This window comes from Clostridium sp. BSD2780061688st1 H5 (assembly GCF_005845155.1).
In the GTDB taxonomy this organism is placed as follows: Bacteria; Bacillota; Clostridia; order Lachnospirales; family Lachnospiraceae; genus Claveliimonas; species Claveliimonas intestinigallinarum.
Genome location: NZ_SPGT01000005.1, coordinates 113,777 through 162,830, shown reverse-complemented (window position 1 = coordinate 162,830; position 49,054 = coordinate 113,777). Strand labels below are relative to the sequence as shown.

38 protein-coding genes (1 of these 38 only partly in view) are annotated in these 49,054 nt (G+C 54.5%); 28 read left to right on the top strand and 10 right to left on the bottom strand.

Annotated elements, in window-relative coordinates; translation table 11 throughout:
• The first annotated feature begins 212 nt into the window (after nt 1-212).
• The 3 genes from FGQ86_RS05170 (at nt 213) to FGQ86_RS05160 (ending at nt 4,071) form a co-directional block, all read left to right on the top strand.
• Nucleotides 213-755 (top strand): GNAT family N-acetyltransferase, encoded by a 543-nt coding sequence (locus tag FGQ86_RS05170; RefSeq protein ID WP_138303134.1) that lies wholly within the window; start codon nt 213-215, stop codon nt 753-755.
• A gap of 56 nt (nt 756-811) precedes the next feature.
• Nucleotides 812-1,681: an AraC family transcriptional regulator gene (locus tag FGQ86_RS05165; RefSeq protein WP_033126465.1), complete on the top strand. Its 870-nt coding sequence runs from the start codon at nt 812-814 to the stop codon at nt 1,679-1,681.
• Between the two features lie 146 nt (nt 1,682-1,827).
• The gene (locus tag FGQ86_RS05160) at nt 1,828-4,071 is read left to right on the top strand and encodes an alpha-galactosidase (RefSeq protein ID WP_033126433.1); all 2,244 of its coding nucleotides are present in this window, start codon (nt 1,828-1,830) and stop codon (nt 4,069-4,071) included.
• A 243-nt stretch (nt 4,072-4,314) separates the two neighbouring features.
• Here FGQ86_RS05160 and FGQ86_RS05155 read toward each other — a convergent pair whose 3' ends face one another.
• The 4 genes from FGQ86_RS05155 to FGQ86_RS05140 form a co-directional block, all read right to left on the bottom strand.
• A complete protein-coding gene (locus FGQ86_RS05155) occupies nt 4,315-6,195 on the bottom strand; it encodes an FtsX-like permease family protein (RefSeq protein ID WP_138303133.1) in 1,881 nt (626 codons plus the stop codon).
• A 4-nt stretch (nt 6,196-6,199) separates the two neighbouring features.
• Entirely contained in the window at nt 6,200-6,961 is a 762-nt protein-coding gene (locus tag FGQ86_RS05150) for an ABC transporter ATP-binding protein (RefSeq protein WP_138303132.1), read from the bottom strand.
• Between the two features lie 159 nt (nt 6,962-7,120).
• The gene (locus FGQ86_RS16415) at nt 7,121-7,417 is read right to left on the bottom strand and encodes an AAA family ATPase (RefSeq protein WP_243127170.1); all 297 of its coding nucleotides are present in this window, start codon (nt 7,415-7,417) and stop codon (nt 7,121-7,123) included.
• Nucleotides 7,418-7,499: 82 nt separating this feature from the next.
• Nucleotides 7,500-8,363 carry an AraC family transcriptional regulator gene (locus FGQ86_RS05140; protein ID WP_033126428.1) on the bottom strand — a complete coding sequence of 288 codons (864 nt, stop codon included), beginning with the start codon at nt 8,361-8,363 and terminating at the stop codon, nt 7,500-7,502.
• Nucleotides 8,364-8,544: 181 nt separating this feature from the next.
• Here FGQ86_RS05140 and FGQ86_RS05135 point away from each other — a divergent pair, with 181 nt between their 5' ends.
• The 5 genes from FGQ86_RS05135 (at nt 8,545) to FGQ86_RS05115 (ending at nt 15,919) form a co-directional block, all read left to right on the top strand.
• On the top strand, nt 8,545-9,837 hold the full coding sequence (locus FGQ86_RS05135; RefSeq protein ID WP_138303131.1) for an extracellular solute-binding protein: 1,293 nt from the start codon (nt 8,545-8,547) through the stop codon (nt 9,835-9,837).
• A gap of 18 nt (nt 9,838-9,855) precedes the next feature.
• Complete coding sequence (locus tag FGQ86_RS05130; protein WP_033126426.1) at nt 9,856-10,722, top strand: sugar ABC transporter permease; 867 nt, start codon at nt 9,856-9,858, stop codon at nt 10,720-10,722.
• Nucleotides 10,722-11,573, top strand: coding sequence for a carbohydrate ABC transporter permease (locus FGQ86_RS05125; RefSeq protein ID WP_033126425.1), 852 nt, complete (start codon nt 10,722-10,724; stop codon nt 11,571-11,573). Before FGQ86_RS05130 ends, FGQ86_RS05125 begins: the two co-directional genes overlap by 1 nt.
• A 148-nt stretch (nt 11,574-11,721) precedes the next feature.
• Nucleotides 11,722-13,905, top strand: a complete 2,184-nt coding sequence (locus tag FGQ86_RS05120) for an alpha-galactosidase (protein WP_033126424.1) — start codon at nt 11,722-11,724, stop codon at nt 13,903-13,905.
• Nucleotides 13,906-13,936: 31 nt separating this feature from the next.
• Nucleotides 13,937-15,919, top strand: a complete 1,983-nt coding sequence (locus FGQ86_RS05115; RefSeq protein WP_138303130.1) for an alpha-amylase family protein — start codon at nt 13,937-13,939, stop codon at nt 15,917-15,919.
• 38 nt (nt 15,920-15,957) lie between these two features.
• On the opposite strand, the gene FGQ86_RS05110 is transcribed toward FGQ86_RS05115, so the two are convergent.
• Genes FGQ86_RS05110 through FGQ86_RS05100 form a run of 3 tightly spaced genes read right to left on the bottom strand, consistent with a single transcriptional unit; the run spans nt 15,958 to nt 20,179 of the window.
• The gene (locus FGQ86_RS05110; protein ID WP_033126422.1) at nt 15,958-16,869 is read right to left on the bottom strand and encodes an AraC family transcriptional regulator; all 912 of its coding nucleotides are present in this window, start codon (nt 16,867-16,869) and stop codon (nt 15,958-15,960) included.
• A 41-nt stretch (nt 16,870-16,910) separates the two neighbouring features.
• Nucleotides 16,911-18,128: an MFS transporter gene (locus FGQ86_RS05105; RefSeq protein WP_138303129.1), complete on the bottom strand. Its 1,218-nt coding sequence runs from the start codon at nt 18,126-18,128 to the stop codon at nt 16,911-16,913.
• Complete coding sequence (locus FGQ86_RS05100) at nt 18,110-20,179, bottom strand: TIM-barrel domain-containing protein (RefSeq protein ID WP_138303128.1); 2,070 nt, start codon at nt 20,177-20,179, stop codon at nt 18,110-18,112. Before FGQ86_RS05100 ends, FGQ86_RS05105 begins: the two co-directional genes overlap by 19 nt.
• Before the next feature lie 117 nt (nt 20,180-20,296).
• Here FGQ86_RS05100 and FGQ86_RS05095 point away from each other — a divergent pair, with 117 nt between their 5' ends.
• The gene (locus FGQ86_RS05095) at nt 20,297-21,220 is read left to right on the top strand and encodes an AraC family transcriptional regulator (protein ID WP_081958068.1); all 924 of its coding nucleotides are present in this window, start codon (nt 20,297-20,299) and stop codon (nt 21,218-21,220) included.
• Here the strand turns inward: FGQ86_RS05095 and FGQ86_RS05090 are convergent.
• Together FGQ86_RS05090 and FGQ86_RS05085 are read right to left on the bottom strand one after the other, a co-directional pair.
• Complete coding sequence (locus tag FGQ86_RS05090; RefSeq protein ID WP_138303127.1) at nt 21,111-22,433, bottom strand: MATE family efflux transporter; 1,323 nt, start codon at nt 22,431-22,433, stop codon at nt 21,111-21,113. The two genes, FGQ86_RS05095 and FGQ86_RS05090, sit on opposite strands and share 110 nt — an antisense overlap.
• Nucleotides 22,420-22,875, bottom strand: a complete 456-nt coding sequence (locus FGQ86_RS05085; RefSeq protein WP_033126417.1) for a helix-turn-helix domain-containing protein — start codon at nt 22,873-22,875, stop codon at nt 22,420-22,422. The genes FGQ86_RS05090 and FGQ86_RS05085 overlap by 14 nt, the downstream gene beginning before the upstream one ends.
• 206 nt (nt 22,876-23,081) lie before the next feature.
• Here FGQ86_RS05085 and FGQ86_RS05080 point away from each other — a divergent pair, with 206 nt between their 5' ends.
• From FGQ86_RS05080 to FGQ86_RS05010, 15 genes are all read left to right on the top strand, one after another.
• A complete protein-coding gene (locus tag FGQ86_RS05080; protein WP_033126416.1) occupies nt 23,082-23,876 on the top strand; it encodes an HAD family hydrolase in 795 nt (264 codons plus the stop codon).
• A 99-nt stretch (nt 23,877-23,975) separates the two neighbouring features.
• On the top strand, nt 23,976-25,142 hold the full coding sequence (locus FGQ86_RS05075) for a galactokinase (protein WP_033126415.1): 1,167 nt from the start codon (nt 23,976-23,978) through the stop codon (nt 25,140-25,142).
• 45 nt (nt 25,143-25,187) lie between these two features.
• Nucleotides 25,188-26,678 (top strand): UDP-glucose--hexose-1-phosphate uridylyltransferase, encoded by a 1,491-nt coding sequence (gene galT, locus FGQ86_RS05070; protein WP_138303126.1) that lies wholly within the window; start codon nt 25,188-25,190, stop codon nt 26,676-26,678.
• Nucleotides 26,662-26,958 carry a hypothetical protein gene (locus FGQ86_RS05065; protein WP_243127168.1) on the top strand — a complete coding sequence of 99 codons (297 nt, stop codon included), beginning with the start codon at nt 26,662-26,664 and terminating at the stop codon, nt 26,956-26,958. The genes galT and FGQ86_RS05065 overlap by 17 nt, the downstream gene beginning before the upstream one ends.
• Nucleotides 26,959-27,076: 118 nt before the next feature.
• A complete protein-coding gene (locus FGQ86_RS05060) occupies nt 27,077-28,126 on the top strand; it encodes a glycosyltransferase family 2 protein (RefSeq protein WP_138303125.1) in 1,050 nt (349 codons plus the stop codon).
• The gene (locus tag FGQ86_RS05055; RefSeq protein ID WP_138303124.1) at nt 28,017-30,557 is read left to right on the top strand and encodes a YfhO family protein; all 2,541 of its coding nucleotides are present in this window, start codon (nt 28,017-28,019) and stop codon (nt 30,555-30,557) included. The genes FGQ86_RS05060 and FGQ86_RS05055 overlap by 110 nt, the downstream gene beginning before the upstream one ends.
• A gap of 32 nt (nt 30,558-30,589) precedes the next feature.
• Nucleotides 30,590-32,152, top strand: a complete 1,563-nt coding sequence (locus FGQ86_RS05050; RefSeq protein WP_033126411.1) for a ClC family H(+)/Cl(-) exchange transporter — start codon at nt 30,590-30,592, stop codon at nt 32,150-32,152.
• 203 nt (nt 32,153-32,355) lie between these two features.
• The gene (locus FGQ86_RS05045) at nt 32,356-32,688 is read left to right on the top strand and encodes a helix-turn-helix transcriptional regulator (RefSeq protein WP_033126410.1); all 333 of its coding nucleotides are present in this window, start codon (nt 32,356-32,358) and stop codon (nt 32,686-32,688) included.
• A complete protein-coding gene (locus FGQ86_RS05040) occupies nt 32,685-32,906 on the top strand; it encodes a helix-turn-helix transcriptional regulator (protein ID WP_052084085.1) in 222 nt (73 codons plus the stop codon). The genes FGQ86_RS05045 and FGQ86_RS05040 overlap by 4 nt, the downstream gene beginning before the upstream one ends.
• Before the next feature lie 90 nt (nt 32,907-32,996).
• Entirely contained in the window at nt 32,997-34,172 is a 1,176-nt protein-coding gene (locus tag FGQ86_RS05035) for a hypothetical protein (protein ID WP_033126409.1), read from the top strand.
• Nucleotides 34,173-34,329: 157 nt separating this feature from the next.
• The gene (locus FGQ86_RS05030; RefSeq protein ID WP_033126408.1) at nt 34,330-35,673 is read left to right on the top strand and encodes a sodium-dependent transporter; all 1,344 of its coding nucleotides are present in this window, start codon (nt 34,330-34,332) and stop codon (nt 35,671-35,673) included.
• Nucleotides 35,674-35,881: 208 nt separating this feature from the next.
• Nucleotides 35,882-36,586: an ABC transporter ATP-binding protein gene (locus tag FGQ86_RS05025; RefSeq protein ID WP_033126407.1), complete on the top strand. Its 705-nt coding sequence runs from the start codon at nt 35,882-35,884 to the stop codon at nt 36,584-36,586.
• 40 nt (nt 36,587-36,626) lie between these two features.
• Nucleotides 36,627-40,178, top strand: a complete 3,552-nt coding sequence (locus FGQ86_RS05020; protein ID WP_347562477.1) for an FtsX-like permease family protein — start codon at nt 36,627-36,629, stop codon at nt 40,176-40,178.
• Nucleotides 40,179-40,351: 173 nt separating this feature from the next.
• A complete protein-coding gene (gene htpG / locus FGQ86_RS05015) occupies nt 40,352-42,412 on the top strand; it encodes a molecular chaperone HtpG (RefSeq protein ID WP_033126405.1) in 2,061 nt (686 codons plus the stop codon).
• 156 nt (nt 42,413-42,568) lie between these two features.
• Nucleotides 42,569-43,702 (top strand): aldo/keto reductase, encoded by a 1,134-nt coding sequence (locus FGQ86_RS05010; protein ID WP_033126404.1) that lies wholly within the window; start codon nt 42,569-42,571, stop codon nt 43,700-43,702.
• Nucleotides 43,703-43,811: 109 nt separating this feature from the next.
• On the opposite strand, the gene FGQ86_RS05005 is transcribed toward FGQ86_RS05010, so the two are convergent.
• Nucleotides 43,812-44,294, bottom strand: coding sequence for a DUF5721 family protein (locus tag FGQ86_RS05005; protein ID WP_033126403.1), 483 nt, complete (start codon nt 44,292-44,294; stop codon nt 43,812-43,814).
• 263 nt (nt 44,295-44,557) lie between these two features.
• Here FGQ86_RS05005 and FGQ86_RS05000 point away from each other — a divergent pair, with 263 nt between their 5' ends.
• The 4 genes from FGQ86_RS05000 to FGQ86_RS04985 form a co-directional block, all read left to right on the top strand.
• The gene (locus FGQ86_RS05000) at nt 44,558-45,325 is read left to right on the top strand and encodes a pseudouridine synthase (RefSeq protein WP_033126402.1); all 768 of its coding nucleotides are present in this window, start codon (nt 44,558-44,560) and stop codon (nt 45,323-45,325) included.
• 49 nt (nt 45,326-45,374) lie between these two features.
• Nucleotides 45,375-47,309 (top strand): NAD-dependent DNA ligase LigA, encoded by a 1,935-nt coding sequence (ligA, locus tag FGQ86_RS04995; RefSeq protein ID WP_033126462.1) that lies wholly within the window; start codon nt 45,375-45,377, stop codon nt 47,307-47,309.
• Nucleotides 47,310-47,360: 51 nt separating this feature from the next.
• Nucleotides 47,361-48,788 (top strand): ATP-dependent Clp protease ATP-binding subunit ClpX, encoded by a 1,428-nt coding sequence (clpX, locus tag FGQ86_RS04990; protein ID WP_033126401.1) that lies wholly within the window; start codon nt 47,361-47,363, stop codon nt 48,786-48,788.
• Nucleotides 48,789-48,852: 64 nt separating this feature from the next.
• Nucleotides 48,853-49,054, top strand: partial view of a S8 family peptidase gene (locus FGQ86_RS04985; RefSeq protein ID WP_033126400.1) — the 5' portion only. It continues 1,505 nt past the right edge of the window; 202 of the gene's 1,707 nt are visible here — the first part of the coding sequence; its start codon is at nt 48,853-48,855; its stop codon lies beyond the right edge, outside the window.

The following is a 49,054-nucleotide window of genomic DNA, read 5'->3' as shown; positions in this document are numbered from 1 at the left end:
CCTATTTGTTGTACCCTTTTTTATCTGTTTTCATTGAAATCTTTTTTTATCACCTCTTGACATATCACCAAATTGCTTTCTCGCTTCAGATTGCGCTTTTGCACAATCATTATACCATGGACACAGAAAAGAAAGCGACGCGTCAGCTGGAAAATTTTTTGCTCCTGTGGTACACTTTTTTCAGGACAATCCGGATAGAAGGTGGTGCAAAAATGAAGATTGAGCAGGCTTCGATGGGAGATTTGACGGAAATTATGTCCTTTTACAGCACAATGTGCGAAGTGCTGGGAGAAAAGGATTTTCTGCCCGATGGGAATAAGGGGGGCTTTCCTTCCCGGGACATGGTAGAGCGGGCTGTGGAAGACGGCTCCCAGTTTATCGGTATAGAGGATGAGAGGATCGTGGCGGCCTATATCATGGATCATGACTGCGACGAGGCCTACCACACTGTCCGTTGGCATATAAATGCCGCGGAAAATGAAGTGGTCATCCTTCACGCTCTGCGCGTCCTGCCGGACTACGGCGGAAGGGGTTTTTCTAAACAGCTTGTAAAGCACGCGATTGAGACTGCCAGGAGATGGGAACAGAAGGCCATACGCCTGGATTGCATCGTGGGAAATGACATACCTGTAAAAGTCTATCAATCTTTCGGGTTTGAGTATGTGGATACGGTCAGGATCACCTATGCGGATATAGGCGTTCCCATGGAGTTCAGGCTTTACGAGCTTGTCCTGCAAGGAAAGGGCGGAGAGTGAAAACAGATGATAAATCCCTCCTCCTGTGGTATAAATATCACAGGAGGATTTTTTTTATGGAAGACTATTCATATGTACTCCAGATGAAAAACAGAAAATTTTCGGACCTGTACCTGTGCTTCTGCGGCTATGCCAGGTGCCTGCCCCTCCACAGCTTTGGCCCGGCAGTCAGGCCCAACTATATCCTGCACTATATTTTGAAGGGGAAGGGCCGGTTCTCGGCCGGAAAGGAAGAACACCGCCTCCACGCGGGACAGGGCTTTCTCATTGAGCCGGAGGTGCAGACCTTCTACGAGGCGGATAAGGAGGATCCCTGGACCTACCTGTGGATCGGATTTGCGGGGGAGAAGGCGGGAGAGTACCTGCGGGATCTGGGGCTGAACAGCGGGCAGCTCATCTACCAGTGCGCCTGCGGGGAGGAGCTGGAGAGGATCGTCCTGGCCATGCTGGAGAACAAGAATTACACGGTGGCAAATGAGTACCTGCTGGAGGGGCTTCTCTACCAGTTCTTCTCCGTCCTGGCCCGGAATATGGAGATCGAGGCGGACCGGGGCGGGAAGGACGACAATCTCTACATCCGCAAGGCGGTGGAGTATATCCAGCACCACTATTCCTACCCGGTGCAGGTGGGGGAGATCGCCGCCTATGTGGGCATCAACAGGAGCTATCTCTACACCCTCTTCCGGGACCAGCTCGGCATGTCTCCCAAAGAGTACCTGACCAGCTTCCGCATTACGAGGGCAGCCCAGCTTCTGGAGATCACCGAGCTTTCCATAGAGAGCGTGGCCCTGTCCTGCGGTTATCAGGATACCCTGGGCTTTTCCAAGATCTTCAAGGCCAGACTGGGAATGACGCCATCGGCCTACAGGAAGCGGAACGCGGAGCAGCAGAGGAAGACGAGAGAGGAAAACAGGGGGCCTCTTTAAGGAGAATGAAAATCTAACATTTTGACTGTTTTTTGTAACTTATTGTCCTGTTCTGACAGAGGCCTTCTGTATATAATAGATGCATAGATCGAAACGAGAAACATGCATTTCGGAAATGTATTGCAAAAAAACAGGAGGCAGTCAGAATGAACATCATATGGAGAGAAGAGAGCAGGACATTTCACCTGTACAATGACCAGGTCAGCTATATCATGAAGGTGCTCCGGTGCGGACAGCTGGGACAGCTTTACTTCGGAAAGAGAGTGCATGACAGAGACGATTTTTCCTATCTTCTGGAAAATCTGCCCCGGCCCATGGCGTCCTGCACCTTTGAGGACAGCAAGGCCTACTCCCTGGAGCATATCAAGCAGGAGTACCCTTCCTACGGCACAGGGGACTACCGCTCCCCGGCGGTGGAGATCCTGCAGGAGAACGGCAGCAGGATCAGCGCCTTTGTCTATAAGAGCCACCGCATTTCAGACGGAAAACCATCTCTTGAGGGACTTCCGGCCACCTACACAGAGGATGACAGCGAGGCCCGGACGCTGACCGTGACCATGGAGGACGCCGTCACAGGGATGACGCTGGAGCTGTCCTATACCATCTTTGCGCAGGGGGGCATTATTGCGCGCAGCGCCAGATTTGTCAACAGGGGAGAGCAGCCTCTTCACCTGACGACAGCCATGAGCCTGTGCCTGGACCTGCCGGATCACGACTATGACTGGATGCAGTTCTCGGGGGCCTGGGCCAGGGAGCGGTATCCGAGAGTGCGCCGCCTGGAGGAGGGCATTCTGTCCGTGGGAAGCAGAAGAGGACACTCCTCCCATGAGCACAATCCTTTCATTATATTAAAGCGCCCTCAGGCGGATGAATTCCAGGGGGAAGCCATTGGATTCAGCCTTGTGTACAGCGGGAATTTCCTGGCCCAGGCGGAGGTCGGCTCCCACGACACGACGAGAGTTCTCATGGGCATCCACCCGGACGGCTTTGACTGGAAGCTGGAGCCGAAGGAGGCCTTCCAGACTCCGGAGGCGGTTATGGTGTACACAGACCGGGGGCTCAACGATCTGAGCCAGACCTTCCACAGACTCTACCAGAAGAGGCTGGCCAGAGGGTACTGGAGAGACAGGGAGCGCCCCATCCTCATCAACAACTGGGAGGCAACCTATTTTGACTTCACAGAGGGAAAGATACTGGAGATCGCAGGAAAGGCCAGAGAGTGCGGAGTGGAGATGTTCGTTCTGGACGACGGCTGGTTCGGAAAGCGGTGCAGCGATCGGGCCGGCCTGGGCGACTGGGTGGCCAATCGGGACAGGCTGCCCGGGGGCATTGCTGGTCTGGCACAGAAGATTGATGACATGGGCATGAAATTCGGTCTCTGGTTTGAGCCGGAGATGGTGAATAAGGATTCGGACCTCTACCGGGCCCATCCGGACTGGATCCTCCATGTGCCGGGACGCCCCTCCACCCACGGCAGATATCAGTATGTGCTGGATTTCTCCAGGAAAGAAGTGGTGGACTGCATTTACGGCATGATGGAAAAGATCCTGTCAGAGGCGAAGATTTCCTATATCAAGTGGGATATGAACCGGAGCATCACAGAATGCTACAGTCCCGCCCTCCCCGCAGACAGGCAGGGAGAGGTGTTCCACAGGTATATCCTGGGCGTGTATGACCTGTACGACAGGCTGACGCGGAAGTTCCCCTATGTGCTCTTTGAGTCCTGTGCCAGCGGCGGCGCCCGCTTTGACCCGGGCATGCTGTACTACGCGCCCCAGGCCTGGACAAGCGACGACACGGACGCGGTGGAGCGGCTGAAGATCCAGTACGGCACCTCCTACTGCTACCCTGTCAGCAGCATGGGAAGCCACGTGTCCACCTCTCCCAACCACCAGACAGGCAGGACTGCTCCCCTGCACACGAGAGCCAATGTGGCATGCTTTGGAACCTTTGGCTACGAGCTGGATCTGAACACCCTGACAGCAGAGGAGCAGGAGGCGGTGAAGGACCAGATCCGGTTCATGAAGGAGTACAGGCATCTCCTGCAGTTCGGTACCTTCTACCGCCTGCAGAGCCCCTTTGAGGGAAATGTGACTGCCTGGATGGCGGTCAGCAAGGATAAGAAGGAGGCCATCGCGGGCTGGTACAGAACCCTCTCCGGGGCCAACCTGGCCTACACAAGGCTGCCCCTCAGGGGGCTGGACCCGGAGGCCAGGTATGAGATCCAGGTGAGAAAAGAGACAGAGCAGCCCTTTGGCAGCTTCTACGGAGACGAGCTGATGAACATTGGCCTGATCACCACGGACGGAACCGCTGGGGAGGTGACAGACCGGGAGAATGCTCCGCGGGATTTCGACTCCAGGCTGTTCATCCTGAAGGCGGAGGAATAAAAACGGGATTTGCACTTGCCAAGCAGAGGAAGAACAGGCGTATTTTGCCCGTGCGGATTTAATCACGGGCAGGATGCGCCTTTTGCTGTTTGCTGTGCTGACACTTGCGTTTGAAACAGCATATGCCTATCCAAATGACCTGTCGGCGCTGGGAAATAAAGATCTGTGGAAAAAACTATGCGGCGGACAGCTATGCGTGGGGAACCGGGCAACATAGAATACTGGCACTGTGACGGCTCCTTTTTATATTCCGGGGTTAAATTCGTATTTCGTTACTTTCCAGATTATCAAGACCTGTACAAGAAGCAAAATACAGGAAACAATCAGGCCACATATCAACCCTGCTTTACCATACTCATAGACAGAATTCACGCTATAACTATAAAATACCCCTATTAAAATGGCAGATAATACCGGGATTAAATAATAGCAGCCATTCTTCTTTGTCAATATGTTCCAAAATTCTTTGTCTGTAATGCCTACCCGATATAAATTTAAAGCTATATGTTTTTCGTCATTTAATTCTGATTTCACTTTATAAAATATACTGATATTGGCCGTAGCAAAAAACATTGCATCCACAAAAAAGAGTAAGAAAGCCAGGACTTCTGAAGACTGCTTGGCAGTTTCATAGCTTTCAATTTTTGATGATAATGTGTATACATACTGATCTTCTTCAGATAAACTATTTTGTTTACTCATACTTTTCTGCAATTCTCTAATTGCTGTCCCTGATGTTTGCCAATCCCCAAACTGATACATAACTGCGGTTTCACACATGTATTCACTGGAATTTTCCTTAATCTTCATATAGTCCTGTTCATTTACAATAAGAGTCTTATCTGCCAGACTGCGACAGGAGTTCAGCAGTATTTTATTTTCTTGACCGTCTAATTCCAGATGAAGCTCGCTACCATCTCTGCATTTTACGGATATCTTTTTTACTGGCTGCAGATCATGTTCATATCCATCGTTTTCATCATATTGGAACAATTGGATGAACTGCCCTGGGGCCACCTTGAACTCACAGCCGAATTTGTCATTGACCTCATTAGACGGCAGAATGTTAAAGCTTTCATTTCTCAAGAAATCCAATGTTTTTTCTTCAGTAACGTTTACCCCATACTTATCCAAAATCTGAGTCATTTCACTCTTTGCCATATTATTGACCTGTGTAGAACGCACATAGAAAAGGTCATAAGGTGAGTATGCGAGCGCAGTATCTGCAAAGCTCGGAAAGGTCACTGCGCAATGTGCTGAAAAGAATATAACAACAATAAATAGAAAAGCAGAAATAAAACTTATCAGTCTCCATGATTTTATATACTGGAGAACAAGTGACAGGCTTATTTTCCACTTGTTATTTCTGTTTTTATAAAAAGTACAGTCAAAATTTCTGAATACAATGCTTAAACCGATGAATGCGATTCCAACACTTAAAAACCACACATTTGTACTTCCCAAATCATAATTATATATCATAATTGCAGCAGCCGATAAAATAACCGCCAAACCAATGATTAAAAACGCCGTGTTTCCCTTGCTTTTCCTTTCTTCCTTGTACCGTGCCTTAAAGAGATCCAACAACTGTGCATGTATAAGTTTGATAATATTCAAAAGCAGAATAATCGCAATCACTACAGCATACATTTTCCCTGAAGTCGTATAGGTGTCTATATGAAATTCCCATCCCATAGCGGACAATCCTATCACATTACGAAGGAAAAAGAAGAAAAAAACAGACAGGAGGGTACCCAGTACACTGGCACAGACAAAGCTGAGTACACCGATCACCAGGCACTCTGCCATCATGGTTCCGATTATTTCATATTCTGTCATTCCGAGTGTCATTAAAACAGCATATTCCTGTTTCCTGCTCTTAAAAAAAGCCTCATAAGTATATGGAATAAAAAGTATCATAAACAGTATAGTTAGAACCGTTGGTGCAAATACATTGCTAGAGATCATTGGATCAATTTTATTGCTGAACATGAAGGACTGATTCTGTCCGATTGATAAAAACGCCTGCAGAAAAGCTATGGTGAAACTATTACACAGTAAATATAACAGATAATTCTTACGATTAAACCAAACCATCTTTAAGAAAATACGAGCTTTTTCCATCAGATCATTCACCACCAATCTGTTTTAAAAAATCATAAATTTCTTCAAGAAAAACCTCTCTACTTTTTTTCCCTTTCTGCAATTCGGAAAATATGATACCATCTTTAAGCAAGATCACCTTATTACAGTAGGATGCCGCATAGGAATCATGGGTTACCATTACAAGTGTAATTTTAAATTGTTCATTTATATGGATCAGGTATTCCATCACATCTTTTGTTGATCTTGCATCCAGATTCCCCGTTGGTTCATCAGCCAGAATAATCCGTGGGGTATTGATCAATGCCCTTGCTATGGCTACCCGTTGCTTCTGACCACCGGAAATATCGGTTACGCTCTTATCTGCCAGATCGCTGATAGACAGAACATTCATTATTTTTTCAAATCTTTCTTCGCTGTTTTCTGTATTATTTTCCAAAATAAGCGGCAATAAAATATTATCTTTTACATTTAAGCTCTCTAAAAGGTTAAAATCCTGAAAGACCATACCTATATTATTTCTTCTGAAGATTGCCATTTGGGATTTCTTCATTCCTGTAATCTCTGTATGGTCGATCATAATACTCCCCTCATCAGCCTTATCAACTCCACATATCAGATTGATCAGCGTTGTTTTTCCGCAGCCGGAAGCTCCCATAACAGCTGCCATTTCTCCATGTGCAATAGAAAAACTCAATCCTTTGAGCACTTGCAGAGATTCTTCTTTATTAATCTGATATTTTTTCTTTAAGTTTTTTATTTTCAATAGCTTCTCATGCTCTTCCATGATGCATCCCCTCTTGCTGGATACTTTTGTCTATTTTTGATTGTACTATACTACCATTAGAAAGTTCAGTCAATTAAGCACACGAATCTTATCATTAAGCAAAGTGAATACCTGACGAAACGACTCGGAGCCGCCCTCACGGCGGCTCCTTTTGCTGACTTATATATCCTTCTCATCCAGCAGAAAGTCAATGATATTATAATGGACAATGCCATTCCTGCTCAGATCTACGATGTCGCTGCTGATCACATATTTCGGATAATTGTCATCGATATCGCAGTCAAAATCAATCCGGAAGGAAGGGATTACCGAGTGCCACTCTTTCACATGCTGGATTTCGTCAAAAAAGAGATGCTCTGCCCGTTCCGTGACGTACTGATAGAAGTGATCTGCATCCTCCAGCTTTTTAAAATGCCGGGACTCAAAATTAATCTCTATGATATTTTCCTTTGGCACTCCACGTCCTTTGTTGATTTTGTCATTATTATACCGTATACTTTTATTATAATCAACTTATTGTCTGCTTATACAAAGACAATTACACGTCCTTTTCCGGATTTCCCTGCTGCTCGTACCGCCAGGCTCTGGGGGAGACCCCGTACACATTCTTAAAGGCTCTGGAGAAATGGAGCTGGTTTGGATAGCCTACCGCGTTCCCCACGTCCGCGATGGACAGGGAGGTCATCTTCAGCAGCTCCCCGGCCTTGGACATGCGGTAGGAGATGAGGAACTCCTGGGGAGATTTCCCCACTGTGTCGTGGAAGATCTTTCCGAAGTAGCTCCGGTTTAGGTTGCAGAAGGCGGCGATGTCCTCCACAGAGATGTCGTTCTGGAAGTTCTGCTCAATAAATGCCATGGCCTCCCGGATGTAGAAGTCCCGCATCCGGTTCCCCTGGCTCTGGAGGGGGGAGGAGTTGGACTTGTTCAGGTAGTCCAGGAACAGATACAGGTGCCCGATCAGGTGGAAGGGGGACTCCTGGGAGTGGTTGGCGATGTAGACCATCTCCTCCATCATCTGCCGGGCCAGATCCTTGTGCCTGGGCCGGTATACGGGAGAGTTGACGGAGAAGCCGGAGGCCTCGATCAGCTCCTTGGCCTTCAGGCCGTCGAACTCCAGCCAGGTGTATTCCCAGGGCAGCTCATTGTCCGCTATGTAGGTGCAGATCTGGTGGGGGAAGATCATAAAGCCCTGGCCGCTCTTGATGTTGTAGGTGATAGACTCCTTTTTGGAGTTGTGGGCTGTCAGCGTCCCGGTCCCGGAGATCACGTAGTGAAACAGGTAGTGGTTCCTGGCGGCGGGACCGAAGGAGTGAGCCGGGTCGCACTGCTCCCAGCCGTACTGGTACAGGCCCAGATCAATGAAATTTTCACTCGGAAAAATAGAATACAGAATATTGCTCATGACAGTACCTCCCGTGTTTTAAATATTATATATCAAAATGCTAGATGACATCAACATATAGATTGAAAACAAGTATTGTGGCATAAAACAAAAAAAACAGCGATATTTATAGACGCATAATGATATGTTAAAATATAGCTACCGTAAAAAGCAAGGCCAAAAAAAGAAAGGAGATATGAAAATGAGAGGAAAAAGTGCAAGGTACCTCAGTGCGGCGCTGGTCATTGTCATGACCGGCGGGCTGATGCTGTCGGGTTGCTCGGGAAAAAGCGAATCAAGCGGAAAGACCGAGATCGAGATCCTTCAGTACAAGCCGGAAGCAGCCACCTACTTTGACCAGGTGGAAGAACAGTTCAATGCCACTCACGATGACATCCATCTGACCATTGACTCGCCCAACGATGCGTCTACGATACTGAGGACAAGATTTATCAGGGAGGATTACCCGGATATCATCGGTATCGGCGGTGACATCAACTACTCCTACTACGTGGATGCGGAGATCCTGGCTGATGTGTCTGACTATGAGGGGATGGAGAATATCAAGGACTCTTACATCGACATTGCGGAAGGGCTGGAGTTCGTCCCCACAGACGGCACCTTCATTGTACCTTATGTGGCAAACGCAGCCGGTATCCTTTACAACAGGGATATGTTTGAGGAGCACGGCTGGGAGATCCCCACAAACTGGGGAGAGCTGATGAGTCTTTGTGAGGAGATCCAGGCGGAGGGCATTCTTCCCTTCTACTTTGGCTTCCGCGACACATGGACTTGTCTGGCGCCCTGGAACGGCATCGCCGTTGACCTGGCTCCGGCAGATCTGTGCAAGCAGGTCAACAGAGGAGAGGCAAACTTTACAGAGGGCTACAAGGAGGCGGCAGAGAAGTATCTCGAACTCATCTCCTACGGGCCTGAGGACCCCATTGCATACGGATACAATGATGCATGTACGGCTTTCGCCAGAGGCGAGTCTGCCATGTACCCCATCGGAAGCTATGCGGTTCCACAGATCCTCTCCGTGAATCCGGAGATGAACATTGATTCCTTTGTGATGCCGGCCAGCGACAATACAGAAGACAACACGCTAAACTCCGGTATCGACCTGGGCTTCTGCGTGACAGCAGAGTGTGAGAACAAAGAGGCGGCTTACGAGGTTCTTGACTTCCTTCTGGAGGATGAGAACATCCAGGCCTACATCGATGACCAGAACGCGGTTCCCTGCAAGGAGGGAGACTTTGAGCTGGCTCCTATGCTGGACGGCATGAGCGAGTACATAGAGACCGGCAACATGACAGACTACCAGGATCACTACTATCCGTCCGAGATGGCGGTGGATGCGCAGCTCCAGACCTTTGTCATCAACAAAGACGTGGACGCGTTCCTGGAGAAGTTTGACAGTGACTGGCTGCGCTACAACCGCGACATCATCCGTACAGTGGAAGAGTACGAGGAAGAGCACGGCAGCATCGAGTAGGAAAGGAGTGGGGATAGAATGAAAAATGAAAGAAAACGGACATTCCTGTTGATAACGATACCGATTCTGGCGTTGTTTGTCTGCTTCAACACCGTACCGCTGATCCGGGGCGTTATCTACAGTTTTACAAACTTTAAGGGATTTGGAACTTACGACTGGGTAGGTCTGAGAAACTATATTGACCTGTTCCAGGATCCCAGGGTGGGCGGTTCCTACCTGTTCACCTTCAAGCTGGCCATCTGCGCCACTATCGTGACCAACGTGATCAGTCTGATCCTGGCCCTGGGTCTGAACAGCAAGATCCGCGCCAAAGGATTTTTCCGGGCGGCCTATTTCCTTCCAAACGTGCTTGGCGCCCTGGTAGTGGGCTACGTGTTCCAGTACCTGTTTACCTACATCCTTCCGGCGCTGGGAGAGATGATGGGCAGCGAAGGTCTCAGCCAGAGCATGCTGTCTAATGAGAAGACTGCCTGGATCGCCATTATGGTGGTCTGCTGCTGGCAGAACATTGCCATGAACACCATTATCTATATCTCCGGACTTCAGACCGTGCCGGAGGACGTGTACGAGGCGGGTTCCCTGGACGGAGCTACAGGCTGGAAGCAGTTCAAACATCTGACCTTCCCGCTGATCATCCCGTTCTTTACCATCAACATGGTGCTGTGCGTGAAGAACTTCCTCATGGTGTTCGACCAGATCATGGCCATGACAAAGGGCGGCCCTGCACAGAGCACAGAGTCCATCTCATACCTCATTTACAATAACGGTATGTCAGGCGGACAGTTCGGCTTCCAGAGTGCTAATGCCGTAATCTTCTTCATCGTGATCGTGGCCATCTCCGCGGCTCAGATGAGCATCTCCAGCAGGAAGGAGGAGCAGTTATAATGAATAACAAAAAAGTAGTAGATAAAGTAAAGACAAACTGGCCGGTCATGGTCCTTCTGATCCTGGGCCTGAGCACCATCGTGTTCCCGCTCTATATGGCTGTCGTGATCGCTTTCAAACAGCCGTCTGAGATGACCAACAGCATCTCCGGCATCCTGTCCCTCCCGTCAAAGTGGAGTCTGGACAACTTTACCCAGGCCATGGAGGTCACAGATTTCTGGAGATCCCTGGGAAACAGTGTGCTGATCACCGTGGTGACCGTTGTGCTGTGTATCGTGCTCCACTCCCTGCTGGGATACGCCATTGGCCGCAACAGGGCTCACAGCAAGTTCTATAAACTTGTGTATCTCTTTGTAGTGAGCGGTATGTTCGTTCCGTTTGCTATCCTGATGATGCCTCTGGCAAAACAGACGGCAGAGATGGGACTTGCAAATTGGGCTGGCGTTATCATCCTGTATGTGGTATTCTATATGCCGATGAATGTACTGCTGTACTCCGGATACCTGGTGAACATCCCCATTGCCCTTGAGGAGGCTGCCAGAGTGGACGGCGCAAGCACATGGCGCACATACTGGAAGGTTATCTTCCCGATTATGAAGCCCATGCATGCGACAGTTGCTATTATTACAGCTCTGGCTGTTTGGAACGATGTTATGACACCCCTTGTTATCATGTCCGGAACAGGGCAGAACACGCTGCCTCTGGCACAGCTTAACTTCCAGACACAGTTCGGAACAAACTACAATCTCGCCTTTGCATCCTATCTGCTGGCACTGATCCCGATCCTGATCTTCTATGTGATCTGCCAGAAGCATATCATCAACGGCGTTGTAAATGGAGCTGTAAAATAATAAATACGTTCAGATGTATATTACTGCATCTGCCGGAGAGAGCGGGTGTGTGCGCCGGAGAGGCGCATAGGCCCGCTCTTTCAATTGAGTTATGTATTTGGTACATGCGTCAGTTTGAAAGAACATTTACAGAGCAGGAGAGAAAAAGATGAGCATTATTTACGATGAAAAGCAGAAGACGATTTCACTGCATACGAAGAACACGACTTACCAGATGCAGATTGACAGATATGGCTTTTTGCTGCACCTGTATTATGGGAGATACGCTGAGGGATGTATGGATTACCTGCTGACCTACTACGACAGAGGATTTTCCGGCAATCCATACGAGGCGGGGACGGACAAGACCTACTCCATGGATTCTCTGCCCCAGGAGTTCCCCTCCCTGGGCACCGGGGACTACCGGACGCCGGCCTGCATCATCAAAAATACGGACCGCACCTACTGCAGTGATTTCCGCTATGTGACCCACACCATCCGGGAGGGCAAGTATTCCCTCCCCGGCCTGCCTGCCGTGTACGCGGACGACAGTGAGGCCCAGACGCTGGAGGTGGTCCTGGAGGATCCGGTGACAGGGGTGCTGGCGGTGCTGCTCTACGGCGTGCTGCCCGAGTACGATGTGATCACCAGGAGCGTGAAGATCGTGAATGCCAGCAAGGGCTATATTTCTGTGAAAAAGCTGGCCCCGGCCTGTCTGGATCTCGTGGGAGGAGATTATGACTTCCTCACCTTCTACGGGCGCCACGCCATGGAGAGAAACTGCCAGAGGATGCCTGTGGGACACGGCACTTCAAAGATCGGAAGTCTCAGGGGAACCTCCAGCCACCAGTACAATCCGGCTGTCATCCTGGCGGAGCACGACGCCACTGAGGATGCGGGAAGCTGCTACGGCATGGCCTTTGTCTACAGCGGCGGCTTCCAGAGCGAGGCGGGCAAGGACCAGTACTCCCAGACCAGACTGCTCATGGGCTTCAGCGAGGAGCAGTTCGCCTACCCCTTAAATCCTGGGGAGGATCTCCAGTCTCCGGAGGTGATCATGACCTACTCGGGAGAGGGACTGGCAAAGCTGTCACAGAATTTCCACCGCTGCATCCGCACACACCTGTGCAGAGGGAAATATAAGGAGACAGTGAGGCCCATCCTCATCAACAGCTGGGAGGCGTCCTACTTTGACTTCACAGGGGAGAGTCTTCTTGCTCTGGCCCGGCAGGCGGCGGACTTAGGGATCGAGATGTTCGTCCTGGACGATGGCTGGTTTGGCAACAGGGACAGCGACCTGCGGGGACTGGGAGACTGGAAGGTCAACGAGAAGAAGCTGGGCTGCAGTCTGGGCGAGCTGATCACAAAGATCAACGGCATGGGCATGAAGTTCGGCATCTGGATCGAGCCGGAGATGGTCAATGAGGACAGCGAACTGTACCGGGAGCATCCGGACTGGGCCTTTGTCATACCGGGACGGCGGCCTAACCGCTCCAGATACCAGCTTGTCCTGGATTTCTCCAGAAAAGAAGTGGTGGACTACATTTATGAGCAGATCTGCGCTGTCCTGGATCAGGGCAATGTGGAATATATCAAGTGGGATATGAACCGGAGCCTTGCGGATATATACTCCGCCACAGCGGACAGCCAGGGGCGGGTACTTCACGACTATGTGCTGGGGCTCTATGATTTCCTGGAGAGGCTGGTGAACCGGTATCCCAATATTCTGATCGAGGGCTGCAGCGGCGGCGGTGGACGCTTTGACGCCGGCATGCTCTACTACACGCCCCAGATCTGGTGCAGCGACAACACGGATCCCATCGACCGGCTGGAGATCCAGTATGGAACCTCCTTCATCTATCCGGCCTCCTCTGTGGGAGCCCACGTGTCCGCGTCGCCCAACCACCAGACAAGGAGGGTGACCTCCATGAAGACGAGGGGCATGGTGGCCATGGCCGGCACCTTCGGCTACGAGCTGAACCTAAACGAGTTGGGCGAGGAGGAGAAGGACGAGATCCGGCGCCAGATCGCGGAGTACAAGAAGTATGCGGCTCTCGTGCAGCGAGGCACCTACTATCGGCTCACCAATCCCCAGACCGACAACCAGGGGGCCTGGGAGTTCGTGTCCGAGGACCAGAGGGAAGCCCTTGTGCAGGTGGTGGGCATCAAGAAGCACGCCAACATGACCGTGGACTACATCAAAGTGAAGGGCCTGAAGGAAAATACCATGTACCGGGATACGGAGACAGGCAGGCTGTACAACAGCACGGCCCTGCGTGAGGCGGGCGTGCCCAAGCCGGTGCTGGAGGGAGAATACCAGGCCTACCAGTGGCATTTTGTATGTGAAGACTAATCCAAATCATTGTAAACGGGGGATGAGACAGATGGCAGGAACAACGAAGAAGAAAAGCGTGACGGCAAAGAAGCCGGCGGCGAAGAAGACAACCGCGGCAGCGAAGAAGACAACTGCGGCGGCGAAGAAGCCGGCAGCTAAGACCAGGGAGACGGCGGCCCAGAAGAGAGATCGGGAGAAACGGGAGCAGTCCGACCGCGTTTTCGCAAAGCGGCTGGGACGCCACCACGATGAGCTGCGGTGGCTGTACATGGAGCTGTACGGCAATGATGATATGTTTGCCGAGCTCTGCGATCAGATGAAATGGTACTATGACCAGAGAAATGACAAGCTGAAAAAGCTGGACGCCCAGAGAGAGGCGGAAGGTGAGTGGTACCGGAAGAGAGACATGCTTGGCATGATGATGTACATTGACAATTTCGCCGGGAATATCAAGGGTGTGCAGGAGAAGCTTCCCTATCTGGAGAAGTGCAATGTGAACTACGTGCACCTGATGCCCTTCCTGGACTCTCCCAAGGGGCGGTCCGACGGCGGCTACGCTGTGGCCGATTTCCGGAAGGTGAAGCCGGAGCTGGGAACTATGGAGGATCTGTCAGAGCTGGCGGAGAAATGCCATGAGAAGGGAATCAGCCTGTGCATGGATTTTGTCATGAACCACACCTCCGAGGACCACGAGTGGGCCAGGAGAGCCCGCCAGGGGGACGGCGAGTACATGAGCCGCTACTTCTTCTACGCGGATCCGGCGATCCCCAGGGAGTACGAAAAGACCGTGCCCCAGGTATTCCCCACCACGGCTCCCGGCAACTTCACCTATCTGCCGGAGATGGGACACTATGTGATGACCACCTTCTACCCCTACCAGTGGGATCTGAACTATAGCAACCCGAGGGTGTTCAATGAGATGATGTACAACTTCCTCTACCTGGCCAACCAGGGAATGGATATTATCCGCATCGACGCGGTGCCCTATATCTGGAAGCAACTGGGGACCAACTGCCGGAACCTGCCCCAGGTGCACACCATCGTCCGCATGATGCGCATGATCGGCGAGATCGTGTGTCCGGGCATTGTGCTTTTGGGCGAGGTGGTCATGGAGCCCAAGGAGGTGGCGCCCTACTTTGGCACAGTGGAGAAGCCGGAGTGCCACATGCTCTACAACGTGACCACCATGGCCACTACCTGGCACACTGTGGCCACGAGGGACATCCGCCTGCTCCGGAAGCAGATGGACGTGGTCTGCTCTCTTCCGAGAGAGTACACCTTCCTCAACTATCTGCGGTGCCACGACGACATCGGCTGGGGCCTGGACTATGCATCCCTGAAGGAGTGGGGCATGGAGGAAGTCTCCCACAAGAAGTACCTGAACGACTATTTCCAGGGCAAGACTCCGGGAAGCGTCAGCAGAGGCGAGCTCTACAATGAGGATCCGGTGACCGGGGACGCCAGGTTCTGCGCCACCACCGCCTCCATGTGCGGCGTGGAGAGCGCGGGCTTTGAGCAGAATGAGGAGAAGATGGACTGGGCCATCCGCAAGGATCTCATGCTCCACGCCTACATGTTCACGCAGTCCGGCATCCCCATGCTCTACAGCGGGGACGAGATCGGCCAGGTGAACGACTACACCTACAAGGATGACCCGGACAAGGCACCTGACTCCCGGTACATCCACAGAGGAAAATTCTGCTGGGAGCTGACAGAGCACATTAAGGATAAAGACAGCGTGCAGGGCCGGATCTTTAACGGGCTGGAAGAGCTGGAGCGGATCCGCAGGAAAGAGGCCGTGTTTGACGCGGACGCGGAGGTGTACACGAAGGACTACAGCGATCAGTCCATCCTGTGGATCGTCCGCAGATCCGAAGGGGAGGAGCTCCACGCTGTGTTCAACTTCAGCGACCAGGGGCGCACTATCTGGATGCCGGAGAAAGCGCGGTACACGAACCTCGTGACAGGCGTCACCAGGGAAGTGGAGACAGTGGAGCTGTCCGGCTGGGATTTTGTTTGGATGAAGAGATAAAAAAATAGGGGAAGGCAGACAAGAAGAGTCCGCAGCGTCTATGGCTGACGCTGCGGACTCTTTTCCGCATGGGCGGACTTCGCGTACTCCCTGGGAGTGCAGCCCATGAATTTTCGGAACAGCTTCGTGTAGTAGGAGGGGCTGGAGAACCCGCACTGCATGGAGATGTCTGTGATGCTGTCTTTTCCCTGGGCCAGAAGAGGGATGCTCTGCCGGATGCGGTAGTGGAGGAGGTAGTCGAAGAGGGGCTGATTCATATTTCGCTTGAACAGGCGGCAGCACTCGCTCTTGCACATGTTGACACAGCCGGAGATGTCTTCCAGGGAAATGTGCTCCATATAGTGCTCGTGGATAAAGGTGACGATCCGGCGCAGCCGTTCCAGCTCCCGCACGTCCCCGGAGGAGGGGCGGGTCTCCAGATCCAGGTGGTCAAAGAGCAGGATCCAGATCTGGTAGAGCTCTGTCAGAAGACGCAGCTCGTAGGAGCGGGGCGGATCCTGCCAGAGCCGGCGGATGGCGGTCAGGTGGGAGAGGACCTCCCTCTCCCAGGGCACATCCGGGAAGAAGGAGGCAGAGGGGAGAAGCGGGTTCTCAGTCACGGGCTGGACGTACTTGGTCTGCAGGAGGCTGGCCTCGTAGCCGTACAGAAGGGAGGGGTTGACTGTGACGGACAGATAGGAGCAGTCCCGGCTGTTTGCGTGGCGCCCCGCGTGCAGCATGTTGGCATTGCAGAAGATCCCGTCCCCCTCCTTTAAATGATAGGTGTGGTCATTGATCTGGTACAGGATCTCCCCCTTAAGGATCAGGGTAAATTCGATCTCAGGATGCCAGTGGCAGGCAAAGCTTCCCATCTCGTAGGCGTCCAGCCGCTCCGGGCTGACAAGCACGGGGAAGGAGTAATCCCCGTGGGATTTGAGCTCTCGTCCATCGTTCCGCAGTGCGATCTGCATAGTTTCTCTCCTCCTGTTTTCTTACACATTTTTTCAGATTCTTACCGAGTATTCGCAGTCTTCTTCAGCAGCCTCTCGTGCATCACAAACATCAGCACAAGGATGACCAGCAGATAGAATGGAAAGAGAGAGATGCTGATGTGGTTCGCGATCAGGCCAAACAGAGGAGGCATGAGGCAGGTGCCCACGTAGGCGGAGGCCATCTGCACGCCGATGACTGCCTGGGACCTGTCCGCTCCGAAGTGGGCCGGCGTGGAGTGGATGACACAGGGGTACACAGGGGCGCACCCGAGACCAATGATGATCAGGCCGGGAAGGGATGTGCCGCCGCCCAGAGGCAGGAGGATGATCAGCACGCCCGCCAGGATCAGCACCAGCCCCAGGCGGATCATCTGGGTGTCGTTGAAACGCATGGTGAGAAAGCCGCTGACGCCTCTCCCGATGGTGATGCCGATGAAGAAGAGGCTGGCGCAGAAGGCGGCGGTCTCAGAGGGGATCCCCTCGTGCAGGGTCAGGTAGCTGGAGGCCCACAGGCCGGCTGTCTGCTCCAGGGCGCAGTAGCAGAAGAAGGTCACCATCACCTCTCTGGCGCCGGGAATGGAGAGGATCTGCTTCAGGGACAGGGGCTTTTTCGGCTGCCGCGCGGTCTCCTTTTCCGGAGCCGGGGTGTCCGCCGCAGGACTTTTGCCTGCCTCCGCTCCGGAGATAGAGCGCCTGTCCTTCCAGAGGGGCAGGCTGATGAGCAGAATGGCTGTGAGCGCCACCTGGAGGATGCCCACGTACCGATAGCCGGTATTCCAGGAGGCTCCTCCGGAGAGGACAAGGCCCATGATGTAGGGACCGGCGGAGGCGCCCACGCCCCACATGCAGTGGAGCCAGCTCATGTGCCAGCTGGTGTAGTGGAGAGCCACATAGTTGTTGAGGGCCGCGTCCACGCTGCCGGCTCCCAGGCCGTAGGGAATGGCCCACAGGCACAGAAGGATGAAGGAGTGGCTGAAGGAAAAGCCAAAGAGGGCAGCCGCTGTCATGGCCACGCTGATGGCTGTCACCCGTCCCGGCCCCAGGCGCAGGGTCAGCCGGTCGCTCTGCAGGCTGGACACGATGGTGCCCGCCGCGATGATCATGGAGATGATGCCGGCGTAGGACACCGGCACCTGGAATTCCTGGTACATGGAGGGCCAGGCGGACCCCAGCAGTCCGTCGGGAAGGCCCAGGCTTATAAAGGCAAGGTATATGATAGCTAAGAGCAGATGAAACATGTTGTGACAGTCCTTTCTGTTGATCCCTCATATCTTACCTCACCGTCGGCAGACACGTCAATAGTGGACAGGTGGGCGGGATTTTCGTAGTCTTTTCCGTAGCCGTCGTCATCGTAGAGCGTGTAGCGGCATGTGCCCGCCGGGTAGGCGATGAGCTGCAGGCGGGAGGCGTCCAGCTTCTCCACGTTCCTGGCTGTCTGTGCCAGGGGCAGCAGGTGTCCTCTGCGGACAAAGAAGATGAGCTCATTTTCAGCCACAGGCACGTAGTGGTGTCCGGCGCCCATTTTCTCACAGCGGAAATCGTCCGGTCCGGAGGTGGTCACGCAGAGCATGTCTTCCGGCAGGTATACGTAGCGGCCGGCGGCGTTCTGCTGGCAGACGGGAGCCAGCATGAGGCTCTCCCCGAGGAGGAGCTGATCCTCCACCTGGGCTGCGTGTGGGTCCTCCGGGTAGGCGAAGGAGAGAGGCAAAAAGAGCATCTCATCTCCCAGGGCCGCCTTCATGTACTCGCTGTACAGGTAGGGCAGCAGGCAGTAGCGGAGCTTGATGATCCGGCCCAGAGCCTCTGCGTTGGAGAAGCGGTAGGCCTCCTGCATCCTTGTGCCCATAGCGGAGTGGTTCCGCATGAGCGGGGTGAAGATGCCGAACTGGAGCCAGCGCATGACCAGGTCCTCCGTGGTGTCCGCGCCGAAGCCTGCCAGATCCGCTCCCGTGTAGAGGAAGCCGCACATGCTCAGGGAGGGCATCATCTTTACGTTCATGAGCAGGTGGGACCACCAGGACAGATTGTCTCCCTGCCAGATGCCGCCGTAGCGGTGCATGCCGATGTAGGAGGAGCGGGAGAACATCAGGATGCGCTTGTCCGGCTCCAGCTCCTCAAAGGCCTCCCCGGCGGCCCGGGTCATGTTGTAGCCGTAGAGGTTGTGGACCTTGTCGTGGCGGATCCTTGGGAGGCCGTTTCCGGGTTCGTGGTAGAAGCTCTGGTAATCCTCCGGGTTGTTGGCCAGGGTGTTCACAAGACCCAGCAGATGGTTGTTCTTATCCAGATCCAGGTTCTGGCCCTTCATGGAGGCCACCTCGTCAAACACCTTATTTAAGCGCTTCTCTGAATAGAAGATGGCGGGCTCGTTCATGTCGTTCCAGAAGCCGTCAATGCCCTGGTCCAGGAGGAACCTGTATTTCAGGCCGAACCATCTCCTGGCGGCCGGGTTCAGCATGTCCGGGAAATGGGCCCGTCCCGGCCACACGGCTCCCACGAAGTCGGTGCCGTCCTCCTCCTTGCAGAAGTAGCCTTTCTCCACGCCCTCCTCGTAGACGGAGTAGCCCTCCTCGATCTTCACGCCGGCGTCGATGATGGGGACAAGATGGATGCCCTCCTTTTTCATATCCGCGGCCAGGCCGGGGAGATCCGGGAATTTTTCCGCGGACACGGTGAAGTCCTCATACCGCTCCATGTAGTCGATATCCATGTAGATGGCGTCCAGGGGGATGCCGGCCTCCTTATATTTCGCGGCCACCTCCCGCACATCCGCCTCGTTCCTGTAGCCCCAGCGGCTCTGGCCGTAGCCGAAGGCCCACTTGGGAGGAATGTAGCTTCTGCCGATCATCTGACGGAAGGTGTGGACGATGGAGAGGAAGCGCCTATCCTCCTCCTCGATGACATAGATGTCCAGATCCCAGTCCGTGGGCGTGATGCGCAGCGTATCCTTCTGGGTGTAGCCGATGTCAAAGGTCAGGTATCCGGGATAGTCGATGAAAAGGCCGAAGGGGTGGGATCCCCCGATCATCAGGAAATTGTGTGCCCCGTAGAGGGAGTGGGTGGTCTCCAGGTGGTGGGGGTCATCGGAGCAGTTGCTGGTGTAGCTCCAGCCCCTCTTGTTGATACCTCTCACCTGCTCGCCCAGACCGTACACGGGAGCACCCTCCTCCATGGTGAGGACCAGGCTGTCGCCCTCTCTGGTGAAATAGGGGAGAGCCCCCTCGGACGCGGGGATCTCTTTTACGACTGCCTCCGTGGGGAAGGGGTTTCCAAAGGTATATTTGCGGATCATATGCTTTTTCTCCTTTCGGTTCGATTTGTAATATGCTACTATTATATAAGTGAAAAGCAGGATTTACTTGCATATTCCTAGCAGTTTTTGACACAATCCTGCCATGGAGGAAAAGATATGGAGGAAAAGAGACAGTACCTTGAGAAGCGCCATCACGGGACCAGCCTGTTCCCGGCGGACTATTATCACTGCGTCTACCCGGCGGGACTGGCGGGCCTTCCGGTACACTGGCACGAGGAGTTTGAGATCACACGGGTACGCCGGGGGAGCTGCACCTATCTCATTGACCTGGAGCCCTGCCAGGTGGGGGAGGGGGATTTCCTCTTTCTGCCGTCAGGGATGCTCCACGGGATACCGGAGGGGAAGACGAGGCTGCTGGAGACCGACAGCTTTGTCTTCCATCCCTCCCTGCTGGGAGGCAGGGCGGATGCCTGCGGGGTGAAGTACCTTGCCCCGGTGGAGAAGGGAGAGATCCGCTTTCCTCCGGTGATGAGGGCAAAGGGCAGCAGTCCGGAGTTCTCTGAGAGGATGGAGAGGCTGTTTGACAGGCTAAAGGAGAGCTTTGCCAAAAGGGAGGAGGGGTATGAGCTGGAGGTGAAGGCCGGACTTCTGGAGATCCTGCTCCTTCTGTACAGGCAGGTTCCCTTTGAGAGAAAAAAACAGGAGAACCGGGAGGTCATTGAAAAGCTCCGGACGGTTCTCCAGTATATAAAGGAAAATTATCAGCGGCCCCTGAGCGTGGCCGAGCTGGCCGGGGTCTGTCACTTCAGCGAGTACTATTTTATGCGGTTTTTCAAGCAGCACATGAATATGACCTGCGTGGAGTACGTGAACCAGTACAGGATGGAGATCGCCGCCGGCAGGCTGGCCGGGGAGGAGGCCAGCATCACGGACATTGCCCTGGATACAGGCTTTAACAACCTTTCCTATTTTAACCGGGTATTCCGGAGGAGCTTCGGGATGACGCCCAAAGCCTACAGACAAGCGCTGTCACAAAAGTCAGCGACTGGGCAAGAGGAATACTCAGCCACACGCCGCTGAGCCCGGCCATCCTTGGCAGCAGAAGAAGGAGCAGGAAGAGGAATACCGGCTCCGCGTACACCAGGATGTAGGACAGGAGCGTCTTCTCCGTGGCGTAGAAGGCGGAGGTGGTGACCCGCACAAGGGCCAGGAAAATGAGGCTGACAAGGAAGCGGGGAAGCACCTGGCCGGCCTCTGCGCGGACCAGATCCGAGGCCCCGAAGAGTCCTCCGATCTGATACCGGCCAAGGAAGATGAGGACCATGCAGGCGGCTGCTATGCAGACGCCGCTTATGTAGGCGAGGCTGCACACCTTTTTCATATTTTTCAGATGGTTTTCCCCGTAGTATCTGCTGATGAGGGGCTGGCAGCCGTCGCCCACGCCCTGAAGCAGAAGGTACACGATGACGATGACATACACGATGCAGGCGTAGCAGGCAGCCGCTTTTTCCCCGCCGTAGTCCATGAGGAAACGGTTCATGAGAATGATCGTGATGTTGGGGGAGAAGGTGATCCCGAAGGGGGACAGCCCAATCTTCAGGATGCCGGTCAGCAGCCCCTTCACCCTTTCCCGGGAGAAGACAGAGCGGACCAGGTGGAAGGACACGCCTCGGCGCAGAAAGAAGAGCAGTCCTCCCGCCATGGTCACTGCCTGGCCGATGAGGGTGGCCAGAGCCGCTCCCGCCACCCCCTCGTGGAGAAGCCAGACGAACACATAGTCCAGCACAATGTTGGTGAGAAAGCCAGCCACCATGATCATCATGGCGTAGAAGGCGCCTCCCATGTTGCGGATCAGGGGTACCAGGCCGGTGCCGAAGATCTGGAACACAGAGCCGAGGACGATGATCCGCAGGTAGGAGATCCCCAGCTCCAGAATCTGTCCGGAGGTGCCCAGGGCTGTCAGGACAGCCGGGGCGGCCAGGTAAAAGACGAGAGTGGAGACGAGGGAGGCGGCCAGCAGAAGGACTACTGTGCTGTCTGTGTAGCGCTTTGCCTCCTCCTTTTTCCCGGAGGCCAGACGGATGGAGTAGTGCACGGCGCCGCCCATGCCGATGCCGGTGCCGGCGGCCTGCAGAAGAGCCACCACCGGGTAGGCGATGTTGATGGTGGTCAGCCCGGCGTCGCCGATGCTGTTTCCCACAAAGAAGCCGTCCACGATGGAGTAGACGCCGGACAGGGCGAAGGCCAGGAGCGAGGGGATTACATAGCTGAAAAATTCTCTATAAAGCTTCATATTCCATTTCCATTCCTTTCCTAAAATATTGACAGAACAGATCCATTCCGCTGATCATGGCGTCCACAAGGGCGGGATCCATCTGCTCCATGATAAAAAGCTCCAGTCTTTTCAGGTCCGCCAGGGTGCTCTCGCAGAAGAACTGCCCTTCCTTTGTGAGCCGTATGGCCTTGCTGCGCCGGTCCTCCTCCACGGGGACAAGCTCCAGAAGGCCCTTCTTCGCAAAATCCTTCAATATTGTGTTGACGGTCTGCTTGGGGAGGGCCCAATCCTGGCAGATGGTCTTCTGGGTACAGGATGCGGGAGCGCTGCCCGCGACGGCTATCAGGACTGTCAGGCTGTTGTAGGTCAGTCCCCGGCGTCTGGCCCATCGCTCGTACAGGACGGTCGTCTCCTGCCAGAGATTGTAATATTTCTCCAAAGATTTTCTGTTTTCTGTCATAGTGCCATCCCTCCTTGTGAAATCATGTAAAGATAAAGTTAGTCCGAAACCAGACAAAAGTATTATAGTCCGAAGTCGGACAAAATGTCAAGAGGAAACAGCATTTACGAACCACTCCCGTCATGCTACAATAGAGACGGCCGCAAAGCCGGCAAAAAGTGCCAATGGCCGCGCGGCCGCGGAAAAGTCAAGAGGAGTAGAGAAAAATGGAGAGAGCAGTTTTATTTTTTGACATAGACGGCACCCTGCTGAGCGAGGTCACCAGGACGATACCGGAGAGCGCTGTACACGCTTTGGAGGAGGCCAGAAGGAAGGGGCATCTGGTCTTTATCAACACCGGCCGGACAGCCTGCTCTGTGCCGCCCGAGATCCGCAGACTTCCTGTGGACGGCATTCTCTGCGGGTGCGGCATCTATGCGGAGTACCAGGACCGGGTGATCTTTGAGGAGCACCTGGACGCGAAGGCCGCCGCTTCCATCGTGAGGATGGCGGAAAAGTGCAGGGTGGACGCTCTGTACGAGGGGATGGAGGATGTGTATTTCTCCTCCCGGGTATCCAGGTTCGACAGTCTGGAGAATACCAGAAGATACATGAAGAACAGGGGACTGGGAGTAGAGAGATACATCGAGCAGGGCGGCTGTCCCTTTGACAAGATCTTTGCCTACACGGACAAGGAGAGCAAAAAGGAGGAGTTTTTTGATTTCCTTACCGATTATATGGAGATCCTGGACCGGGGGGACAATACCTACGAGTGTATCGTGAAGGGCTACTCCAAGGGGACGATCATCGAGTACATTCTGAAGTACTTCGGCCTGGGCCGGGAACGCTCCTACGTCTTCGGGGACAGCAGCAATGACCTGGCTATGTTCCAGTACGGGGCCCATGGGATCGCCATGGGAAAGCACGACAAGGTGCTGGATCCCTGGACTGAATATGTGGCTCCCAGGGTGGAGGAGGAAGGCATCTGGCAGGCCATGAAGCACCTGGGCCTGATTGATTGAGGAAAAGCGCAATATTTTTATAGTTTCTACCATTATCCTTATAGTTTTTAAAGGGAAACCCTATTATAATTATAAAAAAAGAGAGAGGTGTATGTGGAAATGAAAGAGAAAGTGTTGAGTGTCTTTAAGGAAAAATACGGCGACGGCGGAGACATCCGCATGTATTTCGCCCCGGGCCGTGTCAACCTCATAGGAGAGCACACCGACTACAACGGTGGACATGTCTTTCCCTGCGCGCTGACCATCGGTACATACGGAGCGGCCAGAAAGAGGGAGGACCGAAAGATCCGTTTCTACTCTATGAATTTTAAGGATCTGGGCGTCATCGAGACCAGTCTGGATGAGCTGGTGCCGGACAAGAAGGCCGGTTGGACCAACTATCCAAAGGGCGTGATGTGGGCCTTCAAGGGCAGAGGCTATGAGATGGACTGTGGACTGGACATCGCCATCTGCGGCGACATCCCCAATGGCTCCGGCCTGTCCTCCTCCGCTTCCCTGGAGGTTCTGACAGGGACCATGCTGAAGGATCTGTATGATTTCCCGGTATCCATGGTGGAGATCGCCCAGATCGGACAGTACTCAGAGAACAACTTTAACGGCTGCAACTGCGGGATCATGGACCAGTTTGCCAGCGCTATGGGCAAAAAGGATCATGCCATTTTCCTGGATACCAATACTTTGAAGTACGAGTACGCGCCTGTGAAGCTGGAGGACGCCAAGATCGTTATTACCAACAGCAAGGTAAAGCACAGCCTTGTGGACTCTGCCTACAATGACAGGAGAAACGAGTGTGAGCGAGCCCTGGAGGATCTGAAGAAGGTGGTGGATATCGGCACTCTGGGAGATCTGACAGAGGAGGAGTTCGAGGCTCACAAGGACGCCATCAGGGAGGATGTCTGCCGCAGGCGGGCAAAGCATGCGGTGTACGAGAACCAGAGGACTATCCACGCCGAGGCGGCGCTGAAGGAGGGCAATGTAGAGCAGTTCGGAAAATACATGAACCAGTCCCACATCTCTCTGCGGGACGATTATGAAGTGTCCTGCGAGGAGATCGACGTGCTGGTGGATCTGGCCTGGAGCGTGCCCGGCGTCATCGGCTCCCGCATCACAGGAGGCGGATTTGGCGGCTGTACAGTCAGCATTGTAAAAAATGACGCGGTGGATACATTTATCGAGACCGTGAAAAAGGGCTACCAGGACAAGTGCCACAAGACGGCGGAGTTCTATGTAGTTGAGATCGGAGACGGGGCCCACCGTCTGTCATAGAATGTCACAGAGAGGGCGAGAGCCTGTATTTAGGAGGAAAAGGGAATGTTATATAAGAATATAAAGAAGCTTGTGGAGTACGGTATCCGGACAGGACTGACACCGGAGTGCGAGAGGATCTACACCACCAACCTGCTGCTGGAGCTGTTTAAGGAGGACGACTACGAGGACGTGTCCATCGAGGGCGAGGAGCTGGATCTGGAGCAGATCTTAAAGGAGCTGCTGGACGAGGCTGTGGAGAGAGGACTTGTGGAGGACAGCGTGGTCTTTCGGGATCTCTTTGACACGAAGCTGATGAACTGCCTTCTGCCCCGGCCGGCACAGGTACAGAAGACCTTCTGGGAGGAGTATGAGAAATCCCCGGAGGCGGCCACGGCATTTTTCTACAAATTCAGCCAGGACAGCGACTACATCCGCCGCTACCGTGTGAAGAAGGATATGAAGTGGAAGGTGGACTCCCCCTACGGCGAGATCGACATCACCATCAACCTGTCCAAGCCCGAGAAGGATCCCAAGGCCATCGCGGCGGCAGGGGCGGCCAAGGCCAGCAGCTATCCCAAGTGCCAGCTCTGCATGGAGAATGAGGGGTACGCCGGGCGCGCCAACCACCCGGCCAGGGAGACCCACCGCATCATCCCCATCACCATCAACGACAGCAAGTGGGGCTTCCAGTATTCCCCCTATGTATACTACAACGAGCACTGCATCGTGTTCAACGGCCAGCATGTGCCCATGAAGATCGACCGGAACGCGTTCATCAAGCTGTTTGACTTTGTGAAGCAGTTCCCCCACTATTTCCTGGGCTCCAACGCGGATCTCCCCATCGTGGGCGGCTCCATCTTAAGCCATGACCACTTCCAGGGCGGAAACTACACCTTTGCCATGGCAAAGGCGCCCATCGAGATCCCGGTCACTATCCCCGGCTATGAGGATGTGGAGGCGGGCATCGTGAAGTGGCCTCTCTCTGTCCTGCGCATCCGCCACGCGGATGAGAAGCGGCTCATCGACCTGGCAGACCACGTGCTCCAGGCATGGAGAAGCTACACGGACGAGGAAGCCTTCATTTTCGCTGAGACAGAGGGCACGCCCCACAACACCATCACTCCCATTGCCAGAAAGAAGGGAGACATGTACGAGCTGGATCTGACGCTGCGGAACAATATTACGACAGAGGAGCATCCTCTGGGCGTATACCATCCCCACGCCCAGTACCACAACATCAAGAAGGAGAACATCGGCCTGATCGAGGTTATGGGCCTGGCCGTTCTTCCCTCCAGGCTGAAGGAGGAGCTGGAGATCCTGGCGGACTACATGGTGGAGGGAGGGGACATCCGCTCCAACGAGAAGATTGCCAAGCACGCCGACTGGGTGGACTCCTTCCTGCCAAAATACGACAGCATCACAAGGGACAATGTAATGGATATCCTGAAGGAGGAGACAGGCATCGTCTTCACTCACGTGCTGGAGGACGCAGGCGTCTACAAGTGCACTGAGGACGGCCGGAAGGCATTCATGCGGTTTGTGGAGACGCTGTAAATTCCCCAAAGCAGGCTATTACTACACGAATGACCGTGGATCCTGTGAGGTGGATTTTGTCATTGATACCGGAGAGATGGCTGTGCCTGTGGAGGTGAAGGCGGAGGCAAATTTGAAAGCAAAGAGCCTGAAGACCTTCCGCGACAGGTTCCATCCTGAGATTTCCGTCCGCACATCCATGGCGGATTATAAGAAAGAGGACTGGCTCATCAATCTTCCCCTGTATGCAATAGAGGAAATTTATGAGTGTGTCCGGCAGAATATGAAAGAGAACCTTTAGCAAATCTTCAACAAATTTTAAGATTTCTTTCCACGAATTATCACAAATTCAGTTTAGACTGGTTTGGAGATAAGGCAGAGGCCCCGAAGGGGCCTCAAGTGGAAAGGAGTCTTTTTTTATGCTTGAAGAGAAAAAACCGCTTATCAGTATCGTTGTGCCGTGTTTCAACGAAGAAGAGGTCCTTCCCCTTTATATAAAGGCAATGGAGGATATCATTGACAGGATGAAGACTGCGAAGGTAGAGCTGATCTTTGTGGACGACGGGTCCTCGGACGGCACGCTGGAGCTGCTGCAGCAGTTCCACCGCAGGAGTCAGAATTTCAGGTACCTTGCCTTCTCCAGAAATTTTGGCAAGGAGGCGGCTATGTACGCCGGCCTTCAGGCGGCCGCGGGGGACTATGTGGCTGTCATGGACGCGGATCTCCAGGATCCCCCGGAGTATATTCCCCTTATGTTCCAGACGCTGAAGAAGGGAGAGTACGACTGTGTGGCCACCCGGCGGGAGGATCGCCGCGGGGAGGCAAGGATCCGCTCCTTCCTGTCCGCTTCCTTCTATAAATGCATCAACAAACTCTCAAAGGTAAAGATTGAGGAGGGCGCCAGGGATTTCCGGATGATGAACCGGAAGATGACGGATGCCCTCCTGTCCCTGAGTGAGAAAAACCGGTTTTCCAAGGGCCTGTTCGGCTGGGTGGGCTTTAAGACAAAGTGGCTCCCCTACCACAATGTGGAGCGGGCGGCGGGGGACACCAAGTGGTCCGTGGCCAAGCTGCTGCGGTATTCCCTGGACGGCATACTCGGGTTTTCCACCATCCCTCTGTCCGTGGCCTCCTACGGGGGAATACTTCTGTGCGGCGTGGCCTTTGTCATGATCCTTTTTCTTGTGATCAAAAATCTCATCTGGCACGATCCGGTAGCCGGGTGGCCGGCCATGATGTGCGCCATCATTTTTATAGGCGGCGTTCAGCTTCTGTGCATGGGCATCATGGGACAGTACCTGGCCCGGGCCTACACGGAGATCAAAGACAGACCAATCTATATCTTAAGGAGTTCCAGCGATGAGGAAGATGAAAAGCAGCAGGAAAATTTTGTTTCCATTGATACTTACAACCATACCGATCCTTCTCTTTCTGATGAAAATATGCGGAGGGTATCTGGCCGGATCTGAGACGGACTGGCTCTCCCAGCACATCGTGTTCCCGGAGTATTTCCGCCAGAAATTCTATGAGACAGGCAATCTCTGGCCGGACTTTGCCATGGAGCTGGGGGGAGGGCAGAACATATGGAATTTCGCCTACTACGGGCTCTACAATCCTCTGTATCTGCTGTCTTTTCTCCTGCCCTTTGTGGACATGGCGGACTACGTCCAGGCAGTCATGCTGCTGACCTGGATCATCTCCGGACTTCTGTGCTATACCTGGCTGAAAAACGGCCATTTCCGGCAGGAGGACAGCTTTTTCGGCGCGCTTCTTCTGATCCTGTCAGGCCCGATGGTGTACCACACCTCCATGCAGATCATGTTTGTCAGCTACATGCCCTTCCTGCTTCTGACACTCATGGGCTATGACAGGTATGTGAGCAGGGGAAAATACGGGCTCCTGACAGCGGGGACCTTCCTGATGGTGCTGACCAGCTTTTACTTTGCCGTGGGAGGCGTGGCGGCTCTCCTTGTCTACGGCCTGTGCGGGTGGAAGAAGGAGTGGGCGTCCTCTCCCCTTGTCCTCATACGCTCCCTGTGGAGACAGTTTTATCCCGCCTTCTTCGGGGGACTTCTGTCCTTCTTCTACCTGGTGCCCATGTGTCTCGCCATGCTGGGCGGCAGGAGCGAGGAGAACAGCTACAGCCTGACGGACCTTCTCCTGCCGGAAGGCAATCCGCTGAAGCTTCTCTACTCTCCCTATGGGATGGGGCTTACAGCCATGGCGGCGGTTGTTCTGTGCGTCAGCCTCTTTTACCGTCGGTGCCGTGAGAAATACATGGCGGCCTGTGTCTGCCTGCTCCTCCTTGTGCCGGCGGCCTCCTATATCCTGAACGGCGGGCTTTACATACGGGCCAAGGCGTTTATCCCGCTCCTGCCCCTGGTCTCTTATCTGGCGGCGGCCTTCTTCGGATACTTCCGCCGGGGCATTATCGCCAGGAAAAAGCTGTTGGCAGGCTACGGCCTGGCGGCTCTTGTCCTGCTTTTGGGAAGCGTCCAAAGCGGCGTGCCGGACCGGGTGAAGATGCTGCTTGGGGCGGATCTTCTGCTCTGCGCTCTTTTGTTCCTGGCCGGGGAAAAGCTCTGGAGGAGGGCTGTGTGCGCCGGGCTTGCGGCGGTCATGGCCTGCTTCGCCTGCGTTCAGATTTCCTTTGCCAGGGAAAGCCAGGTGGAGGCCGCCTGGATGGAGGAATTCCAGGATCAGGACCTGGCGGACGCGGCCCGTCAGGTGAGAAGTGAGGACAGCGGATTTTACAGGATGGAGGTGCGGGGCACGAGAGAGCAGGAGAAGGCTGCCGACAACCAGGTGTTGACGGATGGGCAGAATCTGACTACCCTGTACTCCTCTGTGGGAAACAGCGCCTACGAGACCTTCCGGGAGGAGATCCTCCATCTGGCCCGCCCGGCCAGGAACGGGCTCATGCAGGAGTCCACGGAAAATCCGGTCTTTCTGCAGCTCATGGGAGTGAAATACCTGCTGGTGAGAGAGGACGATGAGACCCAGGTGCCGGAGGGCTACGAGAAGACAGGCCAGGTGGGAACTGTGGGAATATACGAAAACCAGGATGTGGCTCCCATCGGCTACGTGACAGACCAGGTCATCTCCGCGGACACCTTTGAGAAGCTGTCCTGGCCGGAGAAGTCCCTGGCCCTCCTGACCGTGGCGGCGGCAGGGGATGAGGACACTGCCTCTGCTTCCTGCCGGACGAGGGAGGCGGAGCTTGCCTCTCTTGCGGGAGACTACGAGGTGACCTCCGAAGGGGAGACAAGGGAGATCGCGCTGGAGGACAGACAGGAGGGGGACCAGTACCTCTTCCTCAGCTTTCAGGTAAAAAATAAACATCCCCGCCGGGATGTGTCTGTCTCGGTAAACGGGGAGACGAACAAGCAGAGCGCCTCCCGTGGCTACGCCTACGACAATCAAAATCAGGTCTTCTACTTTGTATGCCCGCTCCGGGAGGGGCAGTCCTCGGTGGAAATCACGTTCGGGGAGGGCAGCTATGAAATATCCGGCGTGGAGGCCTGGTACGGAAGCGCCGGGGAGAGCCCATCCCAGGAGGAATACAGCGACGCGGGGCTGGAGCTGACAGGGGACGGAGACGCGCTGACCGGCAGCTATACGCTGGAAAAGGACGGCTGGCTCATCACATCCATTCCCTTTGACGAACATTTCACGGTTCTTGTAGACGGGCAGGAGGCGGAAGTAAGCCAGGTAAGCGGCGGGTTCCTGGGAGCCCGGGCGCAGGCCGGCAGCCACCGGATCGAGATCCGCTATGACGCGCCGGGGAAGGCGGCGGGCCTTGCGGTTTCTCTCCTTGCGGCGGTTCTTCTGGGGGCGGACGCGCTGCGGAGAAGATGCGGGACGGGGAAAAGAGTAAAGCAAGTGCAAAATCGCCTCTGATATGGTAGAATTGTCTCCGGAGGAATGAGACGATGAATGAAAATAACAAAGACATATCAGCAACGATCCGGCGGGCGGAGCGCTTTCAGGTCATTCTGATCGGGGAGGGCATCATCGTGGGCGGTATCGCCGGCCTTGTGGTGCTGCTTTACAGGATACTTCTGGAAAACGCCGGGCGGTGGCTGCAGATGATCCTGAATTTTATAGAGGGAAGGCCTCTGTGGATCCTTCTGTGGTTTGGAGTGCTGGCCCTTCTGGCTATTCTCGTGGCAAAGCTGGTGGACTTTGAACCTCTCATATCCGGCAGCGGAATCCCCCAGCTGGAGGGGGAGATGATCGGAAAGATCGATCAGACATGGTGGCGGGTGCTGCCGGCCAAGTTCGTGGGCGGCTTCTTATGTATCCTGGGCGGCCTGGCCCTGGGGCGGGAGGGCCCGTCCATACAGCTCGGGGCCATGGTGGGAAAAGGAGCCTCCCGGTATCTGGACAGAGGAAAGACAGAGGAGAGGTATCTTCTCACCTGCGGCGCCAGCGCCGGCCTGGCCGCGGCTTTCCATGCGCCGCTGGCGGGCGTCATGTTCTCCCTGGAGGAGGTGCACAGGAATTTCTCGGTGTCTGTGCTTTTGTCGGTCATGTCAGCCTCACTCACGGCGGACTTTCTGTGCACGGCTGTGCTGGGGACGGACTCGGTCTTTCAGTTTACGCTGACAGAGACGCTGCCTTTGGAGTACTATGGGCTTCTCGTCCTTCTGGGAGTCGTGCTGGGCTTCCTGGGCGTGTTCTACAACTGGTTCACCTTGAAGGTCCAGTCTCTGTACAGCCGCATACCGGGGCTCTCCACGGCGGGAAAGATCCTGATTCCCTTCCTGCTGGCAGGCGCTCTCGGGCTTGCGGCGCCTCAGCTTCTGGGGACGGGGCACAGTCTGGTGGAGGAGCTGACAGCGGGCGGGATGGCCGCCGGGACTATGGCGTTCCTGCTGGTCGGCCGCTTTCTCTTCTCGGCGGTGAGCTTTGGCTCCGGGGCTCCGGGGGGCATCTTTTTTCCGCTGCTCATTATCGGAGCCTTTATCGGCGGCATTTTCGCCCAGGCGGGGAACTGGATCTTCGGTATAGACCTCCTCTATCTGAACAATTTTGTCCTCCTTGCCATGGCGGGCTATTTTACGGCTATTGTGCGGGCTCCCCTGACCGGGATCATTCTGATCTTTGAGATGACAGGGACTGTGAGCCAGCTCTTTTCCCTGGCAGTGGTGTCCATATGCGCCTATATCGTGGCCACGCTGATGCGGTCAAAGCCCATCTACGAGAGCCTCCTTGCCAATCTTCTCAAGAAAAGGGGAGAGCCCCTGCAGGAGAGCGGCGAGAAGGTGCTGCGGGAATTTGTGGTGAGCCAGGGCTCCGACGCGGCGGGGAAACTGGTGCGGGAGCTGGAGTGGCCCCGCGAGAGTCTGCTTGTGGCTGTAAAGCGAGGTGACAGGGAGCTGATCCCCAGGGGGAGTACCAGGCTTTATCCCGGGGACAGCCTGGTAGTCATGGCGGACGAGTACGACACCGCGGACGTGATCGGGCAGATGGAAAGGCTCTGCTCGGAATAAGAATAGAAGATCGGATCAGACATTATCAAAAATAGGAACAGGGAATTCTCCACTGGCGATTTCAATACTATTTATGCATTGAGCCCAGTGGAGATTTTTTTGACTTCATTTTAAAGCATATGCATACAAGTATCTCTTAGGTGCATGTTAAAAGAAAACGCTTTCTAATAAAATGAATGTACAAGCGCCGGAGGTAGAGATAAATGGATTACAAAATGCTTGGGAAGAGACTAAAAGAAATACGGAAGATGCGAGATATGTCCCAGCAGGACCTGTCCTATGAGATCGAGTATTCCATTCCCCACATCAGCCACGTGGAGAACGGCAGCACAAAGGCGAGCCTGGACTTTGTCGTGAAGGCGGCCAATGCCCTGGGTACAACGACAGACCATCTTCTCTGTGACAGTCTGGAGGACTCAGGGAGCATTTACCTCGGCGAGATATCGGAGGAGCTGGAACAGCTTGACGGCGCCCAGCTGAAGATCATCCGGCGTATGATCCGAGACATGAAAGAGAACCTGGAGGAAAACCTGTGAGAACGAGAGTGGGGAAATACTGTGTGGGAGCGAGGATACGCCTGCTCCGAAAAGAAAAGAATATGACGCAGCGGCAGCTTGCAACAAAGATAGGGGTGGACAGGACATCCCTTTCTTCATATGAACACAGCAAGCGGATGCCGGACATATTTACACTCTGCAAAATGGCAGATGTTTTCGAGATCAGTCTGGATGACCTTGTGGGCAGAAAATTTTAACCGGGCAAGGGTGCAAAAACGGCTCCGGTATGGTATACTCCTTGGTAAGGTACAGTTTTGTCAGACAAAGATGGCAAGGAGGGCGGGAGCATGTTTTTCAGAGAGCGGTGCAGCCTTTGCGGGGGAAAGCTGGACAGCAACAACATATGCACAGAGTGCGGGCTGGACAACAATAAATCAGAGAAGCACTATCATGTCAATCAGAGCAGCTGCGACGGACAGCCGCTGACCCATGTGCATACCAAGTCGGAGTACTACAGCGGAAGCGCGGATCGGGACACCCGGAGAAAGTCCGGGGTCGGAACGGGGGGCGCCGGCAGGGCCGCGTCAGAGGCAGAGCGGACACAGAGCGGGACGGGACGCTCCCAGGCCGGACGGACACAGTCCCGTGGCGGCGCGCAGAGAACCTGGGGAACCAGGGGGAGGAGCGGATATTACAATACCTACACTGCGCAGGAAGGGCGGGCCAGGAGGGCCAGAGGAAAGAAAATAGCCATTGTCATTATCATCCTTGTAGTGCTGATCGCCGTGGTACCTCCTCTTCTGGGAGAGTACATAAGTCAGAAAGAATATGAGAGCAATTCCTATTCATCCTACGATTATAGCTACAGTGATGACTATGAGTACGATCCCTACGCCTATGTGACCAGGGAGATCCCGGCAGAGGGGGAGAGCTATTCCCAGCAGTTCTCCCAGGGCGACTACGTGGTGGGCGTGCATATACCGGAGGGAACCTATGTGGCGGATAGCTCCGGTGAGGACTACATCTCCCTGTCTGTCGATGACAGCGAGAACGGGATTTATCTCTATGAGTCCCTGGATGCGGATACAACGCAGGTTGACGACATCCGCCTCTACACAGGCGCGGTGGTCACTGTATCGGGAGACGGCTATCTGACTCTGTCGGCGGACAATGCCCAGACAGGCCAGATGGGCGGCCAGGCCAATCCTCTGACAGAGAGCGTGTCTATCAGAGGCGGGCAGACGGTGACAGCGGGAGATGATTTCCCGGCAGGTGTGTATGACATCAGAGCGGCCTCCGGCTATGGCTCTCCGGAGATCACGGTCTACGATGAGGATGGAAATGAGCTTCAGACGCTGTACATCTGGATCTCAGACTCCTCTGTGACAGAGAGCTCCTACCTGAATGCAGTGCTGCCGGAGGGAACTGTGATCGTCAATGCGGACGAGGATCTGGATCTGGAGCTGACGCCCAGCCAGACTATTGGGTCAGAGGATTATATGAGCTATTATCAATACGATTGATGAGCCTTATGACAGAGAAAAAGAACACACAGACAGAATAGGCAACTTGCTTTTACAGAAGGCGCTGTGCCGGCGGTATATCCACAGGGCGCGGCGGCCTTCTTTGTCTGCGGGATAAAAAGGCGGCAGGCGCCTGGGAATGAGAAGGAGAAAGATTATGGCAAATGCAAACGGAACACAGAAGAGAGACTGGTGGAACTCCAGGACCGGGTTTATCCTGGCCTGTGTAGGCTCCGCGGTGGGAATGGGAAATATCTGGCTTTTTCCGTACAGGATGGCAGCCTACGGAGGCTCCTTTCTGGTCGTGTATCTGATCTTTGACGTGCTGCTGGGATTTTCCGGCGTGGTCGGGGAGATGAGCTTTGGACGCGCCGTGCGCTCCGGCCCTGTGGAGGCCTTCGGGACGGCCTGCGCGTCAAGGGGAGAGAGCAGGAGAAATATCGGGCGGGCCATAGGCGCCATCCCCATGCTGGGGGCGTTGGCTCTGGCCATCGGCTACTCCGTAGTGGTGGGCTGGATCGTCAGGTATATGATCGGAAGCGTCACCGGATCAGCCCTGGCCCATGAAAGTGTGGACGAATTCGGGGCTGCCTTCGGGCAGATGGCCAGCGCCTTTGGAAACAACCTGTGGCTGATCGTTGTCCTGGCAGTTACATTTGTCATCATGGCGGCGGGCATCAGCAGCGGCATTGAGAAGGCGAACAAGATCATGATCCCTGTTTTTTACGTGCTCTTTATCGGCCTGGCAGTCTACGTAGCCCTGCAGCCCGGCGCGGCGGACGGCTACAGATGGATGTTCACCATCCGGCCGGAGGCCTTTAAGGATCCCATGCTGTACGTGTTTGCCCTGGGGCAGTCCTTCTTCTCCCTATCTCTGGCTGGAAACGGGACGATCATTTACGGCTCCTATCTGTCGGACAAGGAGGACACGGTGAGCTCTGCCATCACAGTGGCCATCTGCGACACCTGCGCGGCCATGCTGGCGGCTCTGGTCATCATCCCGGCCATGGCCACCACAGGGGCGGTGCTCTCCGAGAGCGGGCCGGGGCTCATGTTTATCTCCCTCCCCCATCTGTTCTCCACCATGCCGGGCGGGCAGATCGTCATGTTCATCTTTTTCCTGGCAGCCCTCTTTGCCGGGCTGACCTCCCTTGTCAACCTCTATGAGGCCCCGGTGGCCACGCTCCAGGACAACCTGAGGTTTGGCCGGGCAAAGGCGGTCATTGCCATTGCGGTGGTGGGGGCGGTTGTCTCAGTGTGCATCCAGGGGATCGTCTCCCAGTGGATGGACTTCGTATCCATTTATATCTGCCCTCTCGGAGCAGGACTTGCGGGCATTATGTTCGCCTGGGTCTGGGGAAGAAAAGCGGTGGAGGATGCGGTGTCCACGGGCCGCAAGCGGCCCATCGGCAGGTGGTATTACCCCCTCTATAAATACGTGTTCTGCATCCTCACCATCGCGGTGTTTATCCTGGGGGCAGTCAACGGAGGGATTGGCTAAGGCCTAAGAAAAATCAGATTGTGCAACGGAAGAAGCCGTTCGGCGCGGACACTGCGCCGGGCGGCTTCTTCCGTTTTCGCCGCCCTTTAAAAATCTATTCTAAAATTCTTATAAACTTCCTTTTTCGGATAGTACAATCCTCCTCTCCGGTGTTATAATAGCACTATATAAGCAGAGGTATACCGGCTCGTATTAGGAGGATACATATATGGCAGAATTCGTGTCTCTGAGGGATGTAAAGAAAATCTATCACATGGGTGAGGTGGATATCGCGGCGGCCAACGGCATATCCTTTGACATAGAAAAAGGAGAGTTCGCCGTGGTGGTAGGGCCCAGCGGCGCCGGCAAGACGACGGTCCTGAATATCCTGGGAGGTATGGACACGGCTACCAGCGGCGAGGTGTGGATCGACGGGCAGGATATCACGAAGTACAGGGGAAAGGCGCTGACCGCTTACCGCAGGGATGACATAGGCTTTGTCTTTCAGTTCTACAATCTAATCCCGAATCTGACGGCTCTTGAGAATGTGGAGCTGGCTCTTCAGATCTGCAAGGATCCGCTGGACGCCAGGGAAGTTATGGAGCATGTGGGACTCGGGGAGAGGCTGGATAACTTTCCGGCTCAGCTCTCTGGCGGTGAGCAGCAGAGAGTTTCCATCGCCAGAGCTCTGGCGAAAAATCCCAAGCTTCTCCTGTGTGATGAGCCGACAGGCGCCCTTGACTACAATACGGGAAAAGCAATCCTGAAGCTTTTGCAGGATACCTGCCGTCAGAGGGGGATGACAGTGATCCTGATTACCCACAATTCCGCCATCGCGCCGATGGCGGACCGGATTATAAGGATCAAGAACGGCAAGGCGGAGAGTATAGAGATCAACCCGCATCCGGTGTCGGTTGAGACGATAGAATGGTAGGGGTTATATGAAGAAAAATATGTTGCGCAAGGATTTCTTTATGGAAATCCGAAAATCCTGGGGACGTTTTATCTCCATTTTTCTCATAGTGGCGCTGGGGGTCGCCTTCTATGCGGGCATCCGCTCCTCGGAGCCCTCCATGCGCATCTCCGGCGACGCCTATTTTGACAAGGAGCATCTCATGGACATCAAGGTCATGGGAACGCTGGGGCTGACGGAGGAGGATGTGGAGGCCATAGAGGATGTGGACGGCATTGAGCTGGCGGAGGGGAGCTACAGCGTGGACGCCCTGTGCGATACGGGGGACACAGAGCAGGTGGTCCATGTCATGGCCATGCAGGAGCATTTCAATGATATCCAGGTGAGCGAGGGACGGCTCCCGGAGAAGGAGGGAGAGTGCCTCCTGGACGAGGAGTTTGCCCTCTCGTCAGGCTACGGGGTGGGAGACATCATTACCCTCTCCTCCGGAAGTGAGGATCCTCTGGAGGACAGCCTGACAACAGACACCTTTGAGATTGTGGGGATAGGGAACAGCCCCCTCTATATTTCCTTTGGGAGGGGCAGCAGCACCATCGGGAACGGTGAGGTCAGCGGCTTTATCGCTGTGGATCCTGACTCCTTCTGTATGGATGTCTTTTCTGAAATCTACGTGCGGGTGACAGACGCTGCCGGGGAGGTCGCCTTTACAGACGGCTATACCTCTCTGACAGACGCTGCTGTGGACGCCCTGGAAAAGATAGAGGACGAGAGATGCCGGGCCCGCCGGCAGGAGATCGTGGACGAGGCGGAAGCGGAGCTTGGGGACGCCCAGGCCACAGTGGACGAGGAGAGCCAGACGCTGGCAGATGCCCGGACTGAGCTGGAGGAAGGGCGCAGCCAGGCAGCCCGGGAGCTTGCGGACGCCCGGAAGGCCCTGGAGGATGCCCAGGCTCAGATGGACGCAGCCAGGCAGCAGATCGCCGACGGGGAGGCTCAGCTCTCCGCAGGCAAGGAGGAATTGAATACCCAGCAGGCGGCGCTGGACAGCGGAAGGGCGCAGTACGAGAGCGGCATGGCCCAGCTGGAACAAAAGCAGGCGGACCTGGACGCGTCGGAGGTGCAGTACCTGGCCCAGTATGCCCAGCAGATGCCCCTCATAGAGCAGGGGAAACAGGAGATCGCGGCGGGGAAGGACGCATTGACAACGTCCATCTCTGAAATGGAGACGCTGGCGGATCAGCTTTCTTCCTTAGAGAAGGAGCTTGAGGAAATCACCAATGCTCTGGATGAAGGGGAGAAAAAGTATGAGGAATACAAAGCGATCAAGGACAGCGAAAGAACGGAGGAGCAGAAGCAGTTTTTAGAGTCCTGGCCCGGTGAAGCGGAGAAGCTGCAAGCCCGGCAGGCCGAGAAGACCCAGAGTCTTGCTTATGCCGAGGCTGTGGAACAGCAGGCTCTTGACGCCCTGGCAGAACAGGGAGAGGGTTACGTCTATGAGAGCGCCCGGGAAGCAGTGGCCGGACTGCAGGGGAAAATGGAGGAGCTCCTTGCCCGGGAGCAGACCCTCCTTGCCGGAGAACAGGCTCTGAACGATGCCGGGCAGCAGATCGCGGACGGGAAGGCTCAGCTTGCGGCCGGCCGGCAGACACTGGAGACGTCCAAACAGCAGATCGACGCGGGACAGGCTCAGATTGACGACGCATGGGCGCTCATAAGCAGCCAGGAGAGTGAGCTTGCCAGCGGCAAGGCAAAGCTGGCCGCGGGTGAGCAGGAGATCCAGGATGGCTGGTCCGATTACGAAAAGGGAGCTGCCCAGGCAGCCCAGGAGATCGCTGACGGAGAGGCCCGGATTGCCGACGGAGAGCGGCAGCTCGAGGAGGCGAAGCAGGAGATCGCGGACGCCCAGGCCGAGATCGACAAGATTGAAAATCCAAAGTGGTACATACAGGACCGCAGCAGCGCTCTCTCCGAGTACGACGGGTACGGGGATAACGCGGACCGGATGCGGGCCATCGGCCAGGTGTTCCCGGCTGTGTTCTTCCTTGTGGCGGCCCTCATCAGCCTGACAGCCATGACCAGGATGGTGGAGGAGCAGCGGATACAGATCGGTACTCTGAAGGCCCTCGGATACAGCAAGTTCTCCATTGCCGGGAAATACATAGCCTACGCTCTGACAGCCACTCTGGGCGGAAGCGTCCTTGGCGTCCTGTTCGGGGAGAAGGTGTTCCCCTGGATCATCATTTACGCATACAAGATCATGTACCAGCACATACCGGATATCCTTGTGCCCTATCACCTGAGCTATGCCGTGCAGGCCACGCTGATCGCTGTGCTGTGCACTCTGGCGGCCACCATTTTCTCGTGCTACCGGGAGCTGGCGTCCGTGCCGGCCCAGCTCATGAGACCCCCTGCGCCGAAGCAGGGGCAGCGCATCCTTCTGGAGCGGGTGAAGATCATCTGGAAGCATCTGAACTTCTCATGGAAATCTTCCATCCGGAACCTGGTGCGGTACAAGAAGCGATTTTTCATGACCGTGTTCGGCATCGGGGGCTGTATGGCCCTGATGGTGGTGGGCTTCGGGCTGAAGGACTGTATCTTTGTCATTCCGGAGCTTCAGTACAGCAGCATCCAGACCTACGACGCGGCAGTGTACTTTGATGCGGGTCTTTCCCCTGAAGACAAGGAGGAGATCGCGGACAGCGTCCGGGATGAGTCGGCTGTCAGCGATGAGCTGATGGTGCGCATGCAGAATCTGGAGGTGACGGCAGGGGATGTGACGGAGGAAGTGTATCTGACCGTGCCGGAAAGCCTGGATGATGTAGGGAACTTCCTGGATTTCCACAGCAGGACAAAGCCGGACGTCTACTCTCTTCAGGAGGATGAGGCCATCCTGACAGAGAAGGCGGCGGATGTGCTCGGTGTGGAGCCGGGGGATACGGTGACGCTGGAGGACGACGACATGGGCGAGAAGGAAGTGACCATTGGGGCTATCTGCGAGAACTATATGGGGCATTATCTCTACCTCTCCCCGGACTACTATGAAGAGCTGTTCGGGAAACAGGCTCAGTACAACGGCGTCCTGATTAAAGTGAAGGAGGGGCAGGAGGACCAGATCGAGAAGGTGGGAAGCAGCCTTCTGGGAAACAGCAATGTACTGAATGTCAGCTACACCTCCAGCATAGAGGATCAGCTTGACGACATGCTGCGAAGCCTGAACCTGGTCATCGTGGTGCTGATCATCTCGGCAGGCATGCTGGCCTTCATTGTCCTCTACAACCTGAACACCATCAACATCACAGAGAGAAAACGGGAGCTGGCCACCATCAAGGTGCTTGGCTTTTATGACACAGAGGTGGCGGCCTATGTGTACAGGGAAAATGTGCTGCTCACCTTCATCGGAGCGGTGGCGGGCATGATCCTTGGCTGGGTGCTGCTCCAGTTTGTCATCGTCACCGTGGAGGTGGATGACGTCATGTTTGGCAGGGTGATTGATCTTACCAGCTATCTGTACAGCTTCCTGTTCACGCTCGGGTTCTCCATGTTCGTCAACTGGGTGATGTACTTCAAGCTGAAGAAGATCGACATGGTGGAGTCTTTGAAGAGCGTAGAGTAGTGAGAAGGACAGAATTTATAGAAAGTTTATAAATTTAACAAAGTTATTAGCACTCATTTTTGATGAGTGCTAATTTTTTATTGACATTTGCAATTTCGGGTATTATCATAACATGCAGAGGGTGCGGATTTTTGTTCCGCGCAAAACAGATTGGAATTTAAGGAGTGATATAAATGGAAGCAAAAAAAGGCAGTCTGTCTATCAGCAGTGAAAACATATTTCCTATTATCAAGAAATGGGTCTACTCAGACCACGATATCTTTGTCCGTGAGATGATCTCCAACGGATGTGATGCCATCACCAAGCTGAAAAAGCTGGATATGATGGGAGAGTATCAGCTTCCGGACGGCTATAAGCCCCAGATCCATGTGGTTGTAAATCCTGAGGAGAAGACGCTGAAATTTATCGACAATGGCGTGGGCATGACAGCCGGCGAGGTGGAGGAGTACATTACCCAGATCGCTTTCTCCGGCGCTACAGAGTTCCTGGAGAAATATAAGGACAAGACAACAGAGGATGACATGATCGGCCACTTCGGACTGGGATTTTACTCCGCCTTCATGGTGGCTGACGAGGTTCACATCGATACACTTTCCTACCAGGAGGGAGCCACTCCGGTACACTGGACAAGCGACGGCGGCACAGAGTACGAGATGTCTGACGGCGACCGTCAGCAGGTGGGAACAGAGATCACACTCTTCTTAAATGAGGACAGCCTGCAGTTTGCCAACGAGTATAAGGTGCGTGAGGTGCTGGAGAAATACTGCTCCTTCATGCCGGTTGAGATCTTCCTGGAGAAGGCAAACGCGGAGCAGGAGTACGAGACCATCGATGAGGCGGATCTTAAGGATGACGACGTGATCGTAGAGCGCATCCACGAGGACGCCAAGATGGAGGAGAAGGAAAATGAGAACGGTGAGAAAGAGATGGTTGAGGTCTCCCCGGCCAAAGATAAGGTTAAGATCAACAAGCGTCCCGTTCCAATCAACGACACCCAGCCTCTGTGGACAAAGCATCCAAATGAGTGCACAAAGGAAGACTATATAGAGTTTTACCGGAAGGTATTCCTGGACTACAAGGAGCCTCTGTTCTGGATCCACCTGAACATGGACTATCCATTTAACCTGAAGGGTATCCTGTACTTCCCGAAGATCAACACAGAGTACGACTCCATCGAGGGAACCATCAAGCTGTACAACAACCAGGTGTTCATCGCGGACAATATCAAGGAGGTCATCCCGGAGTTCCTGATGGTGTTGAAGGGTGTCATCGACTGTCCGGATCTGCCGCTGAACGTATCGAGAAGCGCGCTCCAGAACGATGGATTTGTAAACAAGATCGCGGACTACATCTCCAAGAAGGTTGCCGACAAGCTAAGCGGCATGTGCAAGACCGACAAGGAGAACTACGAGAAATACTGGGATGACATCAGCCCCTTCATCAAGTTCGGCTGCCTGAAGGACGAGAAATTCTGCGACAAGATGATGGACTACATCCTCTTTAAGAACCTGGATCACAAGTACCTGACGCTGAAAGAGTGCGTGGAGGAGAACGGCGGAAAGCTGATTGATCCCAAGGCGGAAAAAGAGGAGCCAAAGGAGGGCGAGGAGAAGAAAGAGGAGCCCAAGACCACCATTTACTATGTGTCCGACGAGCAGCAGCAGAGCCAGTACATCAACATGTTCAGGAACCAGGGACAGGATGCGGTGATCTTAAACCACAACATTGACTCACCCTTCATCACGCAGCTTGAGCAGAGAAATCCGAACCTCCAGTTCCAGCGCATTGACGCGGATATCACGGACAATGCCAAGGAGGAAGTGAAGGAGGAGGAGAAAGAGGCCTTCCAGAAGACCACAGACTCCCTTGTGGAGACCTTCCGCAAGGTTATGGAAAACGACAAGCTGAACGTGAAGGTGGAGAAGCTCAAAGATGACAAGGTAGCCTCCATGATCACCCTGTCCGAGCAGAGCCGCCGCATGCAGGAGATGATGAAGATGTACGGCATGGCGGGGATGGATCCGTCCATGTTTGGCAGCGAGGTCACACTGACTCTGAACGCCAATCATCCTCTCGTACAGTTTGTGGCAGAGCACGGGGACAATGAGAATACGCCTGTCATCTGCAAGCAGCTCTACGACATGGCCATGCTGGCCCACAAGCCGCTGACTCCGGAGGAGATGACCGCCTTCGTGCAGAGGAGCAACGATATCATGATGCTGCTGACAAAGTAGGCAAAAAAAGGCATATAAAAATGTATAGAAAATAAGTATAATAAGCTATTGCATTTAAGTATTTGCGGTTTTTGTATCAGGGAATTATAATAAAATATAGTTCCCTGATACTTTTATGTAGAATGACTGAAATGAAGAGAAGGAGAGTGAACAAGGATGATTTACAGAGATTACAAAGACTTAAAGCTGTCCGCCTTAGGGATGGGCTGTATGAGACTTCCTGTCATTGACGGCGATGACTCGAAGGTGGACGAGGCGGCTACAACGGAGATGGTGCGGTACGCCATGGATCACGGCGTGAACTACTACGACACCGCCTGGGGCTATCATAACGGCACATCCGAGCTGGTGATGGGGCGTGTCCTCTCAAAATACCCGAGAGAGAGCTTTTACCTGGCAGATAAATTTCCGGGCTACGATCTTTCCAACATGGACAAGGTGGAGGAGATTTTTGAGGAGCAGCTGAAAAAGTGCCAGACAGAATATTTTGACTTCTATCTCTTCCACAACGTGTGCGAGATGAACATTGACGCCTACCTGGACGAGTCCCACGGCATCCACAAATATCTCATGGAGCAGAAGAAAAACGGACGCATCCGCCATCTGGGATTTTCCGCTCACGGAAACTATGACGTGATGAAGCGGTTCCTGGAAAAGTACGGCAAGGATATGGAGTTCTGTCAGATCCAGCTCAACTACCTGGACTGGACCTTCCAGGCTGCGAAAGGGAAAATGGAGCTGCTGAAAGAGTATGACATTCCTGTGTGGGTGATGGAGCCGCTGCGGGGCGGATCTCTGGCGAAGCTGGACGATGAGGCGACAGAGAAGCTGAAAGCGCTCCGCCCGGAGGAGAGCATCCCGGCATGGGCGTTCCGGTTCCTGCAGACTATGCCCGAGGTGAAGGTGACCCTCTCCGGCATGTCAAACGAGCAGCAGATGATAGAAAATATCGCCACCTTTGAGGAGGATAAGCCTCTGAACAAGGAGGAGATGGACACTCTTCTTGGCATTGCGGACGACATGGTGAAGAAGATCGTTCTTCCCTGCACGGCCTGCCACTACTGCGTGAGCCACTGCCCGCAGGGCCTTGATATTCCCAGGATCCTGGAGCTCTACAACGAACACTGCTTCACAGGAGGCGGATTTATCGCACCCATGGTGGTGGCCACGCTGCCGGAGGACAAGAGACCTTCCGCCTGCATCGGATGCAGGAGCTGCGAGGCAGTCTGTCCCCAGCAGATCAAGATCTCGGAGGCAATGGCTGATTTCACAGAGAGGCTGAAGGGCTAGGAAAGAGTACAGAAGAAATCGGGACTGCATGTGACTGCAAAAAACAGGACTGGAAAATGATACATAAGGGCTGCGCGGATAAGAGCGCAGTCCTTTTTTGGAGCCCTTTTCAGAGCTCAGACTCAAAGGGGATGTGAAGGCCTGCGAAGAAGGTCTGTGCCCATTTGTCCCAGGTCTGCTCCAGAGATTTGTCCAGCGTGAATTTGGAGACAGACACTCCCGTGGTGCAGGTAAGGCGCGTGCCGTCAAAGCGGAAGTTCAGGAAGAGCCCCTGTATCTCCTGGGGCGTGAAGTCCAGACTATGCTCTTCAAGGAGGGCAAGAATGTCCTCGCCGGACAGGGAGAAGATGAACCGGAAGCCAAGAGGCGTGCGCTTTCCCTTTATGAGGGAGAAGCAGTAGGGCCGGAGATCCCTCCAGAGGGCGTAGGTCTGCCGCGGTGGCTCCTCGAAGAAATCCTTCTGCAGGTAGCCGTCCATGGTGAATTTTCCAAAGGTCGTGATCTCGCCCTCGATGAAGGAGAACTGGTCGAAGGCTTCTGAGAGAAGCAGGGAGGACATACATTTTTTCGTGTCCAGAGTTAAGATGATCATAGAAAAAATCCTTTCTGAGTGTGAATTGCATTATAGATATTTTAGTATATTTTTCCTTGTTTGACAAACACTGATTTTGATTTCCGGGTGTTCCAAGGGAAGGGAAAGCATGGTATAATGACCACATCGTGGTTAATATACCTGCGCATAGAGCGGTTTCTGCGGAACCGCAGAAATCCGCTGCGCATCTGCCGGAGGCCCGTGGCCGCTGTGCGGCCATGGTATAATGATTGCGCAAAAGTGACAGGAAGGCAGGAGGACGAATGGAAGAGATCCGTCTGAATAAATATATAAGCGAGGCAGGGGTCTGCTCCCGCAGGGAGGCGGACCGCCTCATCGAGGCAGGCAGGGTGCTGGTGGACGGTGTCCGGGCCACACAGGGAATGAAGGTGAGAGAAGGCCAGAAGGTGCAGGTGGGGGATCGGGTTATCGGCGGGAAGGACGAGAAGGTCGTCCTGGCTGTCTACAAGCCGGTGGGCATTGTCTGTACCGAGGACAAAAGGACGAAGAATAACATTGTCCGCTTCCTCAAATATCCTGTCCGGGTCACCTATGCGGGGCGCCTGGACAAGGACTCGGAGGGGCTCCTTCTCATGACCAACGACGGGGATCTGATCAACCGGATCATGCGGGGCAGGAACCTCCATGAGAAGGAGTACAAAGTCACCGTGGATCGGGAGGTCACGGACGATTTCATAGAGAGGATGAGCGCCGGAGTCCACATCGTGGACGAGGAGAAGGGGCTTAATGCGGTGACAAGGCCCTGCAAGGTCCGCAGGGAGGGGAAATACACCTTCCGCATCATCCTCACCCAGGGGCTGAACCGGCAGATCCGGAGGATGTGCCAGGCCTGCGGCTGCCGGGTGCGGACGCTGAAGAGAGTGCGGATCATGAATGTCAGGCTGGGAGATCTAAGGCCCGGCGAATACCGCAAGGTGACGGGGGAGGAGCTGGAGACGCTCAGGGCTCTGGCAGGATGCCCGGCAAAAAAGCAGACAGGAGAAGCAAAGCATGAGCGAGACAGGAAATAAAAACGAGACAGGAAATAAAAAAACGGACACAGCGAAGAAGAGGCAGAGGATGGAGGAGCTGGTGGAGCTTCTGAACCGGGCCGGGAGAGCCTATTACCAGGAGTCCCGGGAGATCATGAGCAACTACGAGTACGACGCCCTCTACGACGAGCTGACGCAGCTGGAGAAGGAGCTTCAGGTCACTCTGGCCGGCAGCCCCACCATCCACGTAGGGTACGAGGTGGTCAGCGAGCTGCCAAAGGAGAGACACGAAAGTCCTATGCTCTCCCTGGACAAGACAAAGGATGTGGAGGAGCTGCGGGCCTTTGCCGGAGACCAGAACGTGGTCATGTCCTGGAAGATGGACGGCCTCACCATTGTCCTCACCTACCAGGGCGGGGAGCTCACCAAAGCCGTAACCCGGGGAAACGGGGAGGTGGGGGAAGTGATCACCGGAAATGCCCGGGTGTTCAAGAATGTTCCCCTTCGAATTCCCTACCAGGGAGAGCTCATCCTGAGGGGAGAGGCTGTCATCGGCTATAAGGATTTTGAGCGGATCAACGAGGAGATCCCGGACGCGGACGCCAGGTATAAAAATCCCCGGAACCTGTGCAGCGGCTCTGTGCGCCAGCTGAACAGCGAGGTCACGGCCAGGAGGAACGTGCGATTCTACGCCTTTTCCCTCGTCCGGGCGGAGGGAGTGGACTTCCGCAACTCCAGGGCTTATCAGCTGGACTGGCTGAAGGATCAGGGCTTTGAGGTGGTGGAGCACTATGTGGTGGCGCCGGCAGATATTGAAGCCGAAGTTATTAAATTTTCAGAAAAAATAGCGCAAAATGATTTTCCCTCAGATGGTCTTGTGCTAATATATGATGATATAAGGTACGGCGAGTCCCTGGGGAGGACAGCAAAATTCCCGAGAGACTCCTACGCCTTCAAGTGGGCGGACGAGACCCGGGAGACGACTCTGCAGGGGATCGAGTGGAGCCCCTCAAGGACCGGCCTTATCAATCCGGTGGCCATCTTCGATCCGGTGGAGCTGGAGGGAACTACAGTGAGCCGCGCCAGCGTCCACAACATCAGTATTATGGAGGAGCTAAAGCTGGGCGTCGGAGACAGGATCGAAGTATACAAGGCAAATATGATCATTCCCCAGATTGCAAGAAATCTCACCTGCAGCGGCGTGAGAGACATCCCCAGGGTCTGTCCGGTGTGCGGAGGCGAAACCGAGATCCGGCAGGAGGGCAGCGCGAAGATGCTCTACTGCACCAATCCCCGCTGCCAGGCAAAGCAGATCAAGGCCTACGCCCTTTTTGTGAGCAGGGACGCCATGAATATAGAAGGGCTCTCTGAGGCCACCCTTGAAAAATTTATCGGCAGGGGATTTATCCAGACCTACGATGATCTCTTTCACCTGGACCGCCACCGGGAGGAAATCCAGGAGATGGAGGGCTTTGGGGAGAAATCCTACCAGAATCTGATGGAGAGCGTGGAGAGGGCCAGAGAGACCACTCTTCCCCGGCTGCTCTACAGCCTGGGCATCCCGGGCATCGGGGTGGCTAACGCCAGGGTGATCTGCCAGGAGACAAAGGTTTCTGCGGAGGCCCTTCCGGATCTCACCGAGGAGGAGCTCAGTGCAGTGCCCGGCGTGGGCGGCGTCATTGCAAAGGCCTATGTGGATTACTTTGAGGACGAGACCCACCGGCAGGTGTACAGGGAGCTCTTAGGAGAGGTGCACATTGAACAGGAGACGGTGGACGAGGGAGGCAGGACCCTGGAGGGCACCACCTTTGTCATCACCGGGAGCGTGGAGCACTTTGCGAACCGAAGCGAGCTGAAGAGACTCATCGAGAGCAAAGGCGGCAAGGTCACAGGCTCTGTCACCTCAAAGACCAGCTATCTCATCAACAACGACGCTGCTTCCACATCTTCCAAGAACAGGAAGGCAAAGGAGCTGGGCGTGCCCATCCTGACGGAGGAGGAGTTCCTGCAGATGCTGGAATAGGGGATGATGCCCGGATATTGGATCCGGCACTGTATATAGAAAGGATGTAACATGTCAGAGAACGAGAACAACAGAAATGAAAACGAAATAGAGAAGGTAGAAGACAGGGACGTACATGTGGAGGACAAGAAGGACGACGGGTACGAGAAGTTCTGCTTTATCTGCCACAGGCCCGAGAGCGTGACGGGAAAGCTCATCGACCTGCCCAACAACATCTCTGTCTGCCCGGACTGCATGCAGAAGAGCTTTGACGCCATGACAAGCGGGCAGATCGATTACAGCAAGCTGATGAATATTCCGGGCGTTCAGATCTTCAACATGTCAGACCTGGAGAACGCGGCTCCGCGCCAGCAGAAGGTGAAGAAGAAAAAGGAGGGGGAGGAGAAGAAGCCCCTCATAGACATCAACCACATTCCCGCGCCCCACAAGATCAAGGCCAGGCTGGATGAGTATGTGGTGGGACAGGAGTATGCGAAAAAGGTAATCTCCGTGGCGGTCTACAACCACTACAAGAGGGTGGCCACAGACACCATGGACGACATAGAGATTGAGAAGTCCAACATTCTCATGATCGGACCTACGGGATCAGGAAAGACCTACATGGTGAAGACACTGGCCCGGCTTCTGGATGTGCCTCTGGCCATCACGGACGCCACCTCCCTCACCGAGGCGGGCTACATTGGGGACGACATTGAGAGCGTTGTGTCAAAGCTTCTGGCGGCCGCGGACAACGATGTGGAGAAGGCAGAGCAGGGCATCATCTTTATCGATGAGATCGACAAGATCGCCAAAAAGAAAAACACGAACCAGAGAGACGTGAGCGGCGAGTCCGTGCAGCAGGGAATGCTCAAGCTCCTGGAGGGCAGCGAGGTGGAGGTGCCGGTGGGCGCCAACAGCAAGAACGCCATGGTGCCCCTGACTACAGTCAACACGAGGAACATCCTCTTTATCTGCGGCGGCGCCTTCCCGGATCTGGAGGGCATCATCAAGGAGAGACTGACCAAGCAGTCCTCCATCGGCTTTAACGCGGACCTGAAGGACAAATACGACAATGACAAGGAGCTTCTGTCAAAGGTGTCCACCGAGGATCTGCGGACCTTTGGAATGATCCCTGAGTTCCTGGGACGTCTCCCCATCATCTGTACCCTTCAGGGGCTGGATGAGGATATGCTGGTCAAGATACTGAAGGAGCCAAAGAACGCCATCCTCAAGCAGTACCAGAAGCTGCTGGCCCTGGATGAAGTGAAGCTTGATTTTGACGAGGGAGCGCTCCGGGCCATCGCCAGAAAGGCCATGAAGAAGGATACGGGAGCCAGGGCTCTGCGGGCCATTATCGAGGACTTTATGCTGGATATCATGTACGAGATCCCCAAGGATGACAGCATCGGACAGGTGACTATCACCGAGAGCTACATAGAGGGCACCGGAGGGCCCGTCATCACCCTGCGGGGACAGGAGCCCATGCGACTGGAGGGCTAAAACCGTCATAGAGTGATTTTCACCTCATATACTGAATACAAAAAGTATATGAGGTGTTTTCTATATGGCGGAAAGACAGCTCTGCCGTCAGAGGATCCTGTCGGAGGAGTACAGGGATTTTATTATTCAGTCCGGGGGCAGCAGGATCGGGTTTACCGTGCCTGAGGAGCAGCTCTGCCGTCAGGGGACCCGGGCCGGATACGATGTGGTCTATGTGGAGCAGGTGCTGGCAGAGCCCCTGAATTTCGGCAGCTTTACCTACAGCT

Bases quoted from the DNA above. Each gene is read 5' to 3' on its own strand.
- htpG (WP_033126405.1), top strand. From the start codon at position 40,352: ATGGAAGCAAAAAAAGGCAGTCTGTCTATCAGCAGTGAAAACATATTT.
- FGQ86_RS05075 (WP_033126415.1), top strand. From the start codon at position 23,976: ATGAAAGAGAAAGTGTTGAGTGTCTTTAAGGAAAAATACGGCGACGGC.
- FGQ86_RS05050 (WP_033126411.1), top strand. From the start codon at position 30,590: ATGAATGAAAATAACAAAGACATATCAGCAACGATCCGGCGGGCGGAG.
- FGQ86_RS05045 (WP_033126410.1), top strand. From the start codon at position 32,356: ATGGATTACAAAATGCTTGGGAAGAGACTAAAAGAAATACGGAAGATG.
- FGQ86_RS05060 (WP_138303125.1), top strand. From the start codon at position 27,077: ATGCTTGAAGAGAAAAAACCGCTTATCAGTATCGTTGTGCCGTGTTTC.
- FGQ86_RS05165 (WP_033126465.1), top strand. From the start codon at position 812: ATGGAAGACTATTCATATGTACTCCAGATGAAAAACAGAAAATTTTCG.
- FGQ86_RS05110 (WP_033126422.1), bottom strand. From the start codon at position 16,869: ATGCAGATCGCACTGCGGAACGATGGACGAGAGCTCAAATCCCACGGG.
- FGQ86_RS05080 (WP_033126416.1), top strand. From the start codon at position 23,082: ATGGAGAGAGCAGTTTTATTTTTTGACATAGACGGCACCCTGCTGAGC.
- FGQ86_RS05035 (WP_033126409.1), top strand. From the start codon at position 32,997: ATGTTTTTCAGAGAGCGGTGCAGCCTTTGCGGGGGAAAGCTGGACAGC.
- FGQ86_RS05095 (WP_081958068.1), top strand. From the start codon at position 20,297: ATGGAGGAAAAGAGACAGTACCTTGAGAAGCGCCATCACGGGACCAGC.
- FGQ86_RS05055 (WP_138303124.1), top strand. From the start codon at position 28,017: ATGAGGAAGATGAAAAGCAGCAGGAAAATTTTGTTTCCATTGATACTT.
- FGQ86_RS05105 (WP_138303129.1), bottom strand. From the start codon at position 18,128: ATGTTTCATCTGCTCTTAGCTATCATATACCTTGCCTTTATAAGCCTG.
- FGQ86_RS05030 (WP_033126408.1), top strand. From the start codon at position 34,330: ATGGCAAATGCAAACGGAACACAGAAGAGAGACTGGTGGAACTCCAGG.
- ligA (WP_033126462.1), top strand. From the start codon at position 45,375: ATGGAGGAGCTGGTGGAGCTTCTGAACCGGGCCGGGAGAGCCTATTAC.
- galT (WP_138303126.1), top strand. From the start codon at position 25,188: ATGTTATATAAGAATATAAAGAAGCTTGTGGAGTACGGTATCCGGACA.
- FGQ86_RS05125 (WP_033126425.1), top strand. From the start codon at position 10,722: ATGAATAACAAAAAAGTAGTAGATAAAGTAAAGACAAACTGGCCGGTC.
- FGQ86_RS05120 (WP_033126424.1), top strand. From the start codon at position 11,722: ATGAGCATTATTTACGATGAAAAGCAGAAGACGATTTCACTGCATACG.
- FGQ86_RS05135 (WP_138303131.1), top strand. From the start codon at position 8,545: ATGAGAGGAAAAAGTGCAAGGTACCTCAGTGCGGCGCTGGTCATTGTC.
- FGQ86_RS05150 (WP_138303132.1), bottom strand. From the start codon at position 6,961: ATGGAAGAGCATGAGAAGCTATTGAAAATAAAAAACTTAAAGAAAAAA.
- FGQ86_RS05140 (WP_033126428.1), bottom strand. From the start codon at position 8,363: ATGAGCAATATTCTGTATTCTATTTTTCCGAGTGAAAATTTCATTGAT.
- FGQ86_RS05025 (WP_033126407.1), top strand. From the start codon at position 35,882: ATGGCAGAATTCGTGTCTCTGAGGGATGTAAAGAAAATCTATCACATG.
- FGQ86_RS05085 (WP_033126417.1), bottom strand. From the start codon at position 22,875: ATGACAGAAAACAGAAAATCTTTGGAGAAATATTACAATCTCTGGCAG.
- FGQ86_RS05155 (WP_138303133.1), bottom strand. From the start codon at position 6,195: ATGGAAAAAGCTCGTATTTTCTTAAAGATGGTTTGGTTTAATCGTAAG.
- FGQ86_RS05115 (WP_138303130.1), top strand. From the start codon at position 13,937: ATGGCAGGAACAACGAAGAAGAAAAGCGTGACGGCAAAGAAGCCGGCG.
- FGQ86_RS05020 (WP_347562477.1), top strand. From the start codon at position 36,627: ATGGAAATCCGAAAATCCTGGGGACGTTTTATCTCCATTTTTCTCATA.
- FGQ86_RS05130 (WP_033126426.1), top strand. From the start codon at position 9,856: ATGAAAAATGAAAGAAAACGGACATTCCTGTTGATAACGATACCGATT.
- FGQ86_RS05170 (WP_138303134.1), top strand. From the start codon at position 213: ATGAAGATTGAGCAGGCTTCGATGGGAGATTTGACGGAAATTATGTCC.
- FGQ86_RS05005 (WP_033126403.1), bottom strand. From the start codon at position 44,294: ATGATCATCTTAACTCTGGACACGAAAAAATGTATGTCCTCCCTGCTT.
- FGQ86_RS05090 (WP_138303127.1), bottom strand. From the start codon at position 22,433: ATGAAGCTTTATAGAGAATTTTTCAGCTATGTAATCCCCTCGCTCCTG.
- FGQ86_RS05100 (WP_138303128.1), bottom strand. From the start codon at position 20,179: ATGATCCGCAAATATACCTTTGGAAACCCCTTCCCCACGGAGGCAGTC.
- clpX (WP_033126401.1), top strand. From the start codon at position 47,361: ATGTCAGAGAACGAGAACAACAGAAATGAAAACGAAATAGAGAAGGTA.
- FGQ86_RS05160 (WP_033126433.1), top strand. From the start codon at position 1,828: ATGAACATCATATGGAGAGAAGAGAGCAGGACATTTCACCTGTACAAT.
- FGQ86_RS05010 (WP_033126404.1), top strand. From the start codon at position 42,569: ATGATTTACAGAGATTACAAAGACTTAAAGCTGTCCGCCTTAGGGATG.
- FGQ86_RS05000 (WP_033126402.1), top strand. From the start codon at position 44,558: ATGGAAGAGATCCGTCTGAATAAATATATAAGCGAGGCAGGGGTCTGC.